Consider the following 51,010-nt stretch of genomic DNA (forward strand, 5'->3'; position numbering starts at 1 on the left):
AGAGCTTCGTCAAAACACAGATCAACATCATTAACGGTAATAGAAATATTTTTATTTACTTCAGTGACTGCCACAGGTGTGAAAAGGTCATTATCATTTTTTACAGTTTTAGAGTAGTCAGGATAGATGATTTTTCGCCACTTATAGAAACATGATTCATTGATGGAATGCTCAGCACACCATCTTATTACTGTTTCACCAGATGAATAACATTCATCAATGATTGATTTCCAGTATTGCTTCCGTTGTTCTTTTGTCATATTAACACCTCCACTTATTGATGACTCTATTATTATATATTGAGATATTTTTTATTGTTAGGTGTATGGTATTTGACGCTTACATTTATACACGCCTATTTCAGAAGAAAAAAAAGAAGAAGTAGCTGAACTGAAAATATTGGCTTAAATTTGGAGTAAATCAGAAGATAGACAATGAAAAACAGTGTAAAATCAACATTTTCGAGCAGATATAAATATTGTTCAGAAATAACAACCAGATTCAATCAATAATAACGTTTTACGCTTTTAGCGTAAGTTGTAAGCATATTTTTAATTTAAAAAAATTCATAAAATAATAAAAAAGACCTTGAATAGGTCTTTTTAAATAACACAATGTTCAGCCATTCTTGCAAAAGCACGATCAAGTACGTATTTAGCATCAGCATTTGCATATGCCCCCATACCAATTTTTTCTACTGGACAATCAACTAGTTTTTCAACCATATAGGATTTAAAATATGTAAAAGGGCTAAGAAAAATAATATCAGCATCTTTGGCTATTTCATAAATATTTTGGATAGGATAGGCATAAATTTCGCATTCAATAGAATCTTTTTTGGAAGTTTCTTTCATTTTGTCTACTAAAAAATCATTGGTAATAGTTATATCATGAAACATATCGCATAATAATACAATTTTCTTCATATCATTTAACCCCTTTCTATAATCGAATATATTATATGCACAAAATCCAAATTACAACAAAATAAAATTTTTTATTAGTATAGCATTTGATTAAATAATTGTAAATATTTAAAAAAAGGTTTATGACATATGTAATATAAATAAATTACATTTGATCATCAATAAATCATAGAAAATTAAATTTTTAAATTACTATAATATTTTTTACTAATTTAATTATATTTATACTATATAGTTAAGGATAAAATGTGCTAGAATATATATGCATAATTTTAAGGTATAGAGAAAGAGGGAGAAAAATGAATTTAGCAGAAAGAAAGAAGAAAGTTATATTTATCGGAGTAATTAGTATTTTAATTATTATTGGATTAGTATTCTTTTTTCTAAATAAAAAAGAAGATGCAGGCGCGTTAGTCGAAGACTATTATGCATATTTAGCCAAAAAAGATTATAAAAAAATGTATGCGATGCTAACAAAAGGTTCTTTAGCACAAACCTCACAAGATGTATTTGAAAGTCGATATGAAAACATTTATGACGGTATCGAAGCTAAAAATATTAAAGTTAAAATTAATGAAGTTGAAGATGGGGAAGTTGATTATACTTTATCAATGGATACTGTTGCAGGAAAAGTAAGCTATGATAATAAAACTACAGTGCAAGATGGTGAAATTGTCTTTAATGAAAAAATGTTATTTGATGGAATTGAAGGAGAAAATAAAGTTAGAGTTTTAACTGATGAAGCGAGTCGTGGAAAAATCTTGGATCGTAATGATAAAGAACTAGCAACTATTGGTGAAGCATATTCTGTAGGTTTAGTACCGGGTAAATTAAATGGTGAAAGTGATTATCAGGCCATAGGGAATCTTTTAAATATGTCAGTAGATAGTATTCAAAAAATTATGAGCGCTTCATGGATCAAGGATGATTCTTTTGTACCATTAAAAGAAATAGCTAAAGATGATGCCGGAAGAGCTTTAGCTAATCAGTTATTAACGATAAAAGGAGTAAAACTTAATACGGCTTATGTACGTTATTATCCTTATGGAGAAATTACTTCTCATTTGACTGGTTATTTACAACAAGTTAATGCTGATGATCTAGAGAAGCATGAAGGTGAAGGATATAGTGAAACTTCATTAATTGGACGAAGTGGAATTGAAGCTGCTTATGAAAGTGATTTAAAAGGCAGTGATGGTAAAAAGATCGTTATTGTTGATAAAGATGGTAAAGAAATAAAAACGATTGCAAGTAAGGAAGTTAAAAATGGAAAAGATATCAAATTAACAATTGACGTTGATTTACAAAAGGATCTATATAATGAATATCAAAATGATAAAAGTGCTTCAGTAGCAATGAATCCTGAAACTGGTGAAATCTTAGCTCTAGTTTCAACCCCATCATTTTCAAGCAATGATTTTATTTTAGGATTTAGTAGTGATGAATGGGATGCTTTAAATAATGATGTAAATAAACCTCTAACGAATCGGTTTCGAACAACTTATGTACCTGGTTCAAGTATGAAACCAATTACTGGAGCTATTGGTTTAGATGCTGAAGCAATTGATCCTGATAAAGATTTAGGGGCTAAAGATAAATGGCAAAAAGATTCTAGCTGGGGTAATTATTATGTAACTACTTTACATGCGCCAACTCCTAATAATTTAAAGAATGCAATTATTTATTCTGATAATGTTTATTTTGCAAGAACTGCAGTTGAAATTGGGAAAGATAAGTTAATTGCGGGATATGATAAATTGAAAATAGGTGATAAAATTCCTTTTGAATTAGCATTAAATAAATCACAGTATCAAAATGAAGATAGTAAGTTTAATGATCAGCAGTTAGCTGACAGCGGTTATGGACAAGGTGAATTATTAATTAATCCTGTTCAATTAGCATCAATTTATAGTGCTTTTATTAATGAAGGAACAATTACTCAGCCATATCTAATTATGGATGAAAAACCAGAAAAACCATGGATTGAATCTGCATTTACAAAAGAAACAGCTAATACGATCAAGGAGGCTTTAATTGGAGTCATCAGTGATCCTAATGGAACTGGGCATGCTATTTATCACGAAAATATTGAATTAGCAGGGAAAACAGGGACAGCAGAAATCAAGGCATCGCAAAGTGATACAACAGGAACAGAGTTAGGATGGTTTACGATTACTACAACTAATAGCGATAATCCTATTTTAATAACAACAATGGTTGAAGATGTAAAAGATCGTGGTGGCAGTGGTTATGTCGTTGAACATATGAAAACGCCATTAGGAAATTATTTAGTAAAATAGCCAGTCATAAGACTGGCTATTTAATGATATCGATAATTTCATTAATATCTTTTTTACCAAAATAAACATCTTTATCATTTATAATCATACAAGGAACAGACATAACATTATACTGTTCTTTTAATTTTGGATAATGAGCTAAATCATACATTGAAGCTGTAATATTTTTGTTTTGACTGGCAATTCTTTGAGTTGCCATAACTACATCAGGACACATTGTACAAGATAGGGAAACAAGTACTTTAATATCAATTTTGTTATTAATGTTATTGATCGTATCAATGAGTTCTTTATCTAAAGGCTGTTTAGGACCAGCCGTGTTATAAATTGCAATAATGAATGAATTAAATTCATGACCGCCAGGAACTGCATGGAAAGAAACATTTAGATAATTATCATCTTCATCATAAAAGTCCATTGCTGGTTCGCCCTCTAATAATTGGTAAGATATGCGATCACTTAAAGATGAGAATTCTTCTATAAATAATTTTATTTCATTACTAAATGTAGAGTTATCAAGAGAACATTTTATTACTAAATTTCTTTCTAATTTGCTAAAAATTTGTGTTAACTGCTGTTTTATTTCCTTGGAAATAAAATCATCACTATTTTCTACAAATGTTTTATCAACGTGAGCTGTTGGCTTTTTAGTTTTTAAACCATATTTAGAAATAATTTTAGGAATATATTTTTCTAAAGCTGTAGCACTAGTAGCTCCATCGCTTACAGCAGTAACAACCTGACGCAATTCTTTGACACATACATCACCAGCTCCATAAACTCCATCAAGATTAGTTTTTTGATTTTGATCAACAACCAAATTATTTGTTTCATTTAATTTAACCTGATCTTTGAATAAAGCAGTTGCTGGTTCATAGCCGGCAAAAACAAAAATTCCAAAAGTATCATCAGTTTCATAAGTCCATGTTTCATTAGTCTTGTTATTTTTAAAAATAGCTTTTTTTAAACTAACATCACCACTGGCTTCAACAATTTCTGTATTGTAGTGAATATCAATGTTTGGATGATCCTTAGCTTTTTGGGCAACTCCTTTAGCACAAGTAAAATCATCTTCACGAACGATGATTGTTACTTTGCGACCATACTTAGTTAAAAAGACAGCTTCTTCAGCGGCAGCAAAACCGCCACCGATTACAAAAATGTCTTTTCCGCTGAAAAATTCACCATCACAAGTTGCGCAGTATGCAACACCTCGGCCCTGGTATTCTTTTTCACCAGTAAAACCTAATTTACGAGGATGGCTACCCGTCGCTAGAATGACACCAGCACTTTTAAAAGTTCCTTTATCACAAATAATTTCTTTAATATCATTTTCCAATTTAACTTGTTTGACATTTGCAATCATAAATTCAGCACCAAAACTTTGGGCCTGCTTTTTCATGTTATCTGTTAATTCTTGACCACTGGTTTTAAATACACCAGGATAATTTACTACTTCTGAAGTAATTGTAATCTGTCCACCAATTTTTTCTTTTTCAATGACTAAAACTGAAAATTTTGCTCTAGCTAGATATATTGCTGCTGACAGTCCCGCAGGACCGCCACCAACAATAATAGCATCATAAAAATTATTCATTAAATTAATCCTACTAAATCTAATGATGGTTTAAGTGTAGCTTCACCAGGTTTCCATTTAGCTGGACAAACTTCATCGCCATGTTCATAAACAAATTGAGAAGCTTGAACGCGTCTAAATAACTCTTCGGCATTTCTACCTACATTACCAGCAATCACTTCATACATAACAATTTTACCTTCAGGATTGATAATGAAACTTCCACGTTCTGCTAAACCATCAGCTTCGATATATACATCTAGATCTTTAGCTAATTTAGCAGTTGGATCAGCTAACATTGGATAATTAATTTTTTTGATTGTTTTTGAAGTATCATGCCATGCTTTATGAACAAAGTGTGTATCACATGATACTGAATAAATTTCACAATTAATTTTTTTAAATTCTTCATATTTGTTTGCTAAATCCTCAAGTTCAGTAGGACAAACAAAAGTAAAATCTGCAGGATAGAAAAATAGAACATTCCATTTTCCTAATAAATCTTCTTTTTTAATTGTTTTAAATTCACCTTTATGAAAGGCTTGAGCTTCAAATTCTGTAATTTCTTTTCCAATTAATGACATATAATTTCTCCTTTTCTACATAAATATTTTTAACCTGTTATTAAATTATTATTACGGTTATTTAATTAATTTTAGTTAGCTATAACTAACTAATTGCATACTAACATAGAAAAAAGATAAAAACAAATAATATGCTCACAAGAAAATAAAAAAAGAATCACTGTAATGATTCTTTTAAATAATAGTCATATTTTAACTATTTTTATTAATAATAAAATCAATGATAACATTTAATAATTCAATATCTTCACTATTTTTTTGTGCTAAGATAGCAAGATTCTTGTTTATTTTATCAATAGAATGTTTAGATACTTTTTGAAATTCATGAGATAAGATATCATCAGAAGTTATACCTAAGGCATTTACAATTTTTATAAGTACTTCTAAACTTAACTTACTTTGTGCTCTTTCAATCTTGCCTAAATAATTAGGCGTAATATCAGCTTTGTAAGCTAGTTCTTCAATTGTTAGATTTTGTTTTAATCTTTCTTTTCTAATATTATTTCCAAGTTTAGTATAGTCCATTTAATCATCTCCAAATTATATACATAATACCTAGAAAATTATTAAATATAAAGTTACTATAAGTCCTAAAAAGGACTAATAAGTACTTTAGAGCCATAATTATTTCTATATAAAAGAATTTATTATTAAGATAACTTTTATATAAATTAAAATTAAAAATATGATATAAAAATGCGAATTATTAAATTTATGTTTGATTAGTTTGGAAATAAGTAAAAATAAAATAATTACTATAAGTCCTAAAAGTTGACAATTAGTCCTTTAACTAGTAAGATATAGATATAAATTGGGGTGATTATGTGAAAATAAAAATTGCGTTATTGGATAATGATCAGGGGTACTTGAATAAAATATCAGCTGCTCTAAAAAATAAATATGAGCATAAGTTAGAATTATATATTTTTACTTCTAAACAAAACTTATTAAATTCTGTAGATTTAAATAGTATACACATATTAATTGTAAATAATCAAATATTTGATTTACGAGAGATAAATGATGTTAACATTGCTAAAATATATTTTAGTGAAACTAAAGAAATTAATAAAATTGATAATTTTGAAACAATTACTAAATTTCAAAAGATCAGTGAATTTTATGAAAGAATAAAAAATATATATGAAAGCCATTTTGATATTGCTATGACTGCAAATAGTACATTTAAGGGACAAACTAAATTAATAACTTATACATCATATAGTGGGGGAACGGGAACATCAACAATAGCTATTAGTGAAGCTGTTTCTAAAGCTGCTGCTGGTGCTAAAGTTTTATATTTAAATTTAGAATATTTTGATACCACTGATATTTATTTTGAAAGTAGTGAAAATAGCAGTTTTAGTAATGTAGTGTTTTTAATTAAGAAGGATAGCCTTGATTTAGTATCAAAATTAGAAAAAGTATTGATCCAACATAAAACAGGAGTGTTTTATTGTTCTTCACCAGCTATCTTATTAGATAAACTAGAGATAAATAATGTTAAAGATATTCATAAATTATTTGATGCTCTTAAACAAATAGGATTTGACTATATAATTATTGATCGTAATATAGATTTTTCATTGGTAGAAAAGTTTATTTTTGAATCAAGTAATGATTTGAGATTTGTTGTCGATGGTAGTAAAACAAGCAATCATAAATTCTTAAAATTAATAAATTCTTTATCTTTGATCGATGAAAGAGAAGAAACGAATGTATGTCAAAAAATTAGTGTAATTTATAATAAAATGAGTTCGTCATCTAATAATATTATTCAAAATAAGAAAATACCTGTTTTAGCTATGATTAATAAATATAAGACATATGATGATAAAATGATCATTAATGAAATAGTTGCAAATAATTTTTTAACTAATATATAAGGTTAGTATGCGAGAAGAGTATAAAAATGAAATCATAGCTAAAATCAAGGATATATTATTTAAAGAATACTCGCTTAAAGATTTTTCAGATGATTTATTACAAGAAAAAATTAGTGAACTTTTATTGGAAATAACTGGTAATACATATATTTCAATTCAAGAACAAGTTGATTTGATTGATCGTGTGTATAGTTCGATTAGAGGATTGGGAATTTTAGATTCAATAATCAGTGATGATAGTATTACTGAGGTAATGATAAATGGACATGAAAATATTTTTATTGAAAAAAATGGGAGATTAATAAAAATTAATGAGAAATTTGAATCTGAAGAACGATTGGAAGATATAATTCAAAAAATTGTGGGATTAGCAGGTAGAGAAGTAAATCAGGCTAATCCAATTGTTGATACACGATTACCTGATGGTTCTCGTGTTAATGTAGTTTTACCGCCAATTTCTTTAAGTGGACCAATCGTTACAATTAGAAAATTTTCTAAGACACCAATGACAATGGAACAATTAATAAAATTTGGATCAATAACACCAGAAATAGCGAAAATTTTAGAATGTTTAGTAAAAGCAAAATATAATATTTTTGTTTCTGGTGGTACTGGTTCTGGAAAAACAACGTTTTTAAATGCTTTATCTAATTATATTCCTAAGGGAGAAAGAATTATAACTATAGAAGATTCCGCGGAATTACAGCTTGCCGGGATAGACAATTTAGTCAGTCTTGAAACTAGAAATGCTAATACAACAGGTGCGGGAGCAGTAAGTATTAGGGATTTGATAAAGTCATCATTAAGGATGCGTCCAGAAAGAATCATTGTTGGAGAGGTAAGAGGACCAGAAGCTTTAGATATGCTTCAAGCAATGAATACTGGACATGATGGATCCTTATCTACAGGACATGCAAATTCAACTCATGATATGCTTAGTCGTTTGGAAACGATGGTTTTGACTGGCTCAGAAGGATTGCCGTTAGATGCAGTAAGACAACAGATTGCATCGTCTTTAGATATTATTATTCATTTATCAAGATTACGAGATCATTCAAGAAAAACGATGGAAATTAGTGAAGTATTAGGATACGAAAAGGGAGAGATAGTTTTAAATCCAATTTATCAGTTTATTGAAGATGATAAAACAACTTTGGAAAAAGTATCAGGAAGATTATTAAGAACTACTAATGAATTTAAAAATACACATAAATTAAAACTAGCGGGATTTAATATAAAAATTTAGGGGAAGAACAATGATATTTAAAAGAGAAGAATATGAATTGATCAACGGGATTTATACAGATGCAATTGATTATGATTATATCGCTATGGGTATAAAAGAGAAGTTTATTGGCTTTTTTATTGGTTTTCTACTTGCTTTTTTAGCTATCCAAATATTTTTTTCAATAGCGATCATTAGTTTTATTGTTGCGATATTTTTTGGATTTAAAGGAATACCAATCTATAAAAAATATCTTATTGAAAAAAGAAAGAAAAAATTATTATTAGAATTTAGAGATTTATTAGATTCATTAAATAACTCATTGGCTGCAGGTGATAATGTTACAGATTCATTTAATAATGCTTTGCAGGATATGATCAATCAGCATGGTGAAAGCGCATACATAAGTGAGGAGGTCAATATTATTGTAGGCGGCTTGCGTAATAATATTGTTATAGAAAAATTATTAGAAAATTTTGCAGCTAGAAGTCATTTAGATGATATAAAAGATTTTTGTGATACTTTCTGTACTTGTATTAGATTAGGTGGAAATTTGAAAATAATCATCAATGACTGTAAAGAAATCATTACCCAAAAAATCGATATAGAATTAGAAATTAATACAATTATTGCTGGAAATAAAAATCAGTTGAACATAATCATCGTAATGCCATTTGCTATTATTGCAATGATGCAATCAATGGGATTTGATGCTATTATGGCATTTAATTTCACAACAATTTTGACTAAAGCAGTAGCTTTAATAATTTTTATCTTTGCATACCGAATAGGTTTGAAAATTATTAAGATAGAGGTGTAAAAGATGACAGTAAGATTAAAGACGGCAATATTGATAATAGGGATACTATTCACACTATTTTGGTTTTATTTAATGATTATTTCTAGAGGAAAATATAATGAACAGATTGCGGATATTGATAGTGAGGAGTATTTTTTACCAGGATTATTTCAAATTGGCTTTAGTGTGATTGAAAGATTTGGATTAGATTTACATAGTACATATTTTCAGAAAAAATTAAAAAATTTAATTGAAGTAAAGGGAGAACAAGACGCAGAATATTTTTTATATGTTAATGTTGCGGGGCAAATTTCATATTTTCTTACCATCGCTCCAATTGGAATGATGGTTTCAATAATAGCTGATAGCATTGAGATTGCAATTTTAGCATTAGTATGTGGATTAATATTAGGATATTACATTGATTATTCTGTTTTGGAAGCAGTAAATAATCGTCATGATAATTTATTAAAAGATTTGCCGACTGTATTATCTAAAATGGCTTTATTGATTAATGCAGGACTCATTTTAAAAGATGCTTGGGCAAAAATAGCTTCTAATAATGATCGAGAACTTTATTTAGAAATGCAGAAAGCTGAATATGAAATGAATAATGGATTTTCGACTCATGATGCTTTAGCAAATTTTTCAAATCGATGTAATGTAAAAGAGATAAAGAAATTTATTTCAGTGATTGAACAAAATTTAGAAAAAGGGAGTGGTGAATTAGCCAAGTCATTAAGAGAGTTATCAGAGGAAAGCTGGAATGAAAAGAAACAGCGAACTATTCAAAAGGGAGCAGCTGCTGATTCAAAGTTATTAATTCCTACGGGAATAATTTTTATGGGAGTTTTAATTGTTATTATCGTCCCATTATTTACAAATATGTTTTAAAGAAGGAGAAAGAAAATGTTTACATATTTAGAAATGAAGAAATTTTTATTAAAAGAAAAATTAAATAATTTTTTTGAAGATGAAAGAGGTGCAGCCGATATTGTTGCCGTGATTCTAATTATTGTTATTGCAGTAGCAATTGCCTGGGTATTTAAGGATAGAATTATGGAATTGATCAATAATTTATTTAATCAAATTGGTGATACTAGTGGTTTAGGATCACACTAAACAAATGAATAATATTAAGGAGGGCTTTTATGAAAGTAGTTGGACAATTAAAAAAAGAAAAAGGAGCAGCTACGATTGTAGAAGCTTCTATTGTAATGCCAATCGTTTTTTTCATTGTCTGTTTTCTATTTATTATGGGCTATTACCAGTTAGAAATAGCTACTTTGCAATCTCGTGCGGATCGAGTAGCTGATGTTGCTAGCAGAATAATGGTTCAAGCTGGTTATTTAAAATATGGTGAAGTTGAAACTAATAAAATAGATTTTGAATCAATAAATAATTTTGATGCTGCGTTAATTAAAGATATTTTTCAAGATTTAGATCCTTATCGTTATTGGGGAATTGGGGAAAGAAAGCTGGATGGAAATGTTAGTATAAAGTTAGAAAATATTATGAAAAAAAAGGCATATTTTGATACTGAGGCAAGCATTACTAACATAGAAATAAAACCCAAGTTGAATATGTTATCAAATAAAGTAGAAGTTATTGTTACTAGTAAAGTTAAGTTACCAGGTTTTTTTAACTTTTTAGGCTTACCAACTGAAATAAATAAACAATTTACATCTGTTGCATATGTTAATGATTGCTCAGAATTTCTAAGAAATGCAGATATTGTATTTGATTTAGGGAAATTTTTAGCTGAAAAATGCAAAGTATCTGATAACGCAGAAGATGTAATCAATAAGATCATAGAACAATTTTCATTTTTAAATTTTGAGTAAAGGGGTGAAAAAAGTGAATTTTTTAATAAAAAAATGTCGAGGTGGTGTAACCGTATTTTTGATTATCATTATGCTGCCATCATTTATGTTTGGTGGCTATGTATTTGACGCAGCTAGGTTAGATGCCGCTAAAACAATAGTCACAAGTTCAGGAGATCTAGTTTTAAATGCTTTGTTATCAGAATTTCATGATGAACTTTATGATGATTATGGCTTATTGGCAACCAAAACTGATCCAAGCAGTTTTACGAGTCAGGCAGAAATGTATTTCAATAATAATTTAGAAAGTTCTTCAATGATTCAAGGGAGTGATTCAGTATCTTTAAATATTATAAATGGCTTTAAAAATTTTATGAATAACTCTGATTCCCAGGAATTTGATAATCTAATTAAAATCAGTGCTATTAATGATTTAAAGATCACAGGTGCTAATGAATCACAAATAACTAATCCTGATGTTATGAAAAACCAGATTATTGAATATATGAAATATCGTGGGCCGGTCAGTTTAGCTTCAGGATTGCTTACAAAGCTAAAAACACTAGGGGATATTGATAAACAAGCTGAAGCAATAAATAAAAAAGTTGAATATGAAGATAAATTGAATGAAATTGGGAAAAGTTGTGAAGAAGCATATAAAAAAATAAACGAATATAATACAGAAGTTACTGATCCTCCAATAGATACGATGGTAGATATTTTGAAAAATATAAATGGTACGCAAATGGATTATATATGTAGAATTTTATATATTCAAAATAAAAGTGATAATAAAGTTACTAAATATGCAAAAGATAAATTGAATAGCAGTGATAAATCAAATTTAACATCATATTCTCAAGATCACTTATATAGTTATATAGAAAAATATTTAGGTAATTCAAATGAAAGCAGTGAATTAAATGCAATTAAAAGCAGTTTATCTAATGCTCTGGCATTAAAAAATGAAAACTCTGATGCTTATCCAGAAACAATGTACAATGCTGTTAAGGCTTTAGAAAAAAAATATAGTTCTTATAATAAATTATATTATTATTGCACACAATATTGTAAAAATTATGAAGAAGAATTAGAGCAAAATAGTCAGGATGAAGACTTCGAAGAAGATGAAGAAGATAGAGAAAAGTATGAAAAAGTAAATGACTTTAAGCAAAATTTTGCTGATGAAAATACTGTTATTTATCAAATTCAAAATAATAAAGTTACAGATTATAGTTCTAAAATAGATGAAAAATTTTCTACAATTTCAGCTAATGTTAATAAAGTCGATGGACGACTTACAATGATCGATTATAAATTAGGTGAAGTAAAGAAAAAATTAGAGACAGTTGAAAAAAAGTTAAAAAAAGCTGAGGAGGCTAAAAATAACTATAAGAATGCTATCGATAATTTAGCTCAAAGTGAATATAAAGTAGCAATGGAAGCAGAATATAAGAGTAGCGCTAGAAACTTAGATGAAAAAAACTTAAAAACTTTACAAAATACGATAACCAAATATCGAGAATACGTTGAAAGTTTTAAACAAAGGATTTTAGATGGGGGAACTTTTTATGGTAAGAACTTATCTAAAGCGATAAAATCATCTTCTCTATCAATTGAACCAGACACAAAGGAATCTGATATAAAAAAGAATTTTGTTAAATATAAATTAACTAATTTATCAGGAAGTAAAGCAGTAGTAATTGATGAAAAAGATAAATTTTATAAATATTTAAAAAGTATCTGTAAAGATACTGGTGGTGAAGAAAGCCAAAAGAGTAAACTTGATAATGTTTTAAAAAATGCAAAACCACCAAAAGAAGATAATCCACTCAATAATGGTAATAGTTCAATTAGTTCAGCTAATGGTTATGGCAGCAGTACTACTAGTAGTGAAAAAGTTAGTAATTTTGAGGCTGGTAATTTTGATAAAAATAAAACTGCAAGTAAGTTTATGAATTATTTTAATAGTATGGGATCATATTTAAAATCAATTACTAATCTTAAAAATATTTTTAATGGTGAAAATAGTCGCGATACTTTATACATGTCAGAATATATAACAGAAATGTTTAGTTATTACACAATTAATAAAGATGAAAAAAATCTTGCGGGAAAAGAGGTAAGTGCTAATCCTTTTTATCGAAGTGAAGTTGAATATATTTTATGTGGCATGGATACGCCTCAGGAAAATATAGATGCGATAAAATCTAAATTGTTTACAACGCGCTTTGTACTTAATTTACTTTATGCTTTTACAGATACAGATATCAATACTTTTGCAAGAAATACAGCTGCTGCAATTTCTGGTTCAATGCCATTTATGATTCCGGTAGTAAGAACGATTATAGTTTGTGGATTTGCTCTTGGCGAAAGTACGATCGACGTAAAAGAACTGATGGCGGGTAATGATGTGGCGTTTTTAAAAACTAACGATACTTTTATGTTTAAACCTGATAAATTTGGACAAGAGGTTATAGACTATGCAAAAGAAGAAGTAATAAAAGCTACAGAAGGGGGAATCGATGATATTACAAGTACTGTTCTAGGAATTTCTAGTAATGGAATTGATAGTATTGGTAGTAGTTTAAATACATATATTGATAAAGTAAGCTCAGATATTGTTCAAAATATCGAAAGTACTATCTCTTCAGCTCTATTTGCAAAAGCTGAACAAATTATTTGTGACTATCAAGAATCAACAGAAGCAGAAATTGAGGCACAATTAAATAACATTTTAAGTGAGATAAAAAATAGCAATCTTGGCAGTAATATAAGTGATAGGGTAAAAGATAATATATTTTCTTTAATACCTATAAAAACAATATCAGAAAAAATATTAACAACAAAAAAAGAATATCTTGATGAAAAAATTGATTTATCAAAAGCATTAGAAGATGTAAATAATCAAATTAAACTTATGATAGAAAATATGAGTGGAAATATAACTGATTTAGTAAAAGAAAATATATCAGGAGTAAGTGAAGAATTAAAAAACCAGATTCAAGAAATAGCTGATAATTATAGTGATGATTTTAAATCTGCGGCAACCGAAGAAATTAATAAAGCATTTGATAAATTTAATCAGTCAATTTCATCAAATACTACAGATACATCAAAAAAAGGAAATAGTTCAGCTGGGGCTGGTTTTACGATGAACTATAAAGAGTATTTAAAATTATTTGTATTATTACAAAATTTTGATAACAGTGATAAAAATTCTCAACGTGATGCAATGTTACAACGAACAGCAAATTTAATTGGCATTAATTTGAATAAAAACGATAAATCAAGTAATGACCTTGCCAAGATGTATACAATTATTTCTATAGGTGGTAATGTCGAAGTAGAAACTACTTTTTTAAATATACCAATTATCGAAAATGAAAAAGGACAAAAAGACTTTGATTTTAAAAATATAAGTGAAAAATCAAAAAAATTAAATTATGAAAGTGTAAGAGGATATTAAGATGAGAAAATTATTTAAATTATTGATTTGTTTAGGATGTATCCTAACAATAACCGGATGTAACAGTGATGATAAAGAAGATAAAGATAATCAAAATAATGAGACAGAAGAAGTAGAAAATAATCAAGATGATAAAATAACTAGTAAATATTTTGAAGGTTATGAAAAAGAATATGAACTTAATGTAATGTATTATAAAATAAAACTTCCTATTAATTATAAGTCAACTAATAATAGTCAACGTTCTGATTCTATTAAGATGATTACTAAAGATGGAAAAGAGTTAGGAGCTTTAATAACTACTACTGAAATATATGAAGAATTAAATCCGAATTTTACGATTAATAATATTCGTGAAGAATTTAAAAGTGATCGTAATTCAAAATTAAGATTAATTTATCCAAGTGAAGCTGAAACAGTTTATAATGATCAACCTGTGGAAACTACGGTAGGTAATCGAAAAGCTTTACTAGATAAAGGAATTGCTACAGATTCAGGCGGTGAAGTATGTAAATATGCTGTGTACCACTTATTTTTAGATGATGAAAATAAGATACCATGTGAGTTCTTTGTTGGTTCAAATGAAATAGAACCTGATGAATTAGCAAAGATTGCTGAAGAAATGATAGGTACGATCGAAGAAAACGATTAGATAAATGGGGGAAAGTAAATGAAGACTAGAAGAGAATTAGGATCAGTCACAATTGAAGCAACCATCGCTTTAACAATGTTTATGTTTGCTTTTCTAGGAATTACTTCTCTTTCAACATTAGTCAGAGCAGAAAGTAAAGTTCAATATGCATTGAATCAAACAGCTAAAGAACTTTCACAATATATGTATATCTTTTATCGCGCTGATAATACTGGAGATACGACTAAACCGGTTGATGATTTGATCAGAGAAACCGGAGAATTTACTAATATGATTAAAAATGCTTCTAAAGATATTGAGTCTAGCGGTGAATCATTTTCAAAAGATCAGGTAACTGCTGATCTTTTGAATACTATCAACGATGTTAAAGACGATGTCCAAAATATATTGGAGGCGGGAAAATCATTAGCCAATAGATATAAGTCAGTAGCTGAAAATCCCACCGAAGTATTAAATGCAATATATTCGATCATTAAAGGTGAAGTTAAAAATATAGTTAGATCTAAAGTAATTGCACCAGTTGTAGCTAATATTTTGATGCCTAAATATTTAGAAACGGGTGAAAAAAGTGCTGATGAATTTTTGGAAGATATGGGTGTAACAAATGGTATGAGTGGCCTAAATTTTTCTCTTTCGAGTATTATGGAAGATGGTCGAACCATTAATCTAACAGTAGTTTATACAGTTGATTATAAAATTCCTTTAATTGGTGATCGCCAGTTTGTTTTTAAACAAACGGCTAGTACTGCTGCCTGGTCAAAAGAGACAAAATTAACTGAAATCAAATCAAGTATTTGGGATAAACCACCGTTAAAAAGAGGTAAAGAAATAGTCGAAAATATAAAAAAAGAGAATGCTGCTTTAGCAGTAAACACTAATAAAACATATGGTTTTGATCTGTATGATAAAAATACGAATACATTTACGCAAATTATTTCTATAAACACTCAAGATCCCTCTTATGTCTTAAATAGTGAAGGAAATGGAATATCATTAAACGAAGCTAATTTTAAAAAACAGATAAAAAAAGAAGCGAGTTCGTTAAATGAATATATGCAAAAAACAGAAACGGTAAATATGGAAAATGGAAGTGTCTTAAATGTAGATGCCAAAGGTAAAAATGGAGTAATTCAAATCTATATTCCTAAAGACAGTAATCTTAAAGAAACTGCTCAAAAATATGCGAATGAAGTTGCAAAGGAATATGATGGAATAACCATAAAAGTTAGTTATTATGAAGAATAGGGAGGATAGAGTCGATGGAATTATTAATGATAATTTTAATTATGTTATTTTTATATATTTTTTCCTCAAGCTATCTCCAATATGATGAGTTAAAGAATGAATTCAATTTTCAAATAAAAGATTGTTTTAAAATAAATAAGGAGAATGTTTTAGTATTTGTTCAAATATTATTATTAGGTATATTTGGATATTGTATGTTTGCTGATTTGAATCTAGATTATACAGGTTTATATAAATATGTAATTGTTATTACAATTATATTTCTTGCAGTAATTATCGATATAAAAAAACGAATTATACCTAATAAACTATGTGTTATTTTATTACTGGTAGTAATGTTGTTTGATTGCTATCAAATATTTTTACAATTAGAGAATGCAAAAGTATTTAGTTTGTCCTTTTTGTTTGGTGGAGGAATTGCTTTTGTTATTTTCTTTATTTCAATGCTGATTTCGCGTGGTGGTATTGGTGCTGGTGATGTCAAATTAATTACCATCATCGGTTTATGTGTTGGAAGTACAAATATATTAAATGTAATATTTTATACATTACTAGCTTCCTTTATTTATTCAATTGTTATGCTGGTATTAAGAAAAGTTAAACTTAAAGATTTTATTGCAATGGCACCATTTATTTATATTGGCATGCTGGCGAATTTTGTCATTAGTTTAATATAGGAGGAAGAATCGTGAATAAGGATATACGATATATTACAATTTTAATAATTGGAATATCTTTGCTTGGAATAATCAGTTTTGTAAAAAATTTTAATAATGTTGATGCTGCGTATAATGAAAATGTTGCTCTTGGTGATAAAGCATATAAAAAAGAAATATATATTGATGCTATTGAGTATTATAGTGAAGCTGTTAATAGTAAACCCTCTAATATGGATATAAGACTTAAACTCGCTGATTCATATCTTAAATTAGGTAATAATAGCCAATTTGAAACAATATTAAAAAATACTATCGATCTTGACGCTGAAAATGAAACAGCTTATTTGAAATTAGCAAAATATTATGCGAAAACAGAAAACTATCAAGAAGCTTATAAAACACTTTTAGATGCTAAAAATGTAAAAAATCGCAAAGAAATAGATGAACTTTTAGAATCATATAAATCATTTTATCGTGTAGTTGGAGCATATGTGGATGATGTCAAGCAATGGCGTAATAGTTATTTACCAATAAAAAAAGGTGAAACCTGGGGGTTGTTGAATAATACGGGTAATCTTGTAATCGAAAGTATTTATCAAGAGATAGGATGTTTTAGTAATGAAGAAAAAGTAACACCCGTTTATGATGGCAGTCAATGGTATTACATAGATGAAAATGGTTATAAGAAATTAGTTGGCGATCATGAATATAGTTATTTGGGTAATTTTGCTAATGGCTATGCTCCAGCTTGTTATAATGAAAAATATGGCTGGATAGATCGTGATTTTAATGAATATAAGATGGAATACGATTATACTACAGCATTTTGCAATGGTATAGCAGCAGCTAAAAAAGGTGATAAATGGGCTTTGATTGATAAAAACCTAAAACAGCTGACAAAGTTTAAATTTGATGAAATAGTATTAGATGAAAATGGTTTTTGTGCTAATGGTGAAAGTATCTTTGTAAAAGAGAAGGATAAGTATTATTTAATTGATGGAGATGGAAAAAGAATTGGAAAATTAGAATTTGATGATGTTAAAGCATTTAATGGGAATCAATATGCAGCAGTAAAAAAAGGCAATGAATGGGGTTATGTTAATACAGAGGGGAAATTGGCGATCAAATATCAGTATGAAGATGCGTGTTCTTTTGCAAATGGTGTTGCAGGATATAAGGATCATGGTGCCTGGGGTGTAATCGATCAAAACAACGAGGTTATTTTAGTACCAATGTTTAATGAGGTTAAGACAATGAATAGTGATGGAATTTTAGCGGTAAAAAATGAAGAAATTTGGCAATGTGTTCAATTATACGCTTTTATGAAATATGATTAGGGGGAGTTAGATGATTGATTTAAAAAATAAGTTAAATATGGATCGAAATTTTTTAGAATATAAATTTGATATCGATGATCGTATAGATACATTTTGTGAAGGAATGATAAAAAATAATGAAATACGTGGATTATTGCCCATTTCATTTCAACAAATAGATAGTGAAAAGTATTATAGTTTTGATACGACAGGCTTAATATCTTTAAGTAATCTTTTAAATGATCCTATTAATAAAGAGCAGTTAATTAATATTTTTATTAATATTATTGAAATTTTAGAAAATGTTAGTGAATATATGATTGAAAAAAAATATCTGCTTTTACAAATTGACAAAGTATATGTAAGCCAAGAAAAAAATACCGTAAATTTAGTTTGTTTGCCTATAGAAAATATTGCCAACACAACGGACTTTAGTGAGTTTATAAAATATATTTTAATCATGGCAAAGTATCAAAATAATGAAGATACAAGTTATGTAACTAAAATACTGAACTTTATAAATAGCAGATCTAAATGTTCATTAATAGATATTAAATCATTATTATTAAGTATAAAAAACGAGCAGATAATATTATCTAGAAATATTCCAAACCAAAAAATTATTGAAAAAAAACCAAAAAATATTCCAGTAATGCAGGAAATACCAAAAAAAGAACCTATCACTACTTTAGTTAGAGAAGAAGAAATTGAAGAATCAAAAAGCAAAAGAATTGATGGTATTCCTACATTAAAAAGAACCGAAAAAAAGAAAGAAAATAAAAATGTAAAAAAGAAAAATAATTTTTCATTGTTTAAAAAACAAACACTTAAAAAAGCTAAGAAAAAAAGCTCCATTCCAACTTTAACTAAACGAAAAGAAGCAAAGGTCAATAATGAAATTAACCGAAATATCGAATTAACATATGATAAAAACATTCAATCTGGAAATTTTAATGGTACCACAATTTTAGGCCAGAATGATGGAACAACAGTTTTATCAGCAGGAACAACCGTGCTTTCAGTAAATCAATTAAATAATATAAAATATGCAACGATTACAAGAGTAGCTAATGGTCACAAAGTAGAAATTGGAAAAATGATTTTTAATATTGGTACAGATGAAAACTTTAATGATTTTGTAATTAATAATAATACGGCAGTAAGTAGAAAACATGCGGAAATACATTATGAAGATGGTAAATATTATATCTTAGATCTAAATTCAACAAATAAAACAATAGTTGATGGAACGATCATTAAACCAGGATATAAATTTGAATTATTTTCAGGAAGCAGAATAAAACTTGCTGATGAAGATTTTATATTTGAAATGTAGGTGATGTCTAGATGAATGATAATTTTATAAGAACAGGATTTATGGAAGGTGTAGGTTATATTTTTTCTAATTTTTTTGAGTATTTTAAATTATTTTTATTTACTATTATAAATGGATTAATTATTTTGATTTCCAGTAAAATTCCTTATTTTGGAGAATTAATAGTAGTTATACTAAATATTTTAACATTAGCTTTTATTCCCTATGGAATTACTTTAATTGTTTGTGATATTAAGATAGACTTTTCTATTTATCAAAAATATATTAATTTTTTATCAGTTGGGATAAAAAAAGAAGTACTTATGCAATTTTTAAAATTAATTTTAATTTTAGGATCAATGATTATAATTGTTGCAGTGATTGTTGGAGTGATTTTTAATCAACGAGCCAGCTTAATAGAAACAATATCTCTTATATTTAGTATCTTAGTTTTATTGATAGTATTAATGGCATTCATGACTATAAAAATTATCACCACATTGTATTTAAAATTAATATGTTCGATTTATGAAGATGATAATTTAGAATTTTATCAAAATAATTTAAAAAAATATCGTTATATTTTTTTATGGAATTTTGTACCAATTATTAATATTGTAAGTTTATATGTGATATGTACGATTTTTTCAAAGGATATAAAGAAATATTTTGATTTATAATATTTTTTATTTTATACAATTAAGGACTTATAGTATGTTTTTAATTATTATAAGTCCTCGAGGAGGAAAGATGAAATTTAATTATGGTTATTGCAGCGATATAGGAATTGAAAAAGAGATAAATGAAGATAGTTTATTGATAAGTAGTGCCATTACATCTAAAGGAAGAATTTTTCTAGCTTTAGTGTGCGATGGGATGGGTGGTTTATCTAATGGTGAGTTAGCAAGCGGGACAGTAATAAAACGTTTTTCTGACTGGTTTGTTGAAGATTTGCCGATAATGTTGAAAAATAAGTTTTTTAAATTAGATAATCTGCAAGATCCGCTTACTAGAGTTTTAAAAGAATTAAACCAAAGTATTTTATTTTATGGACGTCACAATAAAATAAATTTAGGAACTACAGCTACAGGAATAGTTGTTTTCAATAATCGATATCTTATCTTTCATGTTGGAGATACCAGAATATATCAAATCAATCAAGAAATTGTTCAAATAACCGAGGATCAAACGTGGTTAAATGATGTTTTAAAACACAATACTTTTAGTAAAGAAGAAGCTTATAAGGATCCTCGAAAAAATGCTTTATTACAATGTATTGGCGCATCTAAAACAGTAATACCTGATTTCTACTATGGTGAAGTAGGAAATGGTGACTTATATTTAATTTGTTCAGATGGTTTTAGACATATGGTAAATAAAGATGAAATATTTAAAGAACTTATTTTTAAATCATTTGTATCAAAAGAAGAAATTACTAATAAATTGCAAAAGTTGGTTGAACTTAATAAAAAAAGAAATGAAACAGATAATATAACTGCTCTGGCATTTCAATGTTATGAGGAGGAATGATTTTGGCTAAAATTGGAAGCTTTATTGATAATAAATATGAAATATTAAAAAAAATAGGACAAGGAGGGATGTCAGTTGTTTATTTAGCGATGGATAAACGTTTAAATAAACAATGGGCAGTAAAAGAATTACAAAAATGTACTACAAATGCTAATAACGAAGTCATAATCCAAAGTGCAATAGCTGAAGCAAACATGATCAAGAAATTAGACCATCCTGCACTACCTAGAATTGTCGATATTATTGAAGATGATCAAGTCATTTATGTTGTCATGGATTACATCGAAGGTGAAACATTAGAATATGTTGTAAATAATCAAGGTGCTCAAAGTCAGGAGTTAGTCATCGATTGGGCAAAACAATTAACAGGTGTACTTTATTATCTGCATACTAGAAAACCGCCGATAATCTATCGCGATATGAAACCGGGAAATGTAATGTTGAAGCCGGATGGAAATATTAAAGTAATTGATTTTGGAATAGCTCGGGAATATAAAGAACTAAATGTAAATGATACAACATATTTGGGAACAAGAGGATATGCCGCACCAGAACAATTTGGCGGGAAAGGACAGACAGATGCACGTACAGATATTTATTGTTTAGGCATGACTTTGTATCATTTGATCACTGGTCAAAATCCCACTGAGCCGCCATATAAGATTTATCCCATTAGATATTGGAATCCTGCATTATCAGGAGGATTAGAAAATATTATTCAAAAATGTATTCAACTAAATCCTGAAGATCGCTACCAATCTTGTGCTGAATTATTGTATGCTTTAGAACACTATGAGGAAGAAGATGATTTGTTTAAAGCAATGCAAAAGAAAAAAATGAAGAAATTTATTCTTTCTAGTATATTTACAATTATTTTTTTGCTTGCAGGGATAACTGCTATTTTAATAAGGAATGGCTTAAATGAATCGAATTACAACAATAATCTATCATTAGCGGAAAAAGCTACTGATAGTATTACAAAGCGTACTTATTGTATTAAAGCAATAAGCATATTGCCACAAAATAGTGAAGCGTATGAAAAACTCGTTGAAATTTATAAAGACAATAATACCTTTGATATAGATGAAGCAGCAGAATTTAAAGAAGAAGTAGTACAGTATTTGCCAAGTCTACAAAAATCAAAAGATTATGGTCGAATAGCTTTTGAAATAGGAAGATTATATTGGTATTACTATGATTATGGTGATAATGATCCTAATAGTACCCAAATAACAAAAATGATCAATTCAATTAGCTGGTTTAACGATGCGATAAATAATAGTGATGAAAATAGTGATTATCATGTAACAGCACAGATATATTATAAAATTGGAACTTTTTATAAAGAATTACAAGTAAAGATAAATGAGGGAGCTTCCATTAAAGGAATATTTAATTCTTATTTTCAAGATTTAGAAGAACTTTTAAAACTTGTTGATAGTAAAAAAGAAAGTGAAATAATCAAGTTGGAAACATATAAACTGATTTTTAATTCGATTGAAAATTATATTCATGATTTTGTATCTGATGGTATTGAAAAAAAAGAACTCATTTCAATATATAATGATGTTGGAAAAAAATTAGATATGATCGATCCTTCTTCAAAAAAGACAGCAGAAATGAAAGAATATATCATTAGTCGAAACGAGGCTGTGTATAAAATAATCGAAAATGCTTATTTGATAGAAGAAAAGGTGGTGGAATAATGGAAGCTTCAACATTTGCAGTTGTTTCAATAGGCTGTTTTGTATTATCAATAACTTTTTTAATAGTGACTATTTTTTTATATTTTCATTACGATATAAAAGAAGTATATAATTTTTTAACTGGAAAAACTGCTTTAAGCGAAATAAACGAAATTAGTAAAGGTACGTATATTAATAAAAGAAAATCAGGTCTTGTTATTTCTAAAGATGAAAATAAGACGGTAGAGATATCATCTGATAATATGACAAGAGTGTTATCAGAGAAAGAAACAACTATTTTAGATAATTCAACGATTGAATTAATGAATCAAAGAATTGATGAAGAAATAATATTTATTTTGGAAGAAACAGAAATGGTAATTAATACTAAAGAAATAATAGCAGAGGTGAAAGGATAATGAATAAAATAAAAAAAATCATTAGTTTATTTTTAGTAATTACTAATATATTTTTAAATATTAGAATTACTAATCTTAATGCTTTAGAAGAAAAACACGATTTTAGTATAAATGATATAGAATCTGTCGTAATAGAGAATAATCTCCTGTTAGTAACAATGAAAAATAGTGATGACTATCAGTATGCTTTGGTTTCTGATGAAGATGAAACACCAATATATCAAAATGAATCAGAATTTGAAGTTGCAGAAAATAAAAATTATATTTTATATGTAAAAAATGCGCATAATGAACAAATTGAAGCAAATATCGATACAATTGCTCCTGTTCATAGTAATTTGAATTTAAAATATAGTGAATATGATAATGAAACACGAATGTATAATAAGGCGGAAGTATCATTTAATATTTCTAAAGATACTTGTATGTATAGGGTTTTTAATTCATCAGAAGAAAAAATTGATGAAAAAAATATTAATTCAGATAATTTAAACGTTATATTAAATTTTAGAAGCAATGGTAAATATGAAATTATGTTAATTGATGAATTCAATAATATGTCTTCATTTAATGTTGAAGTATTAGGTATTCAAGAAAAACTGCCTCAGATAAAAACTAATATAACATCAGATAAAGTAGTTGTAAAAGATAATAAGACGTGGGCTAAGTCATTTAATGTTGAAATAAATTTTGATGATGAATTGGAAGAAAATACTTTTTTAATAGAAGATTATTATTACTCATTAGTAAAAGATGGCGAAGAAAACTGTTTTCAAAGTGATAATAATTTTAATGTTTATCAAAATGCTACATACTTATGTCAAATAGAAAGTAAAGAAAGCGGAATTATTTTATTTGAACCGCTAAATATAGAAATTGATAGTATTGATAGTACAGCACCAGAATTTGAAGAAAAAGCTTATGAATTTGATGAAGATAAAGGTTTTTTAACAATATTTGCTAGTGATGAAGGGGTGGGAATAGAAAAATATGTCTCATCATATCATAACGATAAAAATCAAGTAAAAGAACTAGAAAGTAAGGATGGCAAATTTAAACTTATTGATATCCCCGATAAAGAGCTTACAGTCGAAGTATTTGATCAATTAGGCAACAGTAGTGAAATCATGATCGATAGAGAAAAGCCAATAATTTCAAATGTCAATTTAATGTATTATAATATTGTAACCAATTCTAATGAAGAGTCATATGGAAAAAGGGCAAAAGTTGAAATAGAGGCATCTGATCAACAATCTGAGAAACTCAGCTATGCTTGTAGTGGAACTGATGATATTAATAATATAAAGTTTAATAACAATAATACTTTTTATTTTGATGAAGAAGGAATTTACTATTTTTATGCAAAAGATGAAGTTGGTAACATCAGTGAGGCTAAAAAATTAAAGATCAATATTGATAATGAAGCACCAATCATTAATAATTATGAAATTATTAATATGTTTGCTGAAAATAGTAAATATTCAAATCAAAAAAAAGGATTTATGATCAAAGTTGAAGCTAGTGATGATGGAGTAGGTATAGCTGAATATGGTTTTGCTATTTATCAAAAAGGCCATGAGCCGGTTTTTGAAAAGGGTAAGAATAATGGAAGTTTTGAAAAAACAGTTTTAGAAAATGGAACATATTATATTGAAGTAAAGGATATGTTAGGAAATACGGTTAAAAGCGAAGCTATTGAAATTACGGGTATTGATAATCTTGCACCAATTGTTGAAGAAGCTGTTTTAACTGCAGAAAACGGACAACTTTATTTTGACGAATTAGGTACTTATGCTAATTCTAATATCATTGTTACTATTCCAATTAAGGATAACAAAGATCAGCCCAGTGCCGTATCAGGACTTAAAGAATCTCCAATTTTAAAAATTAAATTTGTAGAAAATAATCAAGAAACAATTTTAGAATATCAGGGAAAGAAAGTTGGAAATAGTGATAATTATATTTTTGAAATAGATAAAAAAAATACTAATTTTACAATGGCTTTAATTGCTGTTGATAACGTCGAAAATACTACGTATATTGAAAACCTGGAATATAAATGTAACGGTGAACAATTGAATGTCCCTATTCTAATTGATGATAAAAGTCCTGGATTAGAAGTTTTCGTAGATAATTCAAATATTATTGAATTTGATAATAAAATATGGTTTTGCAAAGATCTTGATATTAGTTATAGTGTTAATGATTTAATTGAAAATAGTGACAGTTCGGGTATTAAAGAATTAATTATTAAAGTAAACGGTAGAGATTATATCAATAATGCTTATTTAGATAAGAATGTTTATAATATAGATAATATTTTAAATACAAGCGATTTATCAGCTTATTATAATAAAGATTCTGGAAAATTAGTAATTGAAATCATTGTAATTGATAAAGCTGGCAATCAAGCCGAAAAATCATTGACATTATATCGTGATTTTAGAGCTCCAGAAGTTGAAAAAGTGACAATCAAAAAGGCTGGTGAAAAAGGAAAATTATTCTTTTTTGAAGCAAATAAGTTTTATTGTGCTGATGATTATGTTGATATAGTTGTAAAATTAAATGATACTTATGAATATAATTCAAGCTCTGGAATAAATGCAGAAAAAACAGTTTTAAATATTGTTGATAGTACAGGAACAATTCTTCAAAAAATAAAGGCTTATGATGTTGGTGATAATAAAGAAACATATACTTTTAGAATTGAATTGACAAATAAATTTTTTAGTGCCTATATCCAAACAGAGGATAATTTAGGACAAAAAATAACAACTGAAGAATTAGGGAAAAAGATTATTGAAGCTAATGAAAGAGGATTTGAAAATATTATTATTGATAATCAAAATCCTGTAATCAGTCCAATAAAAGTAGAAGGAACAGTAAAAACGATCAATCAAAAAGAATGGCTTAATCAAAACACGACAATAAGTTATACAATTAGTGATATTAGTAATGGACAAGATAGTTCAGGATTATCTACTGTTGATGTTGAAGTGAATGGTAAGATCATTAGTGAATTGTGTTATGATTTATCTAAGAAAAAAAGAGATAAATTTGCTGCTACGTTTAATACTGATTTTCTGCAAAGCGAAGAAGATGGAAAAATAGCAGTGAAGATAATTGTTAAAGATAACGCTGGAAATATATCACAAATAGAGCGGGTGATTTATCGGGATTTAGATGCTCCAGTTTTAGAAACTAAGTATGATAATTATAACGCAGATAATACTTTTACAGATTTTTATAAAGAAAATAGAGTTTTAACATTGAATGTAAAAGAGATAAACTTTGATGCTGATTTAATGGATGTAATAGTTAGTAAAAATGGTAATCTTGAAAGACTAAAATTGCAGTGGCAATTAGTTTCTGGCAATGAAGATACTATTAATGCTGTTTATCAAACAAAGATAATATTTAATGAAGATGCTGATTATGAAGTATATATAAGCGGAAAAGATATGATGGGGTTTGATTTAAATAAACCATTTACAAACAAGTTTGTTTTAGATAAAACAAAACCGGTATTGAATATATCATATGATAATTATAGTGCTAAAAATAATAACTATTTTAATCAATCTAGAACAGCTACTATTACGATCGATGAACATAATTTTGATCCAAGTAGAGTCAATATTATCAGCAGTGCTATTGATGATGGGGTTACAAAAGCATTTCCTAAAATAAGCAGCTGGACAAGAAATAATGATAAAAATATTGCAACTATAAAATATGATCAAGATGCACTCTATAGTTTTGACATCGAGTATATTGATAAAGCTGGAAATAAAATGGATGATTACAATAAAGATGAATTTTATATTGATAAAACAGCGCCAGAGTTAATTATAAGTGGTGTTGAAGCAAATTCGGCAAATTCTGGTGAAGTAAAACCTGCTGTTTTAGGTAAAGATACTAATTATGATATAAATGAATTAAATATCAGTTTAATTGGTGATCATCGTGGAACTATGGAAATTGGGGGTACTAGAACCCCTCAGACAAATGGGGAAATATTTGTTTTTGATGATATGTTGCATGAAAAAGAAAATGATGATGTATATATGATACAAGCATCATTAAGCGATAAAGCTGGTAATAAATCAGAAACAAATATTATGTATTCAGTTAATCGCTTTGGATCAACATATGTTTTTTCTGATAAATTATTAAAGATTCTTAATCAGCATTATCATAAAAATAGTCAAGAAATAGTATTTGATGAATTGAATGTTAATCGATTAATTGAAACATCAGTTAAGATAAGTATTAATGGACAAATCAAAGAATTGAAAAAAGATGTTGATTATGCTTTAGTTCAAACCAATGAAGGAGCATGGTATAGATATACATATGCATTAAAATCAGAGTTATTCGAAAAAGATGGTGCATATAGAATAATAACTTCATCTGTGGATGAGGCAGGGAATTTAAATGAAAATATTATTGAAAATAAAAATGCTGATATTAGTTTTATAATTGATAAAACAGCTCCAACAATTGCAGTACATAATTTAAAATCTAATAATATTTATGATGAAACTGTAAAAAAAGTCGAGTTATCAGTAGAGGATAATTTGATGATAGACAAAATTGAGGTTTTATTAAATGATAAAAATATAAATGTAGATGAAGTTAATGAAAATAATTTTATAGTTTCAATTCCTGAAAAAAATAGAACACAAAATTTAAAAATTGTTGTTCTAGATAAAGCTGGAAACAAAAGTACCAAAGAAATAAATAATTTTACAATATCTAGTAATTTCTTTGTACGCTGGTATTTGAATAAACCATTATTTATTAGCAGCTTAGCTATACTTGCTTTATTAATAGCGATGATCATATTTGTGTATTTAAAAAGAAATAAAAAAGAGTAATTATCATGAAATTTAAGTGAAACATACTAGAATCTCCTAGTATGTTTTTTCAAATAAAAAAATCGATTTTTAATCGACTTCTTTACAAGATTCTCTTTCAATTAAAACACAAGGTAAAGTTATTTGCACTGGTGTAGGTGAAGAATATTTACTTAAAAGATTATATACAATGTTAGCACCATATTCCCCCATTAAATCAGCCGGTGCAAAGACTGTAGTTAAAGGTGGTGTTGTAAAGCTGGCAGCTTTAATATCATCAAAACCAATTAATGAAATATCTTCAGGAACTCTAATGTTGCGTTCTTGTAAAGCTCTTAAGGCACCAATTGCAATGGGATCACTGGCACAAAATATTGCAGTCGGTAAATCACCTTGATTAATCATATCGATCATCATCGTATAACCAGACTCATTGGAAAATTCCCCTTCCAATAGATATGGTTCGTAAATGATGTTATTTTGATTACAAAAATCAATGAATACTTCTTTACGATTATCATGGTATAAAACACTATCATCTACATATTCTTTTCCACCCAAAAAACCTATTTTCTTATGATTTAAAGCTTTTAAATATTTTAAGGCATCAGTTACCGCTTTATTAAAATCTAAAGTAATTGTACTGTCTTCATGATTTGGACTTATCATGTCCAAAAAAATAATTTTGTTTGAAATTTTTTTAAATTGAACAATTTCACGATCATTAAACTTACCAATACAAATTAAACCGTTAACATTTTTTAGAGCTTCAAGATAATTTTGATCAGATCTAAAAGTACGGATTACACTAATTTGATTTTGTAAACAAAAATTTTCAATTCCTTGTCTGATTTGTAAATAATATGGGTCATCAATTTCTTGTTGTAATGAATACCATTGAACAATTCCCAAGGTAAAATCATTTTTAGTAGCTTTTCTTTTTTTTGTATAATTTAATTTTTTGGCCGCATTAAAAACAGCACGTCTTGTTTCCTCTGGAACTGATAATGTTTTATCGTTGTTAAGAATTCGTGAAACAGTAGCGCTAGAAACATTTGCAAGATTGGCAATATCTTTAATTGTAGCCATGCTTTTCCTCCTTATCTGTTTTGTAATATTATACCCTATTTTTTGTTATTATAAAAGTTTCAGTAGAGAAATTATTTTTATAATATATGGCAATTAGGATATCTAGTATGTAAATTTTATCATCGCTGCAGCAATAGCTGTAATGATTATTTATTATAGTTATATTATAATTAATAAGTAAAATTTAGTCAACTAATAGGTAAAAATTTACTTATATTTTAGTGAAAATAATTGACAATTTACTATATAAACGATAAAATAAAACTGTCTATAAGAGAGGAGAAAATATATGAATCATGAAATAAATCAATTGATCCAGTTTGCTTTGGATAAAGAAATGATAACAGAAGATGAATGTGATTATTCAGTAAATTTATTATTGGATTTATTAAAGGAAGATAATTTTGAATATGAAGGAATCAACGAACATTTTCCATTAGCTGCGCCAATTTTAGAAAAATTACTGGATAAAGCAGTAGTAAAAGGATTAATTGAAAATGATGTTACAAGTCGAGATTTATTTGATACTAAGATAATGAACTGTATCATGCCACGCCCTCATACAGTCATTGAAACATTTAAACAAAAATATAAAATCAATCCGCAATTAGCTACTGATTATTATTATCGACTATCAATTGCTTCAAACTATATCAGAAAAAGTAGAACAGATAAAAATATTCGCTGGAAAAAATATATTAAATATGGAAATATTGAAATCTCTATTAATTTATCTAAGCCAGAAAAAGACCCTAAGGAAATCGCAAAAGCTAAATTAGTTAAATCAAGCGGTTATCCTAAGTGTTTACTATGTAAAGAAAATGTTGGATTTGAAGGAGATTTAAATCGTGCGGCTAGGCAAACGCATCGAATCATTCCCTTAAAATTAGAAACCGGGAATTATTATTTACAATATTCACCATACGTATATTATGATGAACACTGTATAGTTTTTAATGAAGAACATAAACCGATGGTAATCAATGAAAATACTTTTAAGAATTTATTTTCATTTTTAGATATTTTTCCTCATTATATGATTGGTTCAAATGCGGATTTACCAATTGTCGGAGGATCTATTTTATCTCATGATCATTATCAAGGGGGCAAGTACGAATTTCCGATTCAAAGCGCTGAGGTATTGAAAACATTAAAGTGTGATAAATTTCCCCATACGCTCATTGAGATCGTAAAATGGCCTTTATCAACAATTAGACTAACTTCAGAAAACAAAGAAGAATTGATTCAATTATCAAATGATATTTTAAATTACTGGCGTGAATATAGTGAACCGATCTTAGATATTATTGCTTATAGTGATGATACCCCACATAATACGATCACTCCGATTGCAAGGATGAAAGGTGATAAATACCAAATTGATTTAGTATTAAGAAATAATCGTACTAGTGAAAAATATCCTGATGGTATTTTTCATCCGCATCAAGAATCTCATCATATTAAAAAAGAAAATATTGGTTTAATAGAAGTAATGGGGTTGGCTATTTTACCAGCACGATTAAAAGATGAATTAAAATTATTAGGTGATTGTTTACTCAACAAAGCGAATATTAATGATTATCCAGAATTAGAAAAGCACCGTGACTGGTACCAAGATTTAATTAATAACTATGATTTTAGTGAAGAAAATGTTGAAGAAATCTTAAAAGAGGCAGTAACAAGCAAGTTTGTCATGGTTTTAGAGGATGCGGGGGTATTTAAAATGGATGATCAAGGAATTGATGGTTTGACTAATTTTGTTAATTTAGTATTGGAAGGAGAATAAGATGATTCAAGTAATAAAAAAAATTGACGAGCAAATTGATTTGATAGAAATGAAAAATGATGAATTAACAGTGGTCGTTTCTAATTATGGCTGTACGGTCATAAAAGTATTAATGAAGGATAAAAATGACAATATTGATGATGTTGTCTTAGGGTATGATGATTTTAGTGATTATCAGACTAAAGATGCCTATTTAGGGGCTTTAGTAGGAAGAACTGCTAATCGTATTGGTAAAGGTAAGTTTACTTTAAATGATAAAACATATACATTACCAATTAATAATGGTCCAAATTCTTTACATGGCGGAATCAAAGGTTTTTCTTATCAAGTTTTTGACTATAAATTTGAAGGAGATAGTATTGAATTCAGTTATTTATCTAAAGATGGTGAAGAAGGATATCCTGGTAATTTAAATTTTAAAGCAATTTATACTTTGGATAAAAATACTTTAATAATTAGATATCTAGCTACTAGTGATGAAGATACGATTATCAACATTACTAATCACTCATATTTTAATTTATCTGGTGCTAAGGAAGATATCTATGATCATCAATTATTAGTTCATAGTGATAAATATGCATGTATCGATCCTGATGGCTTGCCAACTGGTGAATTTGCTAAAGTAAAAGGAACACCATTTGATTTTAATACAATGACTAGAATTGGTGATGTTATCGATAGTGATGATGAACAGATCAGATTAGGAGCTGGATTTGATCATCCATTCATTTTTAATCAAGATAAAAATCAAGCTGAATTATATCATCCAGCAACAGGTCGAAAATTGACTGTAAATACAACTCTTCCTGGAGCGCAAATATATACAGCTAATTATTTAGATGGTCGAATTGGTAAATATGGTATTAGTTATCCACGACGCTATGCAGTATGTATTGAAACGCAGAATTTACCAGATGCAATAAATATTGAAAAAGAACCAACAACAATTTTAAAGAAAGGTGAAACATATGATGAAACTACATCATATAAATTTGAGGTGATTGAATAATGATTAAAGCAACAATTGTAAAAGAAGATTTGAAAAATAATAAATATAACGATTTATTAAATGACATTTATGTTGATGAAAGTTTATTAGATTATCATCAAGCCCGTTATATCAAAGCAATCGAAAAATATATTGATCTATATGGAGATGAAGAAATAGAAATTTATAGCGCTCCTGGACGCAGTGAGGTTGGTGGAAATCATACTGATCACCAGCATGGATGTGTTTTGGCGGCAGCGGTCAATCTTGATGCGATTGCTGTAGTGGGAAAGGTAGAAAATACGATTAAAGTGCTATCAGATGATTTTGATATCGCACCAATTGATTTAAATGATTTAGAAAAAAAGGAAAGTGAAGTAGGGACATCAGAAGCCTTGATCAGAGGGGTATGTGCGCGTTTAAAAGAATTAGGATATGAAGTAGGGGGATTTAATGCATTTATTACTAGTGATGTTTTAATGGGAGCTGGATTGTCATCATCAGCTGCATTTGAAACAATCATAGGAACGATTATTTCTGGATTATACAATGATATGAAAATTGATCCAGTATTGATTGCTCAAGTAGGGCAGTATGCTGAAAATGTTTATTTTAATAAACCATGCGGTCTCATGGATCAATGTGCCAGCTCAGTTGGAAGTTTGATCAATATTGATTTTAAAGATGTTGAAAAACCGGTTGTTGTTAAAGTTGATGTTGATTTTTCTAAGTTTGGACATAGTTTATGTATCGTAGATACAAAAGGTTCTCATGCTGATTTGACAGATGAATATGCAGCAATTCCTAGTGAAATGAAAAAAGTGGCTAATTATTTTGGTAAAGAATTTTTACGTGAAGTTGATGAAGAAGCGTTTTTTAATGATATTGCGGGAGCAAGAGCAGCTTGTCAAGATCGAGCAGTGTTAAGAGCGATTCATCTATTTGCAGAAAATAAAAGGGTTGAAAAACAAGTTGAAGCATTAAATACAGGAGATTTTGAAGAATTTAAAAAATTGGTCAAAGCGTCTGGTGACAGTTCTTATAAGTTTTTACAAAATGTTTATGCAAACTGTGATGTGCAAAATCAAAGTGTTTCTATTGGTTTAGCGATGTCAGAAAAAATTATCGGTGATAATGGTGTTTGTCGAGTTCATGGTGGTGGATTTGCGGGAACGATTCAGGCATTTGTTAAAGATGAATTTGTACCTGTTTATAAAGAGAAAATTGAAAAAGTTTTTGGTAAAGATTCATGCCATGTATTAAAAGTACGCAAATATGGTGGAATGAAAGTATTATAGGAGCATGATAGCTCCTTTTACTTTTGAGCAGGCTGATTTTGTTAAAAAGTCTCGCAAGTAAACTTTCAATCAGCTATAATATTTGTATGAAGAGAAAAAAGGATGGTAATGATAATATGTTAAAAAATGAAAAAATGAGTAAAACAAAAATTGTTTGTACAATTGGACCGGCATCTGATAATAAAGAGATGTTAACTAAGTTAGTCAAAGCTGGAATGAATGTAATGAGACTTAATTTTTCTCATGGTAGTCATGATGAACATTTAAATAAAATTAAATTACTTGATGAAATCAATAAGGAATTAAATACTTCTGTAGCAATTTTACTAGATACGAAAGGACCGGAAATTAGAACAGGGGATTTTGTAGGGGGAAAAGCTGAGTTTAAAAATGGTCAAGTTGTTACTATTTGTCAAGAAGATATTGAAGGTACAAGTGAGCGATTTACAATTACGTATAAAGAATTGTATCGAGATGTTAAACCTGGGGGATTTATTTTAGTAAATGATGGTCAAGTTGAATTATTAGTTGATCATGTTGAAGGAACTGATATTGTTTGTGTGTGCGCAAATAATGGAATCGTAAAAAATAAACGTGGAATCAATGTTCCAGGAATTAAATTAGGATTTGATTATTTATCAGCCAAAGATATTGATGATTTAACTTTTGGATGTGGAGAGCCATTTAATTATGTTGCTGCTTCTTTTGTAAGAAGAGCCCAGGATGTATTTGATGTAAAAAAGTTATTAATTGAAAATGGACGGTCTGATATTCAAATAATTGCCAAAATTGAAAATAGTGAGGGCGTAGAAAATATTGATGAAATCTTGAACGTGGCTGATGGAATCATGGTAGCTCGTGGTGATCTAGGTGTAGAAGTACCAGCTGAAGATGTTCCACTGATTCAAAAAGAAATTATTAGCAAATGTAAAGATAAAGGAAAAATAGTTATTACAGCAACACAAATGTTGGAAAGTATGCAGCAAAATCCACGTCCTACTCGGGCGGAAGTAAGTGATGTTGCTAATGCGATTTTTGATGGAACTGATGCAATTATGTTATCCGGAGAATCAGCATCAGGTTTATATCCTCAAGAAGCAGTTATGACAATGAGTCGCATTGCTTTAAAGACAGAAGAAAGTTTAGATTATGATGCTTTACATCGTCAAGCTATTTTAACAGCACCTCAAGATACATCTGAAGCAATTTGTATGTCTGTTGCAGAAATTGCTTCAAAATTTCAAGTAGCGGCAATTATTGCATTTACTGAAAGTGGTTTTACAGCTCGAAAAATGTCACGTTATCGTCCTGAAGCACGAATTATTGCAGCTACGCCACTAGTAGAAACAACGAGAGCATTAGCAATCAATTGGGGAGTTAAACCCGTTATCTGTAAATTTATGTCGACCCGTTCAGTTATGATGGATTATGCTGAACTCATTGCTCGAGAAAATGGTGTTGAATCAGGTGAACTGATTCTTGTTACGGGAGGAACACCAGGACTTATGGGAGATACTAGTTATTTAGAATTGGTACGAATAAAATAATAACCAAAAAGACATCCTTGAAGATGTCTTTTATTATTGATGTTTTATTTAAACTGCCTATAACAATATTATTAATTGGAATAAGATATAGTAAAGAGAGGTGTTATAATGGATCCGTTTCAAAATGAAATTTTCATAGAAAAGGAGCCTTATGGTTTAATTAATCCGCCATTTTGGTTCTGGTGGCTGTTTACTCCACCGCCACCACCAAGACCACCGTGGCAACCTGGCCCATGGCATCCGGGATTTCCGCCACCACCCGGTCCCAGGCCGCCACGTCCACCAAGACCATGGTAATAGGTACTTTATAAGTACCTATTTTTTAAATTGTTAGTAGTTTTACAGTTTTTTTAACTGCTTCAACAAGCCCCGTCAATACCAAACCAGTCTGTATCAATACACTTAAATGTATTTCAAACAAATAAAAAATATTTATTTTTCAAAATAAGAGATATAATATATTTGAAGTTAATCATATGAAATTTATGGTTATGATGAATAAATAAGACTGTTTAAAAAATAAAGATGATAAATTTTTTAATGACTAGATCTTATTTTAAATGGTCAATTAAAAGATGAAATAAGAGCAATTTATTTTGATTTATGTGAAGACCCAGATAATCAATGATCTATAAATCGATAGAAACTATGTTTGCTGATTTGATAAAAAATAATTTGTTGAAAGTGGATATGTTTATAAATCAAAACAACACCATGTTATCGGTATTGGGTTTGTTGCTGATTTTATATAAATGATAAAAAATAAGAATTCGTAAGTATATTAATATGTTACTGTTAAATTTAAATAAAAACACTTAAAAGATGAGGAGGTAGTCATGAACGAGCTGATTAATGATGAAATGATAAATGAAATTGAAAATTACTCCAAGATGCAAGAAATCACGTTGCACATGAAGTAAATAATACACTATACTATTTACTGCTTACTTTTAAAAAATGATAAATTGAATATTTTAATAAATATACTAATCTATGTTTATATTGACATAGATCAATATTTTTAAATATTCTTAAAAACTTAAATTGAAAGAGCAATTACATTCCTACTATCTTTTTAACTGTATTCGCTGTTCTTATTGTTAATTTTTGACTAATATTGACACTAGCTGTTTTAGACCACCAATTTGTTTTTTGATAATCCTTTCGACTAAAAGACCAGAATATCACTTCATTATAATTTTGTATCTTTTCGAATTCTTTTTTAGGCTCTCCAATTTCATCATATACTTCAATAAATGTAGCTGGTGGTATAATAAAAATCAGATTATCATAAATTTCTTTATTGTCATTTTTCCACCATTGAGGTGCATGATACAAAACATCCTCTAATTTATCTTTTAATATAACAAAAACAGGAATGTCAAACCCCAAATGATGTTTTATACCCCTTTCAATCTTTGACATCATTTTTTCTATATCATCTTCATCACTTGAAAAAATCACATTACCACTATTCAAATATGTTTTCACTTCTTTAAATCCAAGTTTTTCAAATTCTGTCTTTAATTCAGCCATAGATACTTTATTTTTACCACTTATATTAATACCACGCAAAAATGCAATGTATCTTTTCATATTCAATAACCTCATATTTTCTTTATACTAAGTATTATTTATTCACCATATTTCACAAAAATCAATAAATATCTTATTATATATTTTGATCAGTAAATCCCAAATCAGAAACTTTTAATGATGCAAACTCATGAGATAAACGATATGAAGTTATTCTTTTCTGTCCACTATTAGGAACAAGAATCCCTTTATCAACCCACTCTGGCATCCATTTAGAAATTGCTCTTGTTGATACTCCAAAAAGAATTGATAATTCTTTATTTTTAACAATTGTTATATTATTTTCTATACAATACCTAATCAAAATTAAATCCTTTTTAGATAAATTATTTAAAATTGTATAACTATTCTTTTTAGAAACAGCAAGAGATTGTAAATATATATTTTCTGCATTTATAGCCATAATCTTACAAAAATAGAGTATCCATATTTCTAAATGGGGTGGGTTCTCTCTACCATCATAATACAAAACAGGAAGTCCCATCTGTAAAGAAGAATAATATCCATCCAAATCTGACATATAATATTCTTCAAAAGAATTAAATCCTTTAAAGTCATAATGATTAATCATTAAAATATAAGTTGCTAGTGCTCTTGAGGTTCTTCCATTGCCATCAAAAAAAGGATGAATAGTTACTAAAGCATAATGCATAATAGCTGCTATAATAGGAACTGGTAAATGACTATTCTCATTATACCAATTAAACAGTTCTTGCATTAAAGGAACTATATCATTTGATTCAGGTGGTATATACTCAGGTTTCCTCGTTTTTGCATCATATACAGCAAACAAAACTCCTGGAGGAGTAGGTCTTCTAAAATCAATTCTTTTTTTCTTAGCTCCTTTCTTTTCAAGAAGGTCATGTAATTCTAAAATAAATTCTAAATCAATTTGCCTTTGTTTTTTTGCAGATTTTTCTAAAAAGGTAAGAGCATCCCAATAATTTTGAACTTCCTGTTCAGCATTCAACCTATGGCCATTATCTTTACTTTGTATAACTCTTTCTACTTGATTTAAAGACAACACATTCCCTTCTATACTTGTTGAAAAATGTGTTTTTTTCAATTTTGCTTCATACATTAATTTTTGTTTTGCTCTTGTAGGTAAAAACAAATAATCTAAAGCAGTCTTATACTTTTCAATCTTTATGAGTTCATTAACTAATTCATGAGTATATTGAAATTGTAACTTCATTTACCATTTAACCTCCTATGTTTATATCTTATTATAACAAAATAAGGAACTTTTATTCAATGTATGAGTTCCTTATTTGTTCTTTATTTTGTTCTTAATTATACCTTAAATGAATATTCCTATAATAATTTCCACTTTATTTATCTCAATAAAATCTACCTTATTTAAAGAAACATTTTTTAATTATACTGATTGAAATACTATAAAATAGTTTTTTCTTCTTTAATATATAATCAATAATGAAAATTTTCTGTACTCACGATCATGAAATTCATTTGTTCTTCTTTTTGAAATAAAAACACATTTTTTCAAGAATAATTCAACTTACCACTTCGTGAGTTTATTTAGGCATGTTTACCTTGTACCTATTTTTTAATTGTTAGTAGTTTTACTGTTTTTTAACTGCTTCAACAATTAAAGATGTAGCTCCGTCAATACCAAACCAGTCTGTATCAATACAAAGGTCATAACCAGCTGCATCACCCCAGCGTTTTTCTGAACGCTGGTTATAATATAATGACCGTTCTTTATCTACTTTAGATATTTTTTTCTTTGCATCTGCTTTGGTCAATGAATCTCTTTTCATAATACGTTTAATACGATTTTCTTTACTAGAAGTAATAAATACTCTAAATATTTTATGCTTTCCTGCAAGAACTTGATCAGCAGAACGCCCCACAATGATACAAGGACCATTAATTATTTCTCTTTGAGCTTTTAAAGCTTGACTGGCAATTAACTCATAACCATTACTCATAAAACCAACAGAACAATATAACATGTTGCTATCAATCGGTTTTTCATCGATACTTTGTAAAAATTTATGGCTTAAGCCACTATTTTGAGCAGTTTTTTCAAGTAGTTTTGAATCGTAATAAGGAATATTTAACTGTTTGGCAACTTTTTTACCAATACTTCTTCCACCAGCTCCATAAAAGCGACCGATCGTAATGATGTAATCTGTTAATGGTATTTCATTAGTTGTACTTTCAATATGTGTATTTTTTGTTTCTGACATATCTATTAACTGGTCTAAAGTCTTATTAGTATTAATGATTACTACTATTGATGCAATAGCAGTTAAAACATCTGCAATAGGCATAAAGAATAACACACCATCTAATTGCATAAAAAGCGGTAATAGTAGTGGTAGACCAACACCAAAAACGATTTCACGAGTCATTGAAAGGATAGTTGATTGTTTTGCTTTACCAAGCGATTACAAAAAGATAAAAGTTCCTTTATTTAAGCAGGAAAGTGGTAATAAACAAAGAAAGATACGAATTGTTTTTACAGCAAAATCAGTATAATAAATACTTTCATTTTTAGCCCCAAAAATATTAATAAACTGGTGTGGGAATAATACAAAAAGGGCAGAAGCTATCAAGCCAACAATAAATTCTGTGATAAGTAATAATTTCATTAGACTTTTAACACGATCATTTCGTTTAGCCCCAACATTATATCCTGCAATTGGAATACATCCAGCTGCCAAGCCAACTGCAATTGAAATTACGATTTGGAAGAATTTCATAACAATTCCAATAACTGCCGTGGGAATCTGGGCATATTGGGCTTGTTTAAAAATTGGATCTAGAGCACCATATTTTGCTACCATATTTAATACCGCAGCCATAGAAAGAACGATAGAGATTTGTGATAAAAAGCTTGTAATACCAAGAGGCAGAATTTTTTTCATAAGTGAAGCTCGAAATTTAAAACTATCAGGACTCATTTTAATAGACTGCATGCGAGCTAGATAAATAGCTGAGACGATAGCTGATACAATTTGTCCCAAAATTGTAGCCACTGCAGCTCCCATCATTCCCCAATTTAAGACATAAATGCAAATTGGATCAAAGATGATATTTAGTATTGCTCCAATTAAAAGTGTTCCCATAGCAAAACTTGGACTACCGCTTGAACGAATGATTGGATTCATTGCCTGGCCAAACATATAGAACGGGATACCAAGAGTGATCCAGAAAAAATATTCTTTAGAAAGCCGGTATGTCTCATCATTAACTAATGCTCCAAACGCAGTTAGAATTGGTGTTTGGAAAAGCAGATAAATTATCATCAAAATAATACCTGCAACAATAACTGTAATAATAGAACTGCCAATACCTCGATGAGCATTTTGATTTTCTTTAGCTCCAAGGCTAATACTAACAAAAGTACAGCAGCCATCACCGATCATCATCGCAATCGAAAGAGCGACTACTGTAAGCGGGAATACTACCGTATTAGCAGCATTTCCATAAGAACCAAGATAACTTGCATTAGCAATGAAAATCTGGTCAACAATATTGTAAAGAGCGGCAACTAATAAAGAAATTACACAAGGAATTGCATATTTTTTCATTAATTTGCCTAGACTTTCTTTTTCAAGAAAATCGTTTGTTTGTGTTTGTTCCATAATAAAATTACCTCCATTTTATATTTATCAAACAATAAAAAGATGCAAGTCTATAACTTGCATCAAAAATAAAAAAGATACAAGCATAGACTGTTTCGTAACAGCATATTTATAGCTTGTATCGTGCCGATTGCTAACATATCATATCAAAAAAATAATTTTAAAGTCAAACATCTTTTGTTTAAAAAAATTGACAATATATACCATAAAATAATTATTAAAACTATTATATAGGTAACTAAAAAGAGATTTCAAAAATCTCTTTTTTATTTAAAAATATCTGTTTTAGCTATGATCGCAAAAGCCTTTTCAATAACTTCAATATCTTGAATCAAAGCAATTCTGACATAGCCCTCACCATATGTACCAAATGCCTTGCCAGGAACAAACAAGACACCTGTTTGTTCAAATAGATCATTGACAAAATCTATTGAAGAAGAATATTTATCAGGAATTTTTGCCCAAATAAACATCGTTCCCTTTGTCTTATCAATTTTCCAGCCAATCTTTTTTGCATTACTTAAAAAAGCATCACGGCGCATTTTATAAGCATTGCGCGTTTGTTCCACACAGCTTTGATCACCGCTGATTGCTTCTATTGCAGCTAACTGAACAGGAATAAACATACCATAATCCATATTTGATTTTAGAGTCTTGATTTGTTTTACGATTTCTTTATTACCAACAGCAAATCCTACTCGCGCTCCAGCTAGACCATATGTTTTTGATAACGAATTAAATTCTATTCCAATATCTTTTGCTCCAGGATAAGACAAAAAGCTTTTTCCAGGTTTTTCAAATAATAGCTCACTATATGCATTATCATGAAGAACAATGATATCATTTTCTTCTGCAAATTTAATCAATTCGAGATAAAACGCATCATTAGCAATTCCACAAGTAGGATTATTAGGATAAGAAACGACCATAAATTTTGCCAGAGCAGCATCTTTTTTATCAATTGCATTAAAATTAATCAAATAATTATTTTCCTTTAATAATGGCATTTCAACAATTCGTGCTCCCGCAATTAAAGGACCATCTTTAAAAACAGGATAACTGGGATTAGGAACTAATACAGTATCCCCTTCATTGATCAAAGTCATTGCTAGATGTGATAAACCCTCTTGAGAACCTAACAAAGAACAGACTTCATCATTATTTAAACTAACATCATATCTTCTTTGATACCAGTTGATCACTGCTTCTATCAATTCTGGCAGATCATTGATCGCATAGACATAATTTTTAGGATCTAAGGCCGCTTTAGACAACACTTCACGAATACTTTTATTAGGCGGGATATTAGGTGTACCAGTACTAAAATCGATAACTTCTAATCCTCTTTGTTTTCTTTGGGCAGCTTTGTTTGCTAGAACCGTAAAAATACTTTCAGGAAATAAATCCATTCGTTTTGAAAAATTCATCTGATAATTCACCTCTTGTTTATTCTAATACAAACGTTTATAGAGTTAAAGATAAATATTATTTTTTAAAACTAGATAAAATGTTTGATAAATATGTCATAATGTTAACTTCTTTTTTTATGATAATTTATGTTTTTTAAATAAACGAAGATATTTAAGGGTGTTTTTAATAAAAATATAACATTAAGACATATTTTAACTACATTCAATACTATTAGATAATATATCTAAATGTTATAATTCAAAATGTAAATGTGGTTGCAGAATTTTAATTAAGTGGAGGGTATATCCGGAAATTTAAAATATTGTCCTGACGAGGTCTTTTATAAAAAATAACTGGTGAAGGTGTCATTATATTTCCAACTGAAAATATTGTTTATGCACTACATGATTGTAAAGTTAAGTTTATTTTTGAAGCAAAGCATCCCATTGCTTTAAAAGGTAGAGGCTTTAAAGTATTTGTTGAAGCAGGTAAAAATGTTAAGCGGGGTAATAAGTTTTTATAATTTGACACAATGATTAAAAAAATATTACTGTGTTGATGTTAATTTGTTTTTACTAATTTAAATAGAAGAGACATAACCATTGATCAATATGGAATGATTACTGTTAAGAGTCCTTTTATAACGATAATACAATGAATAGTGATAAATTGTCTTTTAAAGAAAAATATTCTTATGATATTGGGACCATTAGTAAAGAAATGTGCTGTAGCATAATTTTTACTTACTGTATGTTATATTTACGGATGTTCTAAAATTGTCGGCAGCTTTTATAGGAATATTATTTTTCTTAGCAAAGTTTTGGAATGCTATAAACGATTTAGAAATGGGAATGATCGTTGTTAATACCCGTATTAAATGGGGCAAATTCAGACCCTGGTTAGTGATTAGAACCGTTGTTTTAACAGGTGTTGCTGATTATGGAGAATAGAAATTAGGTATTTGTAATGAATCAGTTATTTTTTCAGTTCAAACTTTATTAGTTAAATTTGCTGCAGCTTTGAAAGCATTATTTACAGGTTTTGCATTAGATGCTGCTGGTTATCTTTCAGATGCAGTTCAATCAGCTGCAACGATCAATGGTATGCGCATCATTATGATTGGATTACCAATTATATTTGTTATTATAAGTTTTATTATTTATAAAAAAATATTATATATTAAATGATAAATATATGAAAAAAAGAAGAAAATATTGAAAATAGAATAGTAGAAAATAATCAAAGTAAAAATTTACAGGAGGGTAATTATGCCGATTCAATTTCATAAATCATCACAAACATTTCATTTATATAATTCTCAACTTAGCTATATTTTTAAAGTATTAAAAAATGATCAATTAGGTCAATTATATTATGGTAAAGTCATTCACGATCGAGATAACTTTGATCATCTTTTTGAAATAAGATCAAGACCCATGGCATCATGTCCGTTTGAAGGTGACTTAACATTTTCATTAGAACATATTAAACAAGAATATCCAGTATATGGATCAGGCGATATGCGCCATCCGGCAATTGATATTCTCCAGGAAAATGGTAGTAGAATTCTTGATTTTAGATATCAAGATCATCAAATTATAAAAGGAAAGCCGAAATTAACAGATTTGCCAGCTACGTATGTAGAAAATGATAGTGAAGCACAAACTTTATTAATAACTTTATACGATGAAGTGATCCAGACAGAATTGATTTTAAGCTATACGATTTATGAAGATTTGCCAGTTATTTGCCGAAATACATATATTAAAAACTGGGGAAAGCAAAAATTAGTTTTAAATCAGATAATGAGTATGTCTTTAGATCTACCTGATTATAATTATGAAATGATTGAATTGACAGGGGCCTGGTCTAGAGAAAGAAATGTTAAAAATCGGAAATTAGAACATGGGATCCAATCAATTTATTCACTTCGGGGCTGTTCAAGTAATAATTTTAATCCCTTTATTGCTCTAAAAAGAGAAAATTGTAATGAATATGATGGTGAAGTATTAGGTTTTAGTTTTGTTTATAGTGGTAACTTTTTAGCCCAGGTTGAAGTAGATACTTATAATGTAACGCGGGTTATGATGGGAATTCATCCCCATTGCTTTAGCTGGGAATTGAAAAGCAATGAATCTTTTCAAACGCCAGAAGTAGTAATGGTTTACAGTGATAAAGGATTAAATGCGATGTCGCAAATTTATCACTCTCTATATCAAAAACGTTTAGCGCGGGGAAGATATCGTGATCAAGTTAGACCAATCCTTGTTAATAACTGGGAAGGAACTTACTTTGATTTTGATGAGGAAAAAATCATGGAAATTGCTGTTACTGCTAAAAAGTTAGGAATCGAGCTGTTTGTTTTAGATGATGGCTGGTTTGGAAAACGTAATGATGATAAAGCAGGATTAGGGGACTGGTATCCTAATTTGGAAAAGTTGCCTAATGGTATTAGTGGTTTAGCTAAAAAAATCAACGATTTGAATATGAAGTTTGGATTATGGTTTGAACCTGAAATGGTCAATAAAGATTCTGATTTGTATCGCAAACATCCCGAGTGGACATTAAAAACACCGAATCGAAATAGTTGTCATGGTCGTAATCAATATGTTTTAGATTTTTCTAATCCTAAAGTAGTTGAGTATATTTATGAGATGATGACCAAAGTAATCGAGGAAGGACAAATTTCATATATTAAATGGGATATGAACCGTTGTATGAGTGAAGTTTATTCAAGTATTCATAGTCCTTCTTCACAAGGAAAAGTAATGCATGAATATATTTTAGGAGTATATCGTTTATATGAAAAATTAACATCACGTTTTCCAGAAGTATTATTTGAGTCATGTGCTAGTGGCGGAGCCCGCTTTGATCCAGCGATGATGTATTATGCACCACAATGCTGGACGAGTGATGATACTGATGCTGTTGAAAGATTAAAGATTCAATATGGGACTTCTTACGTTTATCCAATTTCAGCAATGGGAGCTCATGTATCGGCAGTACCTAATCATCAAGTATTTAGAAATACACCAATTGATACTAGAGCAAATGTAGCTTATTTTGGAACTTTTGGTTATGAATTGGATCTAAATAAGCTGAGTCAAGAAGAGCAGGATACGATCATTGCCCAAATAAAGTTTATGAAAGAATATCGAGAAATTATTCAGTTTGGAACTTTCTATCGTTTAAAAAGTCCATTCGAAGGTAATGAAACAGTATGGATGGTAGTTTCAAATGATCTAAATACTGCGATCGTAGGCTATTATCGACCATTACAAGAAGTTAATCAAGGTTTTAGAAGAGTTAAACTATTAGGTTTAGATCCTAATAAGGAGTATCATGTATCAATCAATGAAACTGATCATTATGGTGATGAATTGATGAATCTTGGCTTACTTACGAGTGACAGTTCTTGTGGTGAAAATCGTGAAACTTATGATGGAACTAATGGAGATTATTTATCTAGATTATATATTATTAAAGCAAAATAGACGCTTAGCGTCTATTTTTGAGCATGAGGATCATTCATTCTAGAGTTGTCGATCATTTTATTTTGCTTTCTAAAATCACGAGGAGCTAGATCATGAGTGTTTGAAAAAGCTTTAGAAAAAGATAATTGATTAGCATAGCCACAGGAAAAAGCAATTTGATTAATAGTAAGATCAGTATTGATCAATAATTCCTCAGCCTGAATCATGCGATAGCGCAGTAAAAATTCTTGTGGTGAAAGATGTAAATATTTTTTAAAAAGTGTCGATAAATAACTGCGGTTGATCGATAAATAATCAGCAATTTCATTTACGGTTACCATATCTTGATAATTATTTTGAATATACTCGATAGCCTTATCAACATAAGGATTGTAATTAGTTTTATTTGTTTTATAATTAACATTTGCACTTTTAGCTAAATAAGAAAAGAAAGTAAATAATTGTCCTTGAATATATAATTCATTACTATAACTAAGCTTATAATGAGCTAACATCGAAATTGCCAGTTTTCTTAATTCATCAAGATAATCACAATGAATGACCAGATTATTATCATTTAAATTACAGCGATTCAAATACAAACGACTTTTATTACCATCAAAACCGATCCATAAATAGGTCCAGGGATCATCATGATCAGCTTGATAATATGTAACAACATTAGGCATGATCAAAAAAGCATCCCCAGCTTTAATAGGATATACTTTATTATTTACATGATATTCACCTTTACCCTTTAGACAATAATGAATTAAATAGTTTTGTCTTATAGCTGGTCCATATGAATAATCAGGCTTACATTCCTGCATCCCACAGAATTTTAAATATAAATCTTCAAACGACTGATTTTCTATTTCAAGTGAAGAATACATAAATTACCTCCTTTATAACTTATTATAACAAAATTGTATTTAGATGTGTTCTAAATATAGGTGGATTTCATATAAATAAGACGAAGAGAGGAGTTTACAATGGAAACGAAAAATATCTTACATGATATCGCTAAAAGATGCGATGGGGACATATATTTAGGGGTGGTAGGACCAGTAAGAAGCGGGAAGTCTTCATTTATTAAACGTTTTATGGAAATGGCGGTTATCCCTTATATTGAAGATAAAGATGCTAAATTAAGAGCAATCGATGAATTACCACAGTCTGGTAAGGGTAAAATGATAATGACGGTTGAGCCAAAATTTATTCCTAATCAGGCAGTAGAGATGATCATGGATGAAAATTTTAAAGTCAATGTCCGTCTTGTAGATTGTGTTGGTTATGTTATTGAAGGTGCTAAGGGATATCAAGATGATCAGGGGATTCGTTATGTTAAAACCCCATGGTATTTAGAATCGATTCCCTTTGATCAGGCAGCTAAAGTAGGCACAAAAAAAGTAATTCAGGATCATTCAACGATTGGAATCGTAATTACAAGTGATGGTAGTATTTGTGATATTCCAGGAGCTAATTATAATGAAGCAACCGACAGTATTATTGAAGAGTTATTAGAAATCGATAAGCCATTCATTGTTATCATTAATAGTAAGGATGTAAATAGTCCTGCTTGTAAAAAAGAATACGAACGTTTAACAGAAAAATACGATGTGCCAGTATTATCGATGGATGTTACAAATATGGAAGAGCCGCAAATTGTTTCTTTATTAAAAGATGCTTTATATGAATTTAAAATTAGTGAAGTACGAATTGAAGTACCTAAATGGCTGGCAATGATGTCTAATAATCATTGGCTAAAGCAAACATTAGATACATCATTAAAAGAATCTTTGCAGTCAATTAAAAAATTTAAAGATGTAGAAAGAATTGGCGATGCCATTAGTGAGTATGATTTTGTTGATAAAGCATATTTAACAGGAATTGACACAAGTACATCTAGTGCCACTTTAAAAATTGAAGAACGTGATGGCTTATACAATGAAATTTTAGAAGAAATAATTGGTGATAAAGGTTTTGATCAGGCTACATTTTTAACATTTATTCAGGAATTGGTTGATATCAAGAAAGAGTACGAAGGATTTTCTAATGCTATTAGAATGGTTAAACAAACTGGCTATGGCTATGCAATACCAAAACTTGATGAAATTGAATTAAGTGAACCAGAAATTATTAAACAAGGGCCGCGCTATGGGATGAAGTTAGTATCTAAAGCAGGAACTACGTATATGATCAAAGTAGATATTGAAAGTACGTTTGAGCCAATAATCGGATCAAAAGAACAAGCAGAAGCATTTATCGAATATTTAAATTCTAATGGAAATGATAAGCAAGCAATTTTTGATTGTGATGTCTTTGGTCGTAAATTAGGAGATTTAATTGAAGAAGGGATGTATATCAAGCTGAATGCTATTCCAGAAAATGCAAGTCTTAGAATTCATGATATTTTATCAAAAATAGTAAATAAAGGGAAAAGTAATGTTATTGCAATTGTCCTATAAAAGTGCTTGAAATCGGTAATTTTTAATGTTATACTTTCGAGGTATTAGAATATGGAGGTAGTTATGAATAAGAAAGAACTAGTTGAATCAGTATCTAAAGAAAGAAACTTGACTAAAAAAGATGCCGAGATTTTAGTAGATACAGTTTTTAATACAATTACACGTAGTGTTATTGAAGGAGATAAAGTTTTGATCTCTGGATTTGGAACGTTTAAAGTAAATGATCGTAAAGCTCGTAAAGGAATATCTCCGAAGACACAAAAGGAAATGATTATTCCTGCCAGCAAGACTGTTACATTTAAACCAAGTAATCGTTTAAAAGAGGCAATGAATTAATCATTGCTTTTTTGTTATTTATTAATAATAAGTTAATAATAAGGTGTATAATAGAAACAAAGGAGTTGAGAAAGATGCCGTTTTTTTATTATCCAATGTCATCAACTTATATGATTGGTTATCTTTTAGTTGCCATTGGATCACTAATTATGGTTGTTGCCCAAATAAAAGTAAGCAGTGCTTACAATAAATATGAAAAAATACCTAATAGTAGACATATGACTGGAGCAATGGTAGCTCGAGAAATTCTTGATCGAAATGGATTGAGAGATGTTCAGATCAATCGCGTAAATGGAAGATTATCTGATCATTACGATCCACGTAATAAAACAGTTAATTTGTCTCCAGGAATTCATGATGGTACATCGATTGCCTCTTTAGCAGTAGCGAGTCATGAGTGTGGTCATGCCATTCAACATTTAGTTGGGTATCGACCATTAGTATTTAGAAATGCTATCTTACCGTTATGTAATGTTGGTCAGTATTTAGGATGGATTGCCGTGTTTATTGGTTTACTAATGGGAAATAGCAATATTGCCTGGCTGGGAGTGATCTTGATGTCAGGGATCCTGCTTTTTCAGATTGTTACACTTCCAGTGGAATTTGATGCTTCATCGAGAGCGTTACAGATCTTGAAAACTAACTATTTGACCAGCGATGAATACAGTGGTGCCAAATCAATGTTATCTGCAGCTGCTTTTACGTATGTTGCTGCAATGTTATCAACGGTTTTATCATTACTTAGAATCGTTTTGATTGTTTTAGGTAATGATCGTGATTAATTTATTAAAATCAAAGCTGCCGGGCTTTGATTTTTTTTGAGCGATTAGTTCAGATATATTAATACAATTTTTCTTTTATAATCGCTAAATTGATAGTATAATAGGCATAGAAAGTTGGTGGAATTTTGAAATTTTTACGTAGAAATAGATTTAATATTCTAATAGCTTTTTTGATATTAGTTTTTATTATAGTTAGTTTTTATATGCTTTGGGTACATGTTCCATATTCAAGACATAAGAATGATCTTGCAAAGATTGAAAATGAAATCATTGCTGAAAATGGTTATGACAGCGCTGATTATTTTAATCGTTATGACGGTGAGAAAAGTTATTATATTATTCATGCAAAAAAAGGTGAAAAACAACAGTATGCTGTATTTGATGAAAAGAAAAAATTTATCAAATCATATAGCGGAGATGTTGTGGACCAGCAGGAATGTATTGATGCTTTTAAAGAAAAATATAAGCAGACCCCTGATGATGTTGAAATAGGCTATGAAAATGAAATATTTGTTTATAGCTTGTTGTATCGTGGAGAAGATTCATTGATTTATGCTTTTTATGGAGTCGATAGTGGTGAATTTATAAAGGCATATCGAATTGATAATAGTAGTAGGTAGATGGTGGATTTATGTTAAAGGAATTAATAGAAAATAAATGTGTTGATATTAGTCGTTTATTGCTGCTTAGAGCTAAAGAGCTAAATATTGACGATAATGAATGCCATATTTTATTGATTATTTATACATTGAAAGATATTGGTGTTAAAACTGTAACGCCGCAGCTGATACAAAATTATTCATCATTATCAAATCAAGAGCTGGATAAGGCTTTAACATCATTGTTAAATAAAAAACTGATTTGTAATCGTTTGGGTTCTATTAGTTTGAATGAACTTGAAAAAAAATTATTGTGTGAAAATAAAAAAATTGAAGAAAAAGCATCAGAAGTGGATTTGATCAGTATTTTTGAAGAACAGTTTGCAAGAGCATTATCACCAATCGAACTTAATATTATCAAAGATTGGAAGAATTGTAATTATAGTGATGAAATGATTGTTAAGGCTTTAAAAGAAGCTGTTAAAAGTCAAGTACTTAATTTTAGATATATTGAAGGAATACTTTCTAATTGGGCTAAAACAGGAGTAAAACAGCGTTATATTGAACAGGATGAACCAAAGCGGACAGTTCCAATCAGTGAGTATAAATGGTGGGAAAATGAATAAAGAAAAAACAGGACGAGTATTAGATTATTTTGATGAATTGTTTCCTGATGCATATTGTGAGCTGAATCATGAAACTGATTTTCAATTATTAGTAGCTGTGATGTTATCAGCCCAGACAACAGATAAAAAGGTCAATCAGTTAACAGAGACTTTGTTTAAAAAATATCCAACAGTAGAAGCAGTGAGTCAAGCCTCTTTATCACAGTTGCAAGAGGACATAAAGACGATTGGTTTGTATCGTAATAAAGCTAAAAATCTTTTAGCGATGGCAAATGTATTGATAGAACAGTACGATGGTAAGGTACCAAGTGGTCAGAAACAATTAGAGAGTTTGCCTGGAGTAGGACGTAAAACGGCTAATGTAGTTCGTTCGGTAGCTTTTGATATTCCAGCATTTGCTGTTGATACACATGTTGAAAGAATTGCTAAAAGATTAGGTTTTGCTAAAAAAGATGATAGTGTTTTAGCAGTCGAAAAGAAATTATGCCGTTCAATTGAACGTTCACGCTGGAATAAATCGCATCACCAGTTTATTTTTTTTGGACGCTATTTTTGTAAGGCAACAAATCCTAACTGTAAAGAGTGTAAATTAAATGATATGTGCAAAGATCCAATCAAAAAGAAATATTTAGATAAGTAATCTTTTATCGTGGGCTTTTGATTTTGCAATGATAAATAAAAGAAGTTGTTTTAAATCAGGTTTTTATTCGATAATAGGTAATTAAAAATAAGAGATTTCAAAAAATGATCATATTTAATAATTATTTAAGAAATCTCTTTTTAATATTTACCCTAAAGTAAGAAAGAACCTTAAATCCAGCTTCTTTTTTAATCTAATTTATAGAAAGTAAATTATTATGGAAAGTAACCAGAATATATATTGATATATTAATATATTCCTCATTATTTACTTTCCATAATATTATTTATTTAAATCTATCCAGTATAGAAGTAATTACTAAATCATCTTGTTTAATTTCATTCTTTTTATTTAATTCAAGTTTGTCAGTACGCTCTATTATTGCTTTTTGTAATATATTAATATTAGTTCTTACGTACATTTCAGTGGTTTGTACTGATTCATGACCAAGAAAATCACGGATATAATATATATTTATATCACATTC

General features: G+C 28.9%; 43 protein-coding genes and 1 pseudogene. 31 read left to right on the forward strand and 13 right to left on the reverse strand.

All coding sequences use genetic code 11. The annotated features are described in order from the left end of the window. On the reverse strand, positions 1-260 hold a 260-nt coding region (gene tnpA, locus BR82_RS15205), incomplete at its 3' end, for an IS66 family insertion sequence element accessory protein TnpA (protein ID WP_034864229.1). Between the two features lie 342 nt (positions 261-602). Next, positions 603-926 carry a PTS sugar transporter subunit IIB gene (locus BR82_RS0105585; RefSeq protein ID WP_034864231.1) on the reverse strand — a complete coding sequence of 108 codons (324 nt, stop codon included), beginning with the start codon at positions 924-926 and terminating at the stop codon, positions 603-605. Positions 927-1,225: 299 nt separating this feature from the next. Between BR82_RS0105585 and BR82_RS0105590 the strand changes: the two genes are divergently transcribed. After that, positions 1,226-3,226, forward strand: a complete 2,001-nt coding sequence (locus BR82_RS0105590) for a penicillin-binding transpeptidase domain-containing protein (protein WP_027089393.1) — start codon at positions 1,226-1,228, stop codon at positions 3,224-3,226. Positions 3,227-3,242: 16 nt separating this feature from the next. Here the strand turns inward: BR82_RS0105590 and BR82_RS0105595 are convergent, their stop codons facing one another. The 3 genes from BR82_RS0105595 to BR82_RS16295 form a co-directional block, all read right to left on the reverse strand. Next, positions 3,243-4,823 (reverse strand): FAD-dependent oxidoreductase, encoded by a 1,581-nt coding sequence (locus BR82_RS0105595; protein ID WP_027089394.1) that lies wholly within the window; start codon positions 4,821-4,823, stop codon positions 3,243-3,245. Beyond that, positions 4,823-5,386, reverse strand: a complete 564-nt coding sequence (gene ahpC, locus BR82_RS0105600; protein WP_027089395.1) for an alkyl hydroperoxide reductase subunit C — start codon at positions 5,384-5,386, stop codon at positions 4,823-4,825. The genes BR82_RS0105595 and ahpC overlap by 1 nt, the downstream gene beginning before the upstream one ends. A gap of 192 nt (positions 5,387-5,578) precedes the next feature. Further along, a complete protein-coding gene (locus BR82_RS16295; protein WP_051592753.1) occupies positions 5,579-5,911 on the reverse strand; it encodes a helix-turn-helix domain-containing protein in 333 nt (110 codons plus the stop codon). A gap of 299 nt (positions 5,912-6,210) precedes the next feature. Here BR82_RS16295 and BR82_RS0105610 point away from each other — a divergent pair, with 299 nt between their 5' ends. The 17 genes from BR82_RS0105610 to BR82_RS0105690 all read left to right on the forward strand — a co-directional run bounded on the left by BR82_RS0105610 (position 6,211) and on the right by BR82_RS0105690 (position 28,289). Further along, the gene (locus tag BR82_RS0105610) at positions 6,211-7,272 is read left to right on the forward strand and encodes a P-loop NTPase family protein (RefSeq protein WP_027089396.1); all 1,062 of its coding nucleotides are present in this window, start codon (positions 6,211-6,213) and stop codon (positions 7,270-7,272) included. A 7-nt stretch (positions 7,273-7,279) separates the two neighbouring features. Then, complete coding sequence (locus tag BR82_RS0105615) at positions 7,280-8,518, forward strand: CpaF family protein (protein WP_027089397.1); 1,239 nt, start codon at positions 7,280-7,282, stop codon at positions 8,516-8,518. 10 nt (positions 8,519-8,528) lie between these two features. Further along, on the forward strand, positions 8,529-9,317 hold the full coding sequence (locus BR82_RS0105620; RefSeq protein WP_027089398.1) for a type II secretion system F family protein: 789 nt from the start codon (positions 8,529-8,531) through the stop codon (positions 9,315-9,317). Between the two features lie 3 nt (positions 9,318-9,320). Further along, complete coding sequence (locus BR82_RS0105625; RefSeq protein WP_027089399.1) at positions 9,321-10,190, forward strand: type II secretion system F family protein; 870 nt, start codon at positions 9,321-9,323, stop codon at positions 10,188-10,190. Positions 10,191-10,205: 15 nt separating this feature from the next. Next, positions 10,206-10,418, forward strand: coding sequence for a Flp1 family type IVb pilin (locus BR82_RS15215; protein ID WP_034864239.1), 213 nt, complete (start codon positions 10,206-10,208; stop codon positions 10,416-10,418). Positions 10,419-10,447: 29 nt separating this feature from the next. Beyond that, positions 10,448-11,140 carry a TadE/TadG family type IV pilus assembly protein gene (locus tag BR82_RS0105635; protein ID WP_027089400.1) on the forward strand — a complete coding sequence of 231 codons (693 nt, stop codon included), beginning with the start codon at positions 10,448-10,450 and terminating at the stop codon, positions 11,138-11,140. Between the two features lie 13 nt (positions 11,141-11,153). Beyond that, entirely contained in the window at positions 11,154-14,588 is a 3,435-nt protein-coding gene (locus BR82_RS0105640) for a DUF5702 domain-containing protein (protein WP_027089401.1), read from the forward strand. 1 nt (position 14,589) lies between these two features. Beyond that, the gene (locus BR82_RS0105645) at positions 14,590-15,240 is read left to right on the forward strand and encodes a hypothetical protein (protein ID WP_027089402.1); all 651 of its coding nucleotides are present in this window, start codon (positions 14,590-14,592) and stop codon (positions 15,238-15,240) included. An 18-nt stretch (positions 15,241-15,258) separates the two neighbouring features. After that, complete coding sequence (locus tag BR82_RS0105650) at positions 15,259-16,485, forward strand: TadE/TadG family type IV pilus assembly protein (protein ID WP_027089403.1); 1,227 nt, start codon at positions 15,259-15,261, stop codon at positions 16,483-16,485. A gap of 14 nt (positions 16,486-16,499) precedes the next feature. Next, positions 16,500-17,162 carry a prepilin peptidase gene (locus BR82_RS0105655; RefSeq protein ID WP_027089404.1) on the forward strand — a complete coding sequence of 221 codons (663 nt, stop codon included), beginning with the start codon at positions 16,500-16,502 and terminating at the stop codon, positions 17,160-17,162. An 11-nt stretch (positions 17,163-17,173) separates the two neighbouring features. Continuing rightward, positions 17,174-18,481: a WG repeat-containing protein gene (locus BR82_RS0105660; RefSeq protein ID WP_027089405.1), complete on the forward strand. Its 1,308-nt coding sequence runs from the start codon at positions 17,174-17,176 to the stop codon at positions 18,479-18,481. Between the two features lie 10 nt (positions 18,482-18,491). Continuing rightward, positions 18,492-19,796 (forward strand): DUF6382 domain-containing protein, encoded by a 1,305-nt coding sequence (locus BR82_RS16300; RefSeq protein WP_027089406.1) that lies wholly within the window; start codon positions 18,492-18,494, stop codon positions 19,794-19,796. A gap of 11 nt (positions 19,797-19,807) precedes the next feature. Continuing rightward, the gene (locus BR82_RS0105670; protein WP_027089407.1) at positions 19,808-20,455 is read left to right on the forward strand and encodes a hypothetical protein; all 648 of its coding nucleotides are present in this window, start codon (positions 19,808-19,810) and stop codon (positions 20,453-20,455) included. A gap of 70 nt (positions 20,456-20,525) precedes the next feature. Continuing rightward, positions 20,526-21,305: a PP2C family protein-serine/threonine phosphatase gene (locus tag BR82_RS0105675; protein WP_027089408.1), complete on the forward strand. Its 780-nt coding sequence runs from the start codon at positions 20,526-20,528 to the stop codon at positions 21,303-21,305. Between the two features lie 2 nt (positions 21,306-21,307). After that, the gene (locus BR82_RS0105680) at positions 21,308-23,011 is read left to right on the forward strand and encodes a serine/threonine-protein kinase (protein ID WP_027089409.1); all 1,704 of its coding nucleotides are present in this window, start codon (positions 21,308-21,310) and stop codon (positions 23,009-23,011) included. Continuing rightward, the gene (locus BR82_RS0105685) at positions 23,011-23,409 is read left to right on the forward strand and encodes a hypothetical protein (RefSeq protein WP_027089410.1); all 399 of its coding nucleotides are present in this window, start codon (positions 23,011-23,013) and stop codon (positions 23,407-23,409) included. Before BR82_RS0105680 ends, BR82_RS0105685 begins: the two co-directional genes overlap by 1 nt. Next, positions 23,409-28,289, forward strand: coding sequence for a hypothetical protein (locus BR82_RS0105690; protein WP_027089411.1), 4,881 nt, complete (start codon positions 23,409-23,411; stop codon positions 28,287-28,289). Before BR82_RS0105685 ends, BR82_RS0105690 begins: the two co-directional genes overlap by 1 nt. Positions 28,290-28,358: 69 nt before the next feature. Here the strand turns inward: BR82_RS0105690 and BR82_RS0105695 are convergent, their stop codons facing one another. Next, a complete protein-coding gene (locus BR82_RS0105695) occupies positions 28,359-29,357 on the reverse strand; it encodes a LacI family DNA-binding transcriptional regulator (protein ID WP_027089412.1) in 999 nt (332 codons plus the stop codon). Between the two features lie 289 nt (positions 29,358-29,646). Here BR82_RS0105695 and BR82_RS0105700 point away from each other — a divergent pair, with 289 nt between their 5' ends. The 4 genes from BR82_RS0105700 to pyk all read left to right on the forward strand — a co-directional run bounded on the left by BR82_RS0105700 (position 29,647) and on the right by pyk (position 34,979). Next, positions 29,647-31,143 (forward strand): UDP-glucose--hexose-1-phosphate uridylyltransferase, encoded by a 1,497-nt coding sequence (locus tag BR82_RS0105700; RefSeq protein ID WP_027089413.1) that lies wholly within the window; start codon positions 29,647-29,649, stop codon positions 31,141-31,143. A gap of 1 nt (position 31,144) precedes the next feature. Then, a complete protein-coding gene (locus tag BR82_RS0105705; RefSeq protein WP_027089414.1) occupies positions 31,145-32,155 on the forward strand; it encodes an aldose epimerase family protein in 1,011 nt (336 codons plus the stop codon). Then, positions 32,155-33,432, forward strand: a complete 1,278-nt coding sequence (locus BR82_RS0105710) for a galactokinase (protein WP_027089415.1) — start codon at positions 32,155-32,157, stop codon at positions 33,430-33,432. The genes BR82_RS0105705 and BR82_RS0105710 overlap by 1 nt, the downstream gene beginning before the upstream one ends. A 116-nt stretch (positions 33,433-33,548) precedes the next feature. Further along, positions 33,549-34,979, forward strand: coding sequence for a pyruvate kinase (gene pyk / locus BR82_RS0105715; RefSeq protein WP_027089416.1), 1,431 nt, complete (start codon positions 33,549-33,551; stop codon positions 34,977-34,979). 1,056 nt (positions 34,980-36,035) lie between these two features. On the opposite strand, the gene BR82_RS0105730 is transcribed toward pyk, so the two are convergent. The 5 genes from BR82_RS0105730 to BR82_RS0105750 all read right to left on the reverse strand — a co-directional run bounded on the left by BR82_RS0105730 (position 36,036) and on the right by BR82_RS0105750 (position 41,616). After that, positions 36,036-36,575 (reverse strand): DUF1697 domain-containing protein, encoded by a 540-nt coding sequence (locus BR82_RS0105730; RefSeq protein WP_027089418.1) that lies wholly within the window; start codon positions 36,573-36,575, stop codon positions 36,036-36,038. A gap of 76 nt (positions 36,576-36,651) precedes the next feature. Continuing rightward, positions 36,652-37,770 carry a Fic family protein gene (locus BR82_RS0105735; RefSeq protein ID WP_027089419.1) on the reverse strand — a complete coding sequence of 373 codons (1,119 nt, stop codon included), beginning with the start codon at positions 37,768-37,770 and terminating at the stop codon, positions 36,652-36,654. Between the two features lie 388 nt (positions 37,771-38,158). Further along, positions 38,159-38,953, reverse strand: coding sequence for a cytidylate kinase-like family protein (locus BR82_RS17420; RefSeq protein WP_205618732.1), 795 nt, complete (start codon positions 38,951-38,953; stop codon positions 38,159-38,161). Between the two features lie 36 nt (positions 38,954-38,989). Further along, positions 38,990-40,189 carry an MATE family efflux transporter gene (locus BR82_RS15225; RefSeq protein WP_205618733.1) on the reverse strand — a complete coding sequence of 400 codons (1,200 nt, stop codon included), beginning with the start codon at positions 40,187-40,189 and terminating at the stop codon, positions 38,990-38,992. A 266-nt stretch (positions 40,190-40,455) separates the two neighbouring features. After that, positions 40,456-41,616 carry an aminotransferase class I/II-fold pyridoxal phosphate-dependent enzyme gene (locus BR82_RS0105750; RefSeq protein WP_027089420.1) on the reverse strand — a complete coding sequence of 387 codons (1,161 nt, stop codon included), beginning with the start codon at positions 41,614-41,616 and terminating at the stop codon, positions 40,456-40,458. Between the two features lie 759 nt (positions 41,617-42,375). Between BR82_RS0105750 and BR82_RS17640 the strand changes: the two genes are divergently transcribed. The 3 genes from BR82_RS17640 to BR82_RS0105765 all read left to right on the forward strand — a co-directional run bounded on the left by BR82_RS17640 (position 42,376) and on the right by BR82_RS0105765 (position 45,093). Then, on the forward strand, positions 42,376-42,549 hold the full coding sequence (locus BR82_RS17640; protein WP_240474514.1) for an MFS transporter: 174 nt from the start codon (positions 42,376-42,378) through the stop codon (positions 42,547-42,549). A gap of 27 nt (positions 42,550-42,576) precedes the next feature. After that, positions 42,577-42,786, forward strand: coding sequence for an MFS transporter (locus BR82_RS17645; protein WP_335324203.1), 210 nt, complete (start codon positions 42,577-42,579; stop codon positions 42,784-42,786). An 81-nt stretch (positions 42,787-42,867) separates the two neighbouring features. Then, positions 42,868-45,093, forward strand: coding sequence for an alpha-galactosidase (locus BR82_RS0105765; protein ID WP_027089421.1), 2,226 nt, complete (start codon positions 42,868-42,870; stop codon positions 45,091-45,093). 11 nt (positions 45,094-45,104) lie between these two features. Here the strand turns inward: BR82_RS0105765 and BR82_RS0105770 are convergent, their stop codons facing one another. Further along, on the reverse strand, positions 45,105-45,965 hold the full coding sequence (locus BR82_RS0105770; RefSeq protein WP_027089422.1) for an AraC family transcriptional regulator: 861 nt from the start codon (positions 45,963-45,965) through the stop codon (positions 45,105-45,107). Positions 45,966-46,064: 99 nt separating this feature from the next. Here BR82_RS0105770 and spoIVA point away from each other — a divergent pair, with 99 nt between their 5' ends. The 6 genes from spoIVA (at position 46,065) to nth (ending at position 50,523) form a co-directional block, all read left to right on the forward strand. Beyond that, positions 46,065-47,540, forward strand: a complete 1,476-nt coding sequence (gene spoIVA, locus BR82_RS0105775) for a stage IV sporulation protein A (RefSeq protein ID WP_024721492.1) — start codon at positions 46,065-46,067, stop codon at positions 47,538-47,540. 63 nt (positions 47,541-47,603) lie between these two features. Next, the gene (locus BR82_RS0105780) at positions 47,604-47,876 is read left to right on the forward strand and encodes an HU family DNA-binding protein (protein ID WP_024721491.1); all 273 of its coding nucleotides are present in this window, start codon (positions 47,604-47,606) and stop codon (positions 47,874-47,876) included. A gap of 74 nt (positions 47,877-47,950) precedes the next feature. Continuing rightward, entirely contained in the window at positions 47,951-48,658 is a 708-nt protein-coding gene (locus tag BR82_RS0105785) for a zinc metallopeptidase (RefSeq protein ID WP_027089423.1), read from the forward strand. A 125-nt stretch (positions 48,659-48,783) separates the two neighbouring features. After that, a complete protein-coding gene (locus tag BR82_RS0105790; protein ID WP_027089424.1) occupies positions 48,784-49,278 on the forward strand; it encodes a hypothetical protein in 495 nt (164 codons plus the stop codon). A gap of 11 nt (positions 49,279-49,289) precedes the next feature. Next, entirely contained in the window at positions 49,290-49,883 is a 594-nt protein-coding gene (locus BR82_RS0105795; protein WP_027089425.1) for a DnaD domain-containing protein, read from the forward strand. Beyond that, the gene (gene nth, locus BR82_RS0105800) at positions 49,876-50,523 is read left to right on the forward strand and encodes an endonuclease III (protein ID WP_024721487.1); all 648 of its coding nucleotides are present in this window, start codon (positions 49,876-49,878) and stop codon (positions 50,521-50,523) included. Before BR82_RS0105795 ends, nth begins: the two co-directional genes overlap by 8 nt. 286 nt (positions 50,524-50,809) lie before the next feature. On the opposite strand, the pseudogene BR82_RS17430 reads toward nth, so the two are convergent. Further along, positions 50,810-51,010, reverse strand: a pseudogene (locus BR82_RS17430) (hypothetical protein); the annotation flags it as partial.

Source organism: Thomasclavelia saccharogumia DSM 17460 (assembly GCF_000686665.1).
In the GTDB taxonomy this organism is placed as follows: Bacteria; Bacillota_I; Bacilli_A; order Erysipelotrichales; family Coprobacillaceae; genus Thomasclavelia; species Thomasclavelia saccharogumia.

Coding starts and splice junctions, on each gene's coding strand:
- pyk (WP_027089416.1), top strand. CDS start 33,549: ATGTTAAAAAATGAAAAAATGAGTAAAACAAAAATTGTTTGTACAATT.
- BR82_RS0105695 (WP_027089412.1), bottom strand. CDS start 29,357: ATGGCTACAATTAAAGATATTGCCAATCTTGCAAATGTTTCTAGCGCT.
- BR82_RS0105795 (WP_027089425.1), top strand. CDS start 49,290: ATGTTAAAGGAATTAATAGAAAATAAATGTGTTGATATTAGTCGTTTA.
- BR82_RS0105620 (WP_027089398.1), top strand. CDS start 8,529: ATGATATTTAAAAGAGAAGAATATGAATTGATCAACGGGATTTATACA.
- BR82_RS15215 (WP_034864239.1), top strand. CDS start 10,206: ATGTTTACATATTTAGAAATGAAGAAATTTTTATTAAAAGAAAAATTA.
- BR82_RS0105670 (WP_027089407.1), top strand. CDS start 19,808: ATGAATGATAATTTTATAAGAACAGGATTTATGGAAGGTGTAGGTTAT.
- BR82_RS0105735 (WP_027089419.1), bottom strand. CDS start 37,770: ATGAAGTTACAATTTCAATATACTCATGAATTAGTTAATGAACTCATA.
- BR82_RS0105615 (WP_027089397.1), top strand. CDS start 7,280: ATGCGAGAAGAGTATAAAAATGAAATCATAGCTAAAATCAAGGATATA.
- BR82_RS16295 (WP_051592753.1), bottom strand. CDS start 5,911: ATGGACTATACTAAACTTGGAAATAATATTAGAAAAGAAAGATTAAAA.
- BR82_RS0105655 (WP_027089404.1), top strand. CDS start 16,500: ATGGAATTATTAATGATAATTTTAATTATGTTATTTTTATATATTTTT.
- BR82_RS0105770 (WP_027089422.1), bottom strand. CDS start 45,965: ATGTATTCTTCACTTGAAATAGAAAATCAGTCGTTTGAAGATTTATAT.
- BR82_RS0105750 (WP_027089420.1), bottom strand. CDS start 41,616: ATGAATTTTTCAAAACGAATGGATTTATTTCCTGAAAGTATTTTTACG.
- BR82_RS0105690 (WP_027089411.1), top strand. CDS start 23,409: ATGAATAAAATAAAAAAAATCATTAGTTTATTTTTAGTAATTACTAAT.
- BR82_RS0105625 (WP_027089399.1), top strand. CDS start 9,321: ATGACAGTAAGATTAAAGACGGCAATATTGATAATAGGGATACTATTC.
- BR82_RS0105590 (WP_027089393.1), top strand. CDS start 1,226: ATGAATTTAGCAGAAAGAAAGAAGAAAGTTATATTTATCGGAGTAATT.
- BR82_RS17420 (WP_205618732.1), bottom strand. CDS start 38,953: ATGACTCGTGAAATCGTTTTTGGTGTTGGTCTACCACTACTATTACCG.
- BR82_RS0105650 (WP_027089403.1), top strand. CDS start 15,259: ATGAAGACTAGAAGAGAATTAGGATCAGTCACAATTGAAGCAACCATC.
- nth (WP_024721487.1), top strand. CDS start 49,876: ATGAATAAAGAAAAAACAGGACGAGTATTAGATTATTTTGATGAATTG.
- BR82_RS0105595 (WP_027089394.1), bottom strand. CDS start 4,823: ATGAATAATTTTTATGATGCTATTATTGTTGGTGGCGGTCCTGCGGGA.
- BR82_RS0105765 (WP_027089421.1), top strand. CDS start 42,868: ATGCCGATTCAATTTCATAAATCATCACAAACATTTCATTTATATAAT.
- BR82_RS16300 (WP_027089406.1), top strand. CDS start 18,492: ATGATTGATTTAAAAAATAAGTTAAATATGGATCGAAATTTTTTAGAA.
- spoIVA (WP_024721492.1), top strand. CDS start 46,065: ATGGAAACGAAAAATATCTTACATGATATCGCTAAAAGATGCGATGGG.
- BR82_RS0105685 (WP_027089410.1), top strand. CDS start 23,011: ATGGAAGCTTCAACATTTGCAGTTGTTTCAATAGGCTGTTTTGTATTA.
- BR82_RS0105675 (WP_027089408.1), top strand. CDS start 20,526: ATGAAATTTAATTATGGTTATTGCAGCGATATAGGAATTGAAAAAGAG.
- BR82_RS0105730 (WP_027089418.1), bottom strand. CDS start 36,575: ATGAAAAGATACATTGCATTTTTGCGTGGTATTAATATAAGTGGTAAA.
- BR82_RS0105785 (WP_027089423.1), top strand. CDS start 47,951: ATGCCGTTTTTTTATTATCCAATGTCATCAACTTATATGATTGGTTAT.
- BR82_RS15225 (WP_205618733.1), bottom strand. CDS start 40,189: ATGGAACAAACACAAACAAACGATTTTCTTGAAAAAGAAAGTCTAGGC.
- BR82_RS0105585 (WP_034864231.1), bottom strand. CDS start 926: ATGAAGAAAATTGTATTATTATGCGATATGTTTCATGATATAACTATT.
- BR82_RS0105780 (WP_024721491.1), top strand. CDS start 47,604: ATGAATAAGAAAGAACTAGTTGAATCAGTATCTAAAGAAAGAAACTTG.
- ahpC (WP_027089395.1), bottom strand. CDS start 5,386: ATGTCATTAATTGGAAAAGAAATTACAGAATTTGAAGCTCAAGCCTTT.
- BR82_RS0105645 (WP_027089402.1), top strand. CDS start 14,590: ATGAGAAAATTATTTAAATTATTGATTTGTTTAGGATGTATCCTAACA.
- BR82_RS0105710 (WP_027089415.1), top strand. CDS start 32,155: ATGATTAAAGCAACAATTGTAAAAGAAGATTTGAAAAATAATAAATAT.
- BR82_RS0105700 (WP_027089413.1), top strand. CDS start 29,647: ATGAATCATGAAATAAATCAATTGATCCAGTTTGCTTTGGATAAAGAA.
- BR82_RS0105705 (WP_027089414.1), top strand. CDS start 31,145: ATGATTCAAGTAATAAAAAAAATTGACGAGCAAATTGATTTGATAGAA.
- BR82_RS0105635 (WP_027089400.1), top strand. CDS start 10,448: ATGAAAGTAGTTGGACAATTAAAAAAAGAAAAAGGAGCAGCTACGATT.